Source organism: Inquilinus limosus DSM 16000, from assembly GCF_000423185.1.
Classification (GTDB): domain Bacteria; phylum Pseudomonadota; class Alphaproteobacteria; order DSM-16000; family Inquilinaceae; genus Inquilinus; species Inquilinus limosus.
The window spans coordinates 172,570-229,899 of the sequence record NZ_KE383986.1 but is presented as its reverse complement, the minus strand read 5'-3'; the positions used below and the strand labels follow the sequence as shown (position 1 = coordinate 229,899).

49 protein-coding genes are annotated in these 57,330 nt (G+C 70.3%); 25 read left to right on the top strand and 24 right to left on the bottom strand.

Annotated elements, in window-relative coordinates; translation table 11 throughout:
• The first annotated feature begins 72 nt into the window (after positions 1–72).
• Positions 73–312: a hypothetical protein gene (locus G537_RS0132695; protein ID WP_026873620.1), complete on the top strand. Its 240-nt coding sequence runs from the start codon at positions 73–75 to the stop codon at positions 310–312.
• Here G537_RS0132695 and G537_RS41275 read toward each other — a convergent pair.
• Entirely contained in the window at positions 309–794 is a 486-nt protein-coding gene (locus G537_RS41275) for a Pycsar system effector family protein (RefSeq protein ID WP_051249423.1), read from the bottom strand. The two genes, G537_RS0132695 and G537_RS41275, sit on opposite strands and share 4 nt — an antisense overlap.
• 150 nt (positions 795–944) lie before the next feature.
• On the opposite strand from G537_RS41275, the gene G537_RS0132685 reads away from it, so the two are divergent.
• Positions 945–1,238 carry a GYD domain-containing protein gene (locus G537_RS0132685; protein WP_026873619.1) on the top strand — a complete coding sequence of 98 codons (294 nt, stop codon included), beginning with the start codon at positions 945–947 and terminating at the stop codon, positions 1,236–1,238.
• Here the strand turns inward: G537_RS0132685 and G537_RS0132680 are convergent.
• A complete protein-coding gene (locus tag G537_RS0132680) occupies positions 1,235–2,545 on the bottom strand; it encodes an MFS transporter (RefSeq protein WP_026873618.1) in 1,311 nt (436 codons plus the stop codon). The two genes, G537_RS0132685 and G537_RS0132680, sit on opposite strands and share 4 nt — an antisense overlap.
• A gap of 180 nt (positions 2,546–2,725) precedes the next feature.
• Here G537_RS0132680 and G537_RS0132675 point away from each other — a divergent pair, with 180 nt between their 5' ends.
• The 4 genes from G537_RS0132675 (at position 2,726) to G537_RS0132660 (ending at position 6,699) form a co-directional block, all read left to right on the top strand.
• The gene (locus G537_RS0132675; protein WP_026873617.1) at positions 2,726–4,237 is read left to right on the top strand and encodes a serine hydrolase domain-containing protein; all 1,512 of its coding nucleotides are present in this window, start codon (positions 2,726–2,728) and stop codon (positions 4,235–4,237) included.
• Positions 4,238–4,296: 59 nt separating this feature from the next.
• A complete protein-coding gene (locus tag G537_RS41270) occupies positions 4,297–4,815 on the top strand; it encodes a hypothetical protein (RefSeq protein ID WP_051249422.1) in 519 nt (172 codons plus the stop codon).
• 7 nt (positions 4,816–4,822) lie between these two features.
• The gene (locus tag G537_RS0132665; RefSeq protein ID WP_026873616.1) at positions 4,823–5,743 is read left to right on the top strand and encodes a complex I NDUFA9 subunit family protein; all 921 of its coding nucleotides are present in this window, start codon (positions 4,823–4,825) and stop codon (positions 5,741–5,743) included.
• Between the two features lie 95 nt (positions 5,744–5,838).
• Positions 5,839–6,699, top strand: a complete 861-nt coding sequence (locus G537_RS0132660; RefSeq protein WP_026873615.1) for an NAD(P)-dependent oxidoreductase — start codon at positions 5,839–5,841, stop codon at positions 6,697–6,699.
• A gap of 54 nt (positions 6,700–6,753) precedes the next feature.
• Here G537_RS0132660 and G537_RS45525 read toward each other — a convergent pair whose 3' ends face one another.
• Positions 6,754–8,820 (bottom strand): FUSC family protein, encoded by a 2,067-nt coding sequence (locus G537_RS45525; protein ID WP_162146181.1) that lies wholly within the window; start codon positions 8,818–8,820, stop codon positions 6,754–6,756.
• A gap of 230 nt (positions 8,821–9,050) precedes the next feature.
• Between G537_RS45525 and G537_RS0132650 the strand changes: the two genes are divergently transcribed.
• Positions 9,051–10,061 (top strand): aldo/keto reductase, encoded by a 1,011-nt coding sequence (locus G537_RS0132650; protein ID WP_026873614.1) that lies wholly within the window; start codon positions 9,051–9,053, stop codon positions 10,059–10,061.
• A gap of 161 nt (positions 10,062–10,222) precedes the next feature.
• Here G537_RS0132650 and G537_RS0132645 read toward each other — a convergent pair whose 3' ends face one another.
• From G537_RS0132645 to G537_RS0132635, 3 genes are all read right to left on the bottom strand, one after another.
• Positions 10,223–11,911, bottom strand: coding sequence for an AMP-binding protein (locus G537_RS0132645; protein ID WP_026873613.1), 1,689 nt, complete (start codon positions 11,909–11,911; stop codon positions 10,223–10,225).
• 58 nt (positions 11,912–11,969) lie between these two features.
• Positions 11,970–12,257 carry a hypothetical protein gene (locus tag G537_RS0132640; RefSeq protein ID WP_026873612.1) on the bottom strand — a complete coding sequence of 96 codons (288 nt, stop codon included), beginning with the start codon at positions 12,255–12,257 and terminating at the stop codon, positions 11,970–11,972.
• A gap of 191 nt (positions 12,258–12,448) precedes the next feature.
• Positions 12,449–12,910, bottom strand: coding sequence for a VOC family protein (locus G537_RS0132635; protein WP_034853791.1), 462 nt, complete (start codon positions 12,908–12,910; stop codon positions 12,449–12,451).
• 353 nt (positions 12,911–13,263) lie between these two features.
• Between G537_RS0132635 and G537_RS0132630 the strand changes: the two genes are divergently transcribed.
• The 6 genes from G537_RS0132630 (at position 13,264) to G537_RS44125 (ending at position 20,567) form a co-directional block, all read left to right on the top strand.
• Positions 13,264–13,575 (top strand): co-chaperone GroES, encoded by a 312-nt coding sequence (locus tag G537_RS0132630; protein ID WP_026873610.1) that lies wholly within the window; start codon positions 13,264–13,266, stop codon positions 13,573–13,575.
• A gap of 39 nt (positions 13,576–13,614) precedes the next feature.
• Positions 13,615–15,240 carry a chaperonin GroEL gene (groL, locus tag G537_RS0132625; protein WP_026873609.1) on the top strand — a complete coding sequence of 542 codons (1,626 nt, stop codon included), beginning with the start codon at positions 13,615–13,617 and terminating at the stop codon, positions 15,238–15,240.
• A 108-nt stretch (positions 15,241–15,348) separates the two neighbouring features.
• Positions 15,349–16,449, top strand: a complete 1,101-nt coding sequence (locus G537_RS0132620) for a Do family serine endopeptidase (RefSeq protein ID WP_034853789.1) — start codon at positions 15,349–15,351, stop codon at positions 16,447–16,449.
• Between the two features lie 468 nt (positions 16,450–16,917).
• Positions 16,918–17,985, top strand: a complete 1,068-nt coding sequence (locus G537_RS0132610) for a glycosyltransferase family 4 protein (RefSeq protein WP_026873606.1) — start codon at positions 16,918–16,920, stop codon at positions 17,983–17,985.
• Positions 17,982–20,162, top strand: a complete 2,181-nt coding sequence (locus G537_RS41260) for an amylo-alpha-1,6-glucosidase (RefSeq protein WP_211230590.1) — start codon at positions 17,982–17,984, stop codon at positions 20,160–20,162. Before G537_RS0132610 ends, G537_RS41260 begins: the two co-directional genes overlap by 4 nt.
• 66 nt (positions 20,163–20,228) lie before the next feature.
• Positions 20,229–20,567, top strand: coding sequence for a hypothetical protein (locus G537_RS44125; protein ID WP_155888880.1), 339 nt, complete (start codon positions 20,229–20,231; stop codon positions 20,565–20,567).
• A 72-nt stretch (positions 20,568–20,639) separates the two neighbouring features.
• Here G537_RS44125 and G537_RS0132595 read toward each other — a convergent pair whose 3' ends face one another.
• From G537_RS0132595 to G537_RS0132575, 5 genes are all read right to left on the bottom strand, one after another.
• The gene (locus G537_RS0132595; protein ID WP_026873604.1) at positions 20,640–24,362 is read right to left on the bottom strand and encodes a vitamin B12-dependent ribonucleotide reductase; all 3,723 of its coding nucleotides are present in this window, start codon (positions 24,360–24,362) and stop codon (positions 20,640–20,642) included.
• 576 nt (positions 24,363–24,938) lie between these two features.
• The gene (locus G537_RS41255) at positions 24,939–25,409 is read right to left on the bottom strand and encodes a GNAT family N-acetyltransferase (protein WP_051249420.1); all 471 of its coding nucleotides are present in this window, start codon (positions 25,407–25,409) and stop codon (positions 24,939–24,941) included.
• A 73-nt stretch (positions 25,410–25,482) separates the two neighbouring features.
• Positions 25,483–26,079, bottom strand: coding sequence for an ASCH domain-containing protein (locus tag G537_RS41250; protein WP_034853787.1), 597 nt, complete (start codon positions 26,077–26,079; stop codon positions 25,483–25,485).
• A complete protein-coding gene (locus G537_RS0132580) occupies positions 26,079–26,513 on the bottom strand; it encodes a bleomycin resistance protein (RefSeq protein WP_026873603.1) in 435 nt (144 codons plus the stop codon). The genes G537_RS41250 and G537_RS0132580 overlap by 1 nt, the downstream gene beginning before the upstream one ends.
• 43 nt (positions 26,514–26,556) lie before the next feature.
• Positions 26,557–26,991, bottom strand: a complete 435-nt coding sequence (locus G537_RS0132575; protein WP_245579186.1) for a GNAT family N-acetyltransferase — start codon at positions 26,989–26,991, stop codon at positions 26,557–26,559.
• 317 nt (positions 26,992–27,308) lie between these two features.
• Here G537_RS0132575 and G537_RS0132570 point away from each other — a divergent pair, with 317 nt between their 5' ends.
• Together G537_RS0132570 and G537_RS0132565 are read left to right on the top strand one after the other, a co-directional pair.
• Complete coding sequence (locus G537_RS0132570) at positions 27,309–28,118, top strand: helix-turn-helix transcriptional regulator (RefSeq protein WP_026873601.1); 810 nt, start codon at positions 27,309–27,311, stop codon at positions 28,116–28,118.
• A 109-nt stretch (positions 28,119–28,227) separates the two neighbouring features.
• Positions 28,228–30,603: a beta strand repeat-containing protein gene (locus G537_RS0132565; protein ID WP_026873600.1), complete on the top strand. Its 2,376-nt coding sequence runs from the start codon at positions 28,228–28,230 to the stop codon at positions 30,601–30,603.
• Positions 30,604–30,629: 26 nt separating this feature from the next.
• Here the strand turns inward: G537_RS0132565 and G537_RS0132560 are convergent, their stop codons facing one another.
• A complete protein-coding gene (locus tag G537_RS0132560) occupies positions 30,630–31,097 on the bottom strand; it encodes a GNAT family N-acetyltransferase (protein ID WP_026873599.1) in 468 nt (155 codons plus the stop codon).
• A gap of 90 nt (positions 31,098–31,187) precedes the next feature.
• On the opposite strand from G537_RS0132560, the gene G537_RS0132555 reads away from it, so the two are divergent.
• From G537_RS0132555 to pseH, 3 genes are all read left to right on the top strand, one after another.
• Positions 31,188–32,474: an amidohydrolase family protein gene (locus G537_RS0132555; RefSeq protein WP_034853785.1), complete on the top strand. Its 1,287-nt coding sequence runs from the start codon at positions 31,188–31,190 to the stop codon at positions 32,472–32,474.
• A gap of 120 nt (positions 32,475–32,594) precedes the next feature.
• Positions 32,595–34,631: an elongation factor G gene (locus tag G537_RS0132550; protein WP_026873597.1), complete on the top strand. Its 2,037-nt coding sequence runs from the start codon at positions 32,595–32,597 to the stop codon at positions 34,629–34,631.
• A 226-nt stretch (positions 34,632–34,857) separates the two neighbouring features.
• Complete coding sequence (gene pseH / locus G537_RS0132545; RefSeq protein ID WP_026873596.1) at positions 34,858–35,412, top strand: UDP-4-amino-4,6-dideoxy-N-acetyl-beta-L-altrosamine N-acetyltransferase; 555 nt, start codon at positions 34,858–34,860, stop codon at positions 35,410–35,412.
• Positions 35,413–35,416: 4 nt separating this feature from the next.
• On the opposite strand, the gene G537_RS41245 is transcribed toward pseH, so the two are convergent.
• Positions 35,417–36,253, bottom strand: a complete 837-nt coding sequence (locus G537_RS41245; protein ID WP_064742252.1) for a L,D-transpeptidase — start codon at positions 36,251–36,253, stop codon at positions 35,417–35,419.
• Between the two features lie 150 nt (positions 36,254–36,403).
• Here G537_RS41245 and G537_RS0132535 point away from each other — a divergent pair, with 150 nt between their 5' ends.
• Positions 36,404–37,912, top strand: coding sequence for a S10 family peptidase (locus G537_RS0132535; protein ID WP_026873595.1), 1,509 nt, complete (start codon positions 36,404–36,406; stop codon positions 37,910–37,912).
• A 232-nt stretch (positions 37,913–38,144) separates the two neighbouring features.
• Here the strand turns inward: G537_RS0132535 and G537_RS0132530 are convergent, their stop codons facing one another.
• Positions 38,145–38,732 (bottom strand): TetR/AcrR family transcriptional regulator, encoded by a 588-nt coding sequence (locus tag G537_RS0132530; protein WP_211230589.1) that lies wholly within the window; start codon positions 38,730–38,732, stop codon positions 38,145–38,147.
• A gap of 157 nt (positions 38,733–38,889) precedes the next feature.
• Between G537_RS0132530 and G537_RS0132525 the strand changes: the two genes are divergently transcribed.
• Positions 38,890–40,434, top strand: coding sequence for an FAD-dependent monooxygenase (locus tag G537_RS0132525; protein WP_245579185.1), 1,545 nt, complete (start codon positions 38,890–38,892; stop codon positions 40,432–40,434).
• 13 nt (positions 40,435–40,447) lie between these two features.
• On the opposite strand, the gene G537_RS41240 is transcribed toward G537_RS0132525, so the two are convergent.
• Positions 40,448–41,614: a serine hydrolase domain-containing protein gene (locus G537_RS41240; RefSeq protein WP_162146180.1), complete on the bottom strand. Its 1,167-nt coding sequence runs from the start codon at positions 41,612–41,614 to the stop codon at positions 40,448–40,450.
• Positions 41,615–41,778: 164 nt separating this feature from the next.
• Between G537_RS41240 and G537_RS0132515 the strand changes: the two genes are divergently transcribed.
• The 3 genes from G537_RS0132515 to G537_RS0132505 are packed head-to-tail and all read left to right on the top strand — an operon-like array spanning position 41,779 to position 43,796.
• On the top strand, positions 41,779–42,609 hold the full coding sequence (locus G537_RS0132515) for a hypothetical protein (RefSeq protein ID WP_026873592.1): 831 nt from the start codon (positions 41,779–41,781) through the stop codon (positions 42,607–42,609).
• 42 nt (positions 42,610–42,651) lie between these two features.
• A complete protein-coding gene (locus G537_RS0132510) occupies positions 42,652–43,233 on the top strand; it encodes a helix-turn-helix domain-containing protein (RefSeq protein WP_034853780.1) in 582 nt (193 codons plus the stop codon).
• Between the two features lie 8 nt (positions 43,234–43,241).
• Complete coding sequence (locus tag G537_RS0132505) at positions 43,242–43,796, top strand: GNAT family N-acetyltransferase (protein WP_026873590.1); 555 nt, start codon at positions 43,242–43,244, stop codon at positions 43,794–43,796.
• Between the two features lie 167 nt (positions 43,797–43,963).
• Here the strand turns inward: G537_RS0132505 and G537_RS0132500 are convergent, their stop codons facing one another.
• Positions 43,964–45,529, bottom strand: coding sequence for an alkaline phosphatase PhoX (locus G537_RS0132500; RefSeq protein ID WP_026873589.1), 1,566 nt, complete (start codon positions 45,527–45,529; stop codon positions 43,964–43,966).
• A 388-nt stretch (positions 45,530–45,917) separates the two neighbouring features.
• On the opposite strand from G537_RS0132500, the gene G537_RS0132495 reads away from it, so the two are divergent.
• Both G537_RS0132495 and G537_RS0132490 read left to right on the top strand, forming a co-directional pair.
• Positions 45,918–47,786 (top strand): adenine deaminase, encoded by a 1,869-nt coding sequence (locus G537_RS0132495; protein WP_026873588.1) that lies wholly within the window; start codon positions 45,918–45,920, stop codon positions 47,784–47,786.
• Between the two features lie 55 nt (positions 47,787–47,841).
• Complete coding sequence (locus G537_RS0132490; RefSeq protein ID WP_051249418.1) at positions 47,842–49,227, top strand: NCS2 family permease; 1,386 nt, start codon at positions 47,842–47,844, stop codon at positions 49,225–49,227.
• A 6-nt stretch (positions 49,228–49,233) separates the two neighbouring features.
• Here G537_RS0132490 and G537_RS0132485 read toward each other — a convergent pair whose 3' ends face one another.
• The 8 genes from G537_RS0132485 to G537_RS0132450 form a co-directional block, all read right to left on the bottom strand.
• Complete coding sequence (locus tag G537_RS0132485; protein ID WP_026873586.1) at positions 49,234–51,219, bottom strand: hydantoinase/oxoprolinase family protein; 1,986 nt, start codon at positions 51,217–51,219, stop codon at positions 49,234–49,236.
• Between the two features lie 109 nt (positions 51,220–51,328).
• Positions 51,329–51,613 carry a hypothetical protein gene (locus G537_RS0132480; protein ID WP_155888879.1) on the bottom strand — a complete coding sequence of 95 codons (285 nt, stop codon included), beginning with the start codon at positions 51,611–51,613 and terminating at the stop codon, positions 51,329–51,331.
• A 268-nt stretch (positions 51,614–51,881) separates the two neighbouring features.
• Positions 51,882–52,712, bottom strand: a complete 831-nt coding sequence (locus tag G537_RS0132475; protein ID WP_026873584.1) for a carbohydrate ABC transporter permease — start codon at positions 52,710–52,712, stop codon at positions 51,882–51,884.
• A gap of 14 nt (positions 52,713–52,726) precedes the next feature.
• Entirely contained in the window at positions 52,727–53,659 is a 933-nt protein-coding gene (locus G537_RS0132470) for a carbohydrate ABC transporter permease (RefSeq protein ID WP_026873583.1), read from the bottom strand.
• Between the two features lie 4 nt (positions 53,660–53,663).
• The gene (locus G537_RS0132465; protein ID WP_026873582.1) at positions 53,664–54,995 is read right to left on the bottom strand and encodes an ABC transporter substrate-binding protein; all 1,332 of its coding nucleotides are present in this window, start codon (positions 54,993–54,995) and stop codon (positions 53,664–53,666) included.
• Positions 54,996–55,043: 48 nt separating this feature from the next.
• On the bottom strand, positions 55,044–55,709 hold the full coding sequence (locus tag G537_RS0132460; RefSeq protein WP_034853778.1) for a GntR family transcriptional regulator: 666 nt from the start codon (positions 55,707–55,709) through the stop codon (positions 55,044–55,046).
• Positions 55,706–56,605, bottom strand: coding sequence for a dihydrodipicolinate synthase family protein (locus G537_RS0132455; RefSeq protein ID WP_026873580.1), 900 nt, complete (start codon positions 56,603–56,605; stop codon positions 55,706–55,708). Before G537_RS0132455 ends, G537_RS0132460 begins: the two co-directional genes overlap by 4 nt.
• A 206-nt stretch (positions 56,606–56,811) precedes the next feature.
• The coding region (locus G537_RS0132450; protein ID WP_026873579.1) for a hypothetical protein at positions 56,812–57,330 on the bottom strand (519 nt) is incomplete at its 5' end.

Sequence of the window (57,330 nt, the reverse complement as noted above, 5' to 3'; positions counted from 1 at the left end):
TGGGCCCTGTCCGCCATGACCGTTCGCAGATTGAGGCTGGCTTGATCTCGAAAGAGAGATATCATCTCGGATATGAGAGATTCGCCATCGCAGCTCCTCTTTGGCCTCGGCCACAACGGCGGCCCGCCGCTGGAGGAGGAGCATCCGGATTCCGCGCCGTCCTGGCGCCATTTCTGCTGGCGCAAGGCGCACGCGGCCGCCTGGAAGACGCCGCCGCGCGAGGTGGCGCTGCGCCGCCTGGCCCGCGCCGAGGAGCTGGGCATGAGCTATCGCGACTACACGCTGGCGATCATGGAAGGGACATATCTCTAGCCGGCCGCCATCAGCAGCACATAGCAGAGGATGACCACGGCCAGGCACCGGAAGGCGTAGCCGACATAGCGGTACTTGGCGTGGCAGATCGCGGCCAGGTTGCGGGCGTTGGCGGTGTATTCCGCGACGATGAAGCCGGGCTCGGTCCGGCGGGCGGCATGGGCCAGCCGCTCCCCGGCTTCGGGCCAGGCCGCCCAGTACAGGCACGCGCCCCCGTTGCGCTTGCGCGGCAGCAGCACCAGGGCCACGCAGACCAGCCCGGCGGCCAGGGCCGCGACCAGGATCAGGCACAGCACCCATTTCGCCGAAGGGAAGGGGACGCTGCGGGTCCAGGTGAAGACCGACCGCATCTCCGGCGACCACGCCACCAGCGCGATCAGGAAGGTGAAGATATAGGCCGCCTTCTGGTCGGCGACCTTGATCTGCTCGTGGAAGGTCTGGTTGATGGTCTTCAGATAATCGAGGTGATCGGCGGCGTTCATCGCGGGGGCAAATATCTGATCGAAATGCGGCGAGCGTGAATAGAGGCTGCGCCCGGAAATGACAAGCCGCCGTCATTGGATCGGCATGGTACACTGCGGCTGCCGGCCCGCGAGGCGCAGGCTCCTCCCGGTGCCGGAGAGGATCATGCGATGTCAACCTATGTCATGCTCGGCAGCTGGACCGAGCTGGGGATCCGGAACGTTTCCGACTCGCCGAAGCGGCTCGATGCAGCCAAGGCGCTGCTCCAGGAGATGGGCGGCCAGTTCAGGGCCTTCTACATGACCATGGGCGATCATGATTTCGTGCTCGTCTACGAGGCGCCGGACGACGCGGTCGCGGCCCGCTTCACGCTGATGACGGGCCGCCAGGGCTTCATCCGGACCAGGACGCTGAAGGCGTTCCCGGAGGCGGCCTATCGCGAGGTGATCAACTCGCTGGGCTAGCCCGCAGGCCGCTCCCCGATCGGCGCCGCCGGCGCGGCGCGGAACTGCCGCCCGACCAGAAGGGCGACGGCGGCGGCGACGGCCAGGCTCGCGGCCAGGAGGCCCATACCGGCGGTGAAGCTGCCGGTCGCATCCTTGATCCAGCCGACGGCATAGGGCCCGACGAAGCCGCCGAGATTGCCGATCGAGTTGATCAGGGCGATGCCGCCGGCCGCGGCGGTGCCGCCCAGGAACACCGGCGGCAGGGTCCAGAACGGCCCGAGCGTCGCGTAGATGCCGATCGCGGCGACGCCGAGGAAAACCAGCGACAGCACGGTCGAGGTTGAGGCGATGCTGGCGGCGAAGCCGGCGGCGCTGAGCAGCGCCGGCAGGGCGACATGCAGCACGCGCTCGCCGGTGCGGTCGCTGTGCCGGCCCCAGACCATCATGGCGCCGGCGCTGAGCAGATAGGGCAGGGCGATGATCCAGCCCGTCTGGACGGTGGAGAAGCCCATGCCCTTCACGATCTGCGGCAGCCAGAGGCCGATGCCGTACAGCCCGATGACGATGCCGAAATAGACGAGGCCGAGCAGGATCACCCGCGGATCGGCCAGCGCCGGCCATAGGTCGTGCAGCGGCGGATGCGTCGAGGCTGCGCGGTCGCGCGCCAGATCGGCGGCGATGGCGGCGCGCTCGGTGTCGTCCAGCCAGGGCGCCTGGCGCGGTCCGTCCGGCAGCCACGCCAGGACCAGGAGGCCGAGCAGGCAGGCCGGCAGCCCCTCGATGATGAACAGCCACTGCCAGCCCTTGAGGCCGAACCAGAGATGGGTGGCGTCGAGGATGATGCCGGAGATCGGGGCGCCGATCGCGCTGGCCAGCGGCACCGCCGCCATGAACAGGGCGACGAAGCGGGCCCGCCGCGCCGCCGGGAACCAGTAGGTCAGATACAGGATCATGCCCGGCAGGAACCCGGCCTCGGCGGCGCCGAGCAGGAAACGCAGGATGGTGTAGCTCCAGACGCCCTCGACGAAGGCCATGGCGGCCGAGATCAGCCCCCAGGTGACCATGATCCGGCAGATCCAGAGCCGGGCGCCGACCTTCTCCAGGATGATGTTGCTCGGCACCTCGAACAGGAAGTAGCCGAAGAAGAACACCCCGGCGCCCCAGCCGAAGACATAGGGCGAGATGCCGAGATCGGCGTTCATGGTCAGGGCCGCGAAGCCGACATTCACGCGGTCGAGGAAGCTGACCAGGTAGAGGACCATCATGAACGGGATCAGGCGCAGGCTGACCTTGCGGTACAGCGCCTCGCGATCGACTTCCGGCACGCCGGTCCTCCCCTTTCCTCCGCGCGCCGGTGCTCGGCGCCGCGGTTCCTGCGACTCGTCGCCGAGGGTAGGGACGGATCGCCGATCGAGGGAAGCCAAATCCCGTGATCCCGCCTATAACGGCGTATGATCCCGGCAGTGCGGGCCTGGACGATGCAACGATACGAACGGGAGGCGAGCATGGCGGGCGGGGAGTTGCGCTGGTCGGCTGCGGCGGAGGCGGCGGCCGGGATCGCGGCAGCTTGGGGGCCGGGCGAGCCCGGCGGCGCCGTGGCCGTGTTCGACACGCGGGAGATCCGGGCCGAGGCCTGCGGCGGGGTCGAGAGCCTGGCCCGCGACGTCGCCTTCTCCGGCGACACGGTGGTTCGCTACGCCTCGGTCACCAAGCATGTCTTCGCGGCGCTGGCGCTGACGCAGGACGGCATCGGCCTCGACGATCCGCTCGGCCGGCTGCTGCCGGCCCTGCGCGGCGGCTTGGCCGCGGTCACGGTCGGCCGCGCCCTCGACATGACCGGCGGCCTGCCGGACTTGCGCGAGACCCTGTCGCTGCTCGGCGTCCCCCAGGGCGCAGCGGTGAGCCGGGAGGAGAGCCTCGATGTCCTGTCCCGGCTGACCGAGCTGAACTTCCCGCCGGGGCAGGAGATCTCCTACTCCAACACCGGCTACCGGCTGGTCGACGCGGCGCTGCTGCGCCGGGGCATCGGCTTCGCCGGGCTGGTGCGCGACCGCATCGCCGATCCGCTCGGCATCGGCTTCCGCGTGCCGGAGACCTGGTTCGACCCGATCCGCGGCCTCGCTCCCGGCTACTGGAAGGACGCGACCGGAGCCTGGCAGCTCGCCGCCTCAGGCCAGCACCTCTCCGCCTCCGGCTGCCTGACCGGCAGCCTGCGCGACCTGGTGCGCTGGCAGCAGGCGGTGCTGGCCGACCGCGGGCCGGGGCAGGGCGTGCTCGCCCGGCTCGGCGCGCCGCGCCACCTCGCCGACGGACGGCCGACCGGCTACGGGCTCGGCCTCGCCTGGTCGCGGCTCGGGGCGCACCGGCTGGTCGGGCATGGCGGTTCGCTGCTCGGCTACAAGACCTATTTCCTCTTGGATCCGGAACAGGGAGTCGGTGCCGCCGTGGTCTCCAACCGCGAGGACACGGTCTCGCACGGCACCGCGCTGAAGCTGATGGCGGCGCTGCTGGGCGAGGATCTGCCCCGGCGCGGCACCTCGATCCCCGACGGGCTCTATGTGGCGGAGCAGGGGCCGGAATGGCTCGAGCTGAAGGACGGCGTCGCCAGCTTCCTCGGCACCGGCGAGACCCTCTATCGCGGCGAGGACGGCTGGTCGGTCTCGCTCTCCGCCCATCTGCCGATGCGGCTGCGCTGGGCGGACGGGGCGGTGGAGGGCGAGATCGGCCATGCCGCGCGCCGCTTCCGCCCGATCGAGCCGGACGGCGCGCTCGACCGGGTGCAGGGCGAATGGCTGTGCCCGGAGCATCATGCCGCCTTCACCATCGCCGGCGAGCGGATGGAGACCGGCGCCGGCCCGATCCGGGCCGCGTTGCCGCTGGTGCCGCTCGGCGGCGGCCGGCTTGTGGCCGAAGGCCGGGAGGAGCCCTGGCCGAAGCGGATCGGCCTGGCGTTCGAGGGCGACACCGTCCGGCTGGCGCTGAACCGCAGCCGGATCCTGCGCTTCCGGCGGGGCTAGGAACGGCGGGGTGCCGCGTCCCGTTTCCTGGGCGGAGGGGCTGCCGAGGAGACGATGCGATGCAGCAGGCCCGTCAATGGAACGTCACCGCGCTGTTTGACTCTCGGAAGGATGCGGAGGAGGCGGTCGAGCGGCTGATCGATGCGCGCATCCCGAAGGACCGGATCCGGCTGGTGCCGGGCAACGAGATCGACCCGAAGGGCGATCCCGACGCCTGGGGCGATGAGCCGCCCCTGCCCGAGCAGCGGATGGGCATCCTCGAATCCCTGCGCGGACTGTTCTTCCCCGATGACGAGCGCTTCACCTATGGCGAGCACCTCCGCCGCGGCTGCTGCATGATCTCGGTCCAGGTGACCGATGCCGAACATGACCGCGTGCTCGATATCCTGGACGATGAGGGCACCGTCGACATGGATGCGCGCGAGGACCGCTGGCGGGCCGGCGGCTGGACCGGCCCGGTGGTCCCGCTCACCGCGGCCAATGAGGACGACTCGGTCTGGCGCCGCGACGTGGAGCGCAGCCGGCCGCGCGTCCGCTCCTATGTCGGCGGTGCCGCCGCGGTGAACAAGGGCGGCTGAGCGGGCCATGGCGCAACCGCTGGCGACGGTGTTCGGCGGCACCGGCTTTCTCGGCCGGCGCGTGGTGCGGCAGCTGGTCGACCAGGGCTTCGCCGTCCGGGTCGCGTCGCGGCATCCGGATCGTGACGGAGACCTGCCGCCAGCCGGCGACGGCGCGGCCGAACCGGCGCGGGCGGACGTGACCGACGACCACTCGGTCGCCCAGGCCGTCGCCGGCGCGCAGGTGGTGGTCAACGCCGTCAGCCTCTATGTCGAGCGGGCGGGAGCCACGTTTCGCTCCATCCATGTCGAGGCCGCGGCCCGGGTCGCGCGGCAGGCGCAGCAGGCTGGCGCGGCGACCCTGGTCCATCTCTCCGGCATCGGCTCGGACCCGGCGTCCAGCTCTCCCTATATCCGCAGCCGCGGCGAGGGCGAGCGGGCGGTGCGGGCGGCCTTCCCGGCGTCGATCCTGATCCGCCCCTCCGCCATGGTCGGGCCCGGCGACGCCCTGCTGGTGCCGCTGGCCCGGATGCTGCGGCAAGCACCGGTATTCCCGCTGTTCGGCAGCGGCCGGACCCGGCTGCAGCCGGCCTATGTCGAGGATGTCGCGGCGGCGATCGGGCGGGCGGTCGCGGGGCAGGGCGGCGTCACCTACGAGCTCGGCGGCGGCTCCGTCTGCAGCTATCGCGAGCTGGTCGAGCTTGTCGCCCGGCATGTGGGCCGGCGGCCGCCGCTGCTGCTGCCGGTGCCGTTTCCGGCCTGGCAGGTGCTGGCCCTGATCTCGGAGCAGCTGCCGCAGCCGCCGATCGCGCGGAACCAGGTGGAGCTGATGGAGCGCGACAACGTCGCCGACCCGAACAGGCCCGGATTCCCGACCTTGGGGCTGACGCCGCTGTCGGTCGAGCAGGTCCTGCCGCTGGCCGTCCCGCAGGCCGGGCAGGGCGGCTGACGGTCGCGGGTTCACGGATCGGACGGATCGCGCCATCATCCACCGGTCGGGGCCCGGAAGGGGCGGCCGCCGGCGCATCGATCCGGAGGAGATCCATGAATCCGACCATCGCCGTCATCGCCCCCGGGGCGATGGGCAGCGGCGTCGCCCGGCGCCTGACCGAGCACGGTGCCGTCGTCCCGACCCTGCTCGACGGCCGCAGCGCCGCGACCATCGCCCGGGCCCGGGCAGCCGGCATGACGGCGGCCGACGAGGCGACGATCACCGCGGCCGACATCATCCTGTCGATCCTGCCGCCCGGCGAGGCCGTGGCCCTGGCGGAACGGCTGGCGCCGGCCCTGTGTGCCGCGTCCCGCAAGCCGGTCTATGTCGACTGCAACGCCGTGAACGTCGAGACCGTGCAGGCGATCGCCGCGATCATTGCGCCCACCGGCAGCGCCTTCGTCGACGGCGGCATCATCGGCGGTCCGCCTGTGCCGGGCGATGCGGGGCCGGTGCTCTATCTCGCCGGTCCGGAAACGTCGCGGCTGGGCATGCTCGGCGAGCTGGGCCTGCGCATCCGCATGCTCGACGGGCCGGTCGGCGCCGCCTCGGCGCTGAAGATGTGCTATGCGGGCATCAACAAGGGCCTGACCGGGCTGGCCGCCGCCATGATCCTGGCCGCTGACCGGGCCGGCGCCGGCCCGGCGCTGCATGCCGAGCTGGCGGACAGCCAGCCGCAGCTGCTGGCCAAGTTCGAGCGTTCGGTGCCGGACATGTACGCCAAAGCCTATCGCTGGGTGGCCGAGATGCGCGAGATCGCCGATTTCCTCGGCCCCGACGATCCGGCGCGGCTGATCTATGAGGGCATGGCGGGGCTGTATGAGCGGCTGGCCGCCGATGTCGCCGGAGAGAAGCGGGACATCGCGGCGCTGGACCGCTTTCTCGCGACCGGCAAGGCCGACGCGGCGGCGTAAGTCTCCGTCGCGGGCGCGAGCGGAGGCATGGATCGCTCCGTCGGCTTCGTCTCCTCAGGCGTTCTCATTCGTTTGTTTTGGCACCGGCACCAGATGCTCGGCGGCGGCCCGCAGCAGCACGATTTCCTGCAGCAGGCGTGACCGCTCCGGATCGTCGGCCGCCCCGTCCGGCGGCGGCTCGGCCGGGGGCAGGGCGGTGCCGCGGCGCAGCGCCCCGGCCAGGGCCGCGGTCTCGGCGCCGACCCATCGCCCGAACGCGGCGTCCCCGGCCCGCGCGTCCAGCCGGTGCAGCCAGGCGGCGGTGGCGGTGCCGGCCAGCTGGCGGGCCAGGATGACGATGCTCAGACCAGCGTCCAGCGCCTCGCGCTGCCACCAGGCCTCCAGCATCGTCCGGCCGTGCACCGCCTCGGCATTGCCGCTGGCGAGGCCGGCGGCGCGCCGTGCCGCCTCGATCGCCGCCTCGTCCCGCTCCGGCGCGAAGGCCAGGGCGGCGTAGCGGCCATTCGCCTCGACCGCCTCGGCCAGAGCCGGCCGCAGCCGCCGGCCCTCGCGGCTCGGCCACAGCAGGAGCCCGCCGAGCACGCCGATGGCGCTGCCCAGCACGTTGTAGAGGGCGCGCATCCAGGCCAGGGCCGGCTCGCTCGTCCCCGGCTGCGACAACTCGATCACCAGCACGAAGAGCGGGGTCAGGAAGAAGACGAACAGGCCGTAATTGACCGAGCGCACCGCCATGGTCGCGATCGCCAGCGGGAACACCGCGGCGGTCAGGGCGAAAGGCGTGTGCAGCACGAGGCCGAGCAGGGCCGCCAACGCGCCGCCGAGCACGCTGCCGACCGCCCGCTCCAGCGCCCGCGGCCAGGTGGTGGCCACCGAAGGCTGCAGCACCAGCACCACGGCCATCGCCATCCAATAGGCATAGGGCAGGCCCAGGATATGGCTCAGCATCACCGCCCCGGCGGTGGCGACGGCGCAGCGCAGGGCATGGCGCAGGGTCTCGGACCGCCAGGTCAGCTGTGCCCGCAGCGGCGCCAGCCACTGTCGGCGGGCGGCGGGCTGGGCGGCGGAGCGGGTGTCCTCCGGCGGCGTCTCGCCGGCCGACCGCAGCTGGTCGGTGATCGCCCGCAGCCCGGCCGCGACCGGCCCGCCGCCGGGCGATCCGATCAGGCCGTCCAGGCGGTCCAGCGACCGCCGCCACGGCGCCGCCTCTTCGCGCCCGGCCTCGAAGGCATGGGCCTGGCGGTACAGCACCATCGCCAGGCGGCGCAGCGCCAGACGCTGCGAGACCTCCCGTTCCGTCTCCGGCGGGCCGGCATGCTGGCGCAGGTCGCTCAGCGCGATCAGCCGGGCGAAGACCCGTTCGGAGCGATCCAGGGCCAGCAGCAGCCGCTCCAGCGGGGCGGCCAGGCCGCGGCCGCGCATGGCCCGGTCCAGCGTCGCACGGGCGGACTCGATCGCCGTGCGCACCGCTTGGCGATAGCGCTGGGCGTGCAGCACCCAGTCGCGCGGCGCGGCGCCGGCGTCCAGCCGAGCCAAGCCGGCGGCCATCGCGGCGAGGCTGCGATAGACGGTGGCGACGCCCGCCCGGGCGGGCCGGAACGGATGGATGCGCCAGATCGACAGGGTCAGCAGCATCGCCCAGACGCAGCCGCCGAGATAGGCGGCGGCGAATTCGACCAGCGCCGCCGGACTGGGGGTGTGATGGTCGACCGCGACGACGCAGGCCACCACCGCCAGCGTGCCGATCTGCCGGGCGGCGGCGCCATAGACCCGGACCACGCTGCCGATCAGGGCGCACAGGAACACGGCCGCTGTGGCCCAGGGCCAGCCCTGGGCGGAGGCCGCGGCACCGATCACGGCGAAGGCGCCGGACAGCAGGGTGAAGCCGCCCAGTGCCTGCACGCGGTCGCGATTCGGCCCGCCGGGGTCGGCGAGGCAGGTCCAGAACGCCGCGATCGCGGCCCAGGCCAGGATCGGCGCGTGCAGCAGGCTGCCGATGGCGACCACCACGGCGCAGGAGGCGGCGGCGCGCAGGCCTTCGCCGATGCTGAGGCTGCGCGGCGAGACGGCGATGGCGGCACGGATCAGGGACGGCGGGCGGCGGGCCGCCGCGGCACGGCTCATCCGCGGCACCGCCTGGGGGCCGGACTCCGGGAAAGGCTGCTCATCGCTGTCGTCTCCATGTCGGCCGCGGGCCGCCCTTCTGCGCGCTCCTCCCCTGTCTAGCCGAAGCAGGATAGCCTGTCCGCCGGCCGAACGGCTGCGGCGCGAGGGCACGTCTGCCCTGCGATCGAAGGGCAGCGCGGTCAGGCCGTTCCGGGCCATGATCCCGATCTCGCAGGAAGGAGAGGCCGATGGAGTACCGCAATCTCGGGCGCAGCGGGCTGAAGGTGTCGCCGCTCTGCCTCGGCACCATGATGTTCGGCGGCCCGACCGACGAGCCGACCGCGACCCGCATCATCGACCATGCGCGGGAGGCGGGGATCAACTTCATCGACACCGCCGATGTCTACACCGGCGGACGGTCGGAGGAGATCGTCGGCCGCGCCATCGCCGGCCACCGCTCCTGGTGGGTGCTGGCGACCAAGCTGGCCAACCCGACCGGCGACGGGCCGAACGACCGCGGCCTGTCGCGCCGCCGCGCCTTCCTGGCGGTGGAGGCCAGCCTGCGCCGCCTCGGCACCGACACGATCGACATCCTCTACCTGCACAAGGAGGATCCGGCCACGCCGCTGGAGGAGACGGTGTCGGCGCTGGCCGACCTGATCCGCCAGGGCAAGATCCGCTATTTCGGCGTCTCCAACCATCGCGCCTGGCGGGTGGCGGAGATCTGCCGGCTGTGCGACCGGGCCGGGATCGAGCGGCCGGTGGTCAGCCAGCCCTATTACAACCTCTTGAACCGGATGCCGGAGGCCGAGCATCTGCCGGCCTGCGCCCATTACGGGCTCGGCGTCGTGCCCTACAGCCCGCTGGCGCGCGGCGTGCTGACCGGCAAGTACAAACCGGGCGCGACGCCGGAGGAGGGCAGCCGTGCCGGCCGCCAGGACAAGCGCATGCTGGAGACGGAGTGGCGGCCGGAGAGCCTGGCGATCGCGGCCGAGCTGGCGGAGCATGCGCGCGGCCGCGGCATCACCCCGGGCCAGTTCGCCGTGGCCTGGCTGCTGAACAACCGCATCGTCACGGCGCCGATCGCCGGACCGCGGACCGAGGAGCAGTGGGCCGACTATCTCGGAGCGCTGGACTACGCCTTCACGGCCGAGGACGAGGCGCTGGTGAACCGGTTGGTGATCACCGGCCATCCCTCGAGCCCTGGCTACAACGACCCGGCCTACCCGATCGAGGGAAGGGTGCCGCGGGCGGGGTAGGGCTCGGGGCTGGATGGGCCGGAGCCACCCCCTCACCCGAAATCGCTTCGCGATTTCGACCTCTCCCCGGGGGAGAGGTGATGTTTCCCTCTCCTCGGGGAGAGGGAGGGGCCCATTCGCGTTGGCGAACGGGAAGGTGAGGGGGAGAGCTGGCCCTGCCGTCAAGCCGTCTCCGCCGCCCTGATCCCCAGCTCCGCCTCCATCGCCTGGCGCATCCGGAACTTCTGGATCTTGCCGGTCACGGTCATCGGGAAGCCGTCGACGAAGCGGATGTAGCGCGGGATCTTCTGATGCGCGATCTGGCCGTCGCAGAAGCCGCGCACCTCCTCGGCGGTCAGGGATTCGCCCTCGCGGATCCGGATCCAGGCGCACAGCTCCTCGCCGTATTTGGGGTCGGGGACGCCGAACACCTGCACGTCCTGGACCTTCGGGTGGCGGTACAGGAACTCCTCGACCTCGCGCGGATAGATGTTCTCGCCGCCGCGGATCACCAGGTCCTTGATCCGGCCGACGATGTTGCAGAAGCCCTCGGCGTCGATCACCGCCAGGTCGCCGGAATGCATCCAGCCGGCGGCGTCCACCACCTCCACCGTCTTGTCCGGCTGGTCCCAGTAGCCGCGCATCACCGAATAGCCGCGGGTGCACAGCTCGCCGCGCTGGCCGCGCGGCACGATCCGGCCCTCCGGGTCGACGATCTTCACCTCGAGATGAGGATGGATCCGGCCGACGGTGGAGACGCGCCGCTCCAGCGGGTCGTCGACCGCGCTCTGGAAGCTCACCGGGCTGGTTTCGGTCATGCCGTAGCAGATGGTGATCTCACGGATGTTCATCTGGCCCACCACCCGCTTCATCACCTCGATCGGGCAGGGCGACCCGGCCATGATGCCGGTGCGCAGGCTGCCGAGGTCGAACTCGCCGAAGCGCGGGTGGTCGAGCATGGCGATGAACATGGTCGGCACGCCGTAGAGGGCGGTGCAGCGCTCCTCCGCCGCCGTCGTCAGCGTCGCCAGCGGGTCGAAGCCCTCGCCCGGATAGACCATGGCGGCGCCGTGGGTGACGGCGGCCAGGTTGCCCATCACCATGCCGAAGCAATGGTACAGCGGCACCGGGATGCAGATCCGGTCCCGCTCGCCCAGCGCCAGGCCGCGGCCGACGAAATAGCCGTTGTTCAGGATGTTGTGGTGGCTGAGGGTCACGCCCTTGGGCGAGCCGGTGGTGCCGCTGGTGAACTGGATGTTGGCCGGGTCGTCGAACTGCACCGTGCCGGCGAGCTGCTGCAGCCGCGCCCGCTCCGCCGCGCCGCCCAGGCCGGCCACGCGGTCGAAGGGGACGGTGCCGGGGGCCGTCCCCCCGATCTGGATGACGCTGCGCAGCGCCGGCAGCTTCGCCGCCTGCAGCCGCCCCGGCTCGGACCCCGCCAGCTCCGGCGCCAGGGTGTTCAGCATGCCGAGATAGTCGCTGGTCTTGAACGCGGTAGCGGTGACCAGCGCCGCGCAGCCGACCAGGTTCAGGGCGTATTCCAGCTCGGCCAGGCGGTAGGCCGGGTTGACCGTGACCAGGATCAGCCCGGCCTTGGCGGCGGCGAACTGGGTCAGCGCCCATTCCGCCCGGTTCAGCGACCAGATGCCGATGCGGTCGCCCGGCTGCAGGCCGAGGGCGAGCAGGCCGGCGGCGAAGGCCTCGGCCCGGACGGCGAAGTCCCGCCAGCTCCAGCGGATGCCTTGCCCGCGGTCGATCAGCGCCGGCCGGTCGGGCCAGCGTTCGGCAGTGCGGTCCAGCGCCTGCCCGATGGTCTCGCCCAGCAACGGCACGTCGGCGATGCCGCTGACATAGCTCGGTTCGCTGATCATGGGCGCCTCCCGATCCGCCTCGTTGTCGGAGGCAGTCTAGCGGGCGGGCCGAAAACGGCTAGTCGATCCAGCCGCGCACGTCGTTGGCCGCCACCAGCGCCTTGTCGAAGGCGCGGAGGTCGAAGCGGCGGGCCTCGTCCTCCTCGGCGGCGGTCAGCGGGTCGCTCCGCCGCATCTCTGCCTCCGCCTCCGCATCCCGGCCCTGCCGGAGGAGGTCCGTGGCGTGCTTCCAGTTGAGCCGCTGCCGCGGGACCGGACCCGAGCCGGTCTGCGCCCAGTCGCGCAGGCCGATGCAGAGAGACGTAAAGAGAAGCAGGCCGGGATCGCCGTTCGCTTCCTGGCTCATGGGGACTCCAAACGGTTCTGTTCCGGAATGACATGGTCCGGAGCCGCACAAGGGCAACGGGACCGCGGGCATGGTCGGGCTGCGCCAGCCCGACCGCCCCGGACTAGCCCAGCCCGCATGCGGGCGTCAACGATCGATGGCGGAGGCGGGGAGGGACGACGCCGCATCTCCCCGCCTCGGCCGGCCGGGTCTCAGGACGCCGGGGCGCCGGCCACGGTGATCATCCAGGACACGCCGAAGCGGTCCGCGACCATGCCGAAGCGCGAGGAGAAGAAGGTCGGTCCCATCGGCATCTGGATCTGGCCGCCTTCGGCCAAAGCGGCGAACACCTTCTCGGCCTCGGCGTCGCTGGCGGTCTCCAGCGCCAGGGAGATGCCCTTGAACTCCGGCTTGCCCTGGCACATGCCGTCGGAGGCGAACAGCCTTGTGCCGCCGACGGTGAATTCGGCATGCATCACCTTCTCGGCCATGTCGGCGGTGACGGGGCCGCATCCTTCCTGGGCCGGTTCCGGCTGAGGGGGAGCGTCCTTGAAGCGGAACAGCTGCTCCACCCTGGCGCCGAGGGTGCGCTGGTAGAATTCGAGCGCCTCGTCGCAGCGTCCGTCGAAGAACAGATACGGCTTGACCGCCTGGGAACCGGAATGGCCTTGCATGATGCGTTCCTCTCCTGGGTTTGTGGTTCGGACCGGCGCGGCAGGGGCCGGCACTGATCCAAGGACGAACCGCGGGGCCGGGATCCGACAGCGCCGCGGATTATTTCGAGGCCGGCCTGCCTGGGCTTGGCGATCCTACGCCACCATGGCGGCCGCGCCGAGTCCCACGGTTTTCGTCCGTGATTTCAGCGGGTTGGCACTCTCCTGCTGAGAGTGCCAAAAATTTTGAGGAAGGTTCTTGAAGCCGATTTCCGGCCTACCTATGTCGGCATTCGTCGGGCCGGCGCCCCTGCATTTTCAGCGGCGCCGCCCATGCTCATACGACGCTGTTGGCAAGACAGGAGTAGTCCGCAATGACGTTCCGTCCGCTGCACGATCGCGTGGCCGTCCGGCGCCTCACCAGCGAGGAGAAGACCAAGGGCGGCATCATCATCCCCGACACCGCCAAGGAGAAGCCGCAGGAGGGCGAGGTGATCGCCGTGGGCCCCGGCGCGCGGGATGAGCGGGGCGAGCTCGTGCCGCCCGATGTGAAGGTCGGCGACCGCGTGCTGTTCGGCAAGTGGTCGGGCACCGAGGTCAGGATCGACGGGGAGGAGATCCTGATCATGAAGGAAAGCGACATCATGGGCGTCCTGGAAGGCGGCGCCCTGCGCCAGGCCGCCTGATTTCCCCGCGTGGTCGTGTTTCGTTGAGGAGGAATGAACATGGCTGCCAAGGATGTGAAGTTCTCCGCCGACGCGCGGGAGCGCATGCTGCGCGGCGTCGAGATCCTGGCCGACGCGGTCAAGGTCACGCTGGGCCCGAAGGGCCGCAATGTGGTGCTCGATAAATCGTTCGGCGCGCCGCGGATCACCAAGGACGGCGTCACCGTCGCCAAGGAGATCGAGCTTTCCGACAAGTTCGAGAACATGGGCGCGCAGATGGTGCGCGAGGTCGCGTCGAAGACCAGCGACATCGCGGGTGACGGCACCACCACCGCGACCATCCTGGCCTCGGCGATCGTCAGGGAAGGCGCCAAGGCGGTGGCCGCGGGCCTGAACCCGATGGACCTGAAGCGCGGCATCGACAAGGCGGTCGAGGCCGTGGTCGCCGAGCTCAAGGCCAAGGCGCGGAAGATCACCAAGAACGACGAGATCGCGCAGGTCGGCACCATCTCCGCCAATGGCGACGCCGAGATCGGCAAGTTCCTGGCCGAGGCGATGCAGAAGGTCGGCAACGAGGGCGTGATCACGGTCGAGGAGGCGAAGAGCCTCGACACCGAGCTCGAAGTGGTCGAAGGCATGCAGTTCGACCGCGGCTACGTCTCGCCCTACTTCGTGACCAATCCGGAGAAGATGCGGGTCGAGCTCGAGGACGCCTATGTCCTGATCCATGAGAAGAAGCTGTCCTCGCTGCAGGCGCTGGTGCCGCTGCTCGAGGCGGTGGTGCAGAGCGGCCGGCCGCTGCTGGTGATCGCCGAGGATGTCGAGGGCGAGGCCCTGGCCACCCTCGTGGTCAACAAGCTGCGCGGCGGCCTGAAGGTCGCGGCGGTCAAGGCCCCGGGCTTCGGCGATCGCCGCAAGGCGATGCTCGAGGACATCGCCACCCTGACCGGCGGCACCGCGATCTCCGAGGATCTCGGCATCAAGCTCGAGAACGCCACCCTCGACATGCTGGGCCGCGCCAAGCGGGTGGTGATCGAGAAGGAGAACACCACGATCATCGACGGCGCCGGGTCCAAGGACGAGATCCAGGGCCGCTGCAACCAGATCCGGGCGCAGATCGAGGAGACCACCTCGGACTACGACCGCGAGAAGCTGCAGGAGCGCCTGGCCAAGCTGGCGGGCGGCGTCGCGGTGATCCGCGTCGGCGGCGCCACCGAGGTCGAGGTGAAGGAGCGCAAGGACCGGGTCGACGACGCGATGCACGCGACCAAGGCCGCGGTGGAGGAGGGCATCCTGCCGGGCGGCGGCGTCGCCCTGCTGCGGGCGGCCAAGGCGCTCGACGCGCTGCAGCCGGACAATGACGACCAGCGCGTCGGCATCGACATCGTCCGCCGGGCGCTGCAGGCGCCGGCGCGGCAGATCGCGCTCAATGCCGGCGAAGACGGGTCGCTGGTCGTGGGCAGGGTGCTGGAGGCCAGTGAGCACGCCTTCGGCTTCGACGCTCAGGCCGGCGAATACGGCGACATGTACGCCAAGGGCATCATCGATCCGGCCAAGGTCGTGCGCACCGCACTGCAGGACGCGGCGTCGGTCGCCGGCCTCCTGATCACCACCGAGGCGATGGTCGCCGAACTGCCGAAGAAGCCGGCCGAGACCCCGGCGCCCGGCGCGGGCATGGATTACTGAGGCCCGGGCCGGCCGGCGGGAGGCGAGGCGTCTCGTCGCCTCCCGCTGCCGCCGGCCGGCCTGCATCCCCGACCTGGTCCCATTGGATATCGCCTCGGAGGTATCGCGGTGGTTCGCAGAGTCCTTTCCGGCCGGCTCCGGGCGGCCGTCGGCGCCCTGATCCTCGTCCTGTCCGGCCCGACGGCGCCGGCGGCAGGCACCCTGCCGCCCTTCGCCGGCCCGCAGTTCAACTCGATCGCGCCGATCCTGCAGCAGGTGACGCCGGCCGTCGTCAACATCGCCGTCCGCGGCCATGTGCGCGAACGGAACCCGCTGTTCCGGGACCCGTTCTTCCGCCGCTTCTTCGACATGCCGGAGGTGGTGGAGCGCGAGGTCCAGGCCGCGGGGTCGGGCGTCATCGTCGACGCCCGGAACGGCTACATCCTGACCAACAACCACGTGGTCGACGACGCCGACACGATCCAGGTCACCACCAAGGACAACCGGCGCTTCACGGCCCGGCTGGTCGGGCGCGACCCGGCGACCGACATCGCCGTGCTGCAGATCCCGGGCAATGCCTCGCTGACGCAGATGGCGTTCGGTGACAGCGACCGGCTGCAGGTCGGCGACTTCGTCCTCGCCATCGGCAATCCCTTCGGGCTGGGCCAGACGGTGACCTCGGGCATCGTCAGCGCCCTCGGCCGCAGCGGCATCGGCCGCGACGGCGGTTACCAGGACTTCATCCAGACCGACGCTTCGATCAATCCCGGCAATTCCGGCGGCGCGCTGGTCGACTTGAACGGCCGACTGATCGGCATCAACACGGCGATCCTGTCCTCGACCGGCAGCAATGTCGGGATCGGCTTCGCCGTGCCGATCAACATGGCGCGCGGCGTGATGGACCAGATCATCCGCAACGGCTCGGTGCAGCGCGGACGGATCGGCGTCACCATCCGCGACCTGACGCCCGAATTGTCGGAAACGCTGCATCTCGACCGCTCCCAGGGCGCGGTGGTGGTCTCGGTCGATCGCCGGTCTCCGGCGGCGCGTGCGGGGATCAGGGCCAACGACCTGGTCGTCGCCGTCGACGGGGTGCCGGTGAGAAATTCGACCGAGCTCCGGAACAAGATCGGCCTCATGCCGGTTGGAAACCGCGTCGAACTCACCATCGAGCGGGACGGCAGGACCCAGACCTATGCGGTCGAGGTGGCACCCAGCGGACGCTCGTGACCAGCACGCCCCGATCTCGGGGCTTGGAAGAGAAAGGACCAGCATGACCGGTTCTGCATCATCCATCCGCGCACGAGTTCTCGCAGCCTACCGTTCCAGCCGCGATGGCGGGGCGGATGAATGGACGGCGTGCGAGAGGGCGCTGGAGGTGTTCTGCCGGGCTCATCCGGACGCCTCCTCGGATTTCGCCAACACCTTCGTCTCGGAGGTGCTGCGGGAGGCTTATCCGCCCGATCGCGTCGTGCGCCCGGCCGGCCCGGTGCGGGTCCCGACCTCGGCGCTCCGACGCGCGCCGCGGGCCGGGCGGATGGCGGCGACCGCCCGCACAGCCCATCGCGCGGACGCCGGCACACCTTCGTAGCCGTCGCTCCCTCCCTTCGCCGTCCTGTCCGCGTGCGTACCGACCGGGCGGGCTCCCCGCGTCCCGAAACGGCGGCAACGCTCGCCATGTCACAGCCAGGTTCGACGATGAAGATAGCCCAGATTGCCCCTCTCTACGAAGCCGTGCCGCCCAGGCTCTATGGCGGCACGGAACGGATCGTCGCCCATCTCTCCGACGCCCTCGTCGCGCTGGGCCACGACGTCACGCTGTTCTCAAGCGCCGATGCCCAGACCCGGGCCAGGCTGGTCCCGGTGCGCGACCAGGCGTTCCGGCTCGATCCGAGCCCGCTCAAATCCGACTACGCCGCGCATCTCTCGATGCTGCACGAGCTGCGGCGGCGGGCGGACGAGTTCGACATCATCCATTTCCATGTCGACCTGATCCATTTCCCGGTGTTCGAGGAGATCGCGCACCGGACGGTGACCACCCTGCACGGCCGGCTGGACCTGAAGGACCTGCCGGAGGTGTACCGGCGCTGGCCCGACTACCCGCTGGTCTCGATCTCCGATTCCCAGCGCGCGCCGCTGGCGGACGCCAACTGGGTGGCGACCGTCCATCACGGTCTGGCCGAGGATCTCTTCCATCCGACGGACACGCCGCGGGGCGGCTATCTCGCCTTCCTCGGGCGCATCTCGCCGGAGAAGCGGCCCGACCGGGCGATCGAGATCGCCCGCCGGTCCGGCCGCCGGCTGCGCATCGCGGCCAAGGTCGACGCCGCCGACCAGATCTATTTCCGCGAGACGATCGAACCGATGCTGGACGACCCGCTGGTCGAGTTCATCGGCGAGATCGGCGACGGCGCCAAGGCGGATTTCCTCGGCAACGCCGCCGGCCTCTTGTTCCCGATCGACTGGCCCGAGCCCTTCGGCCTGGTGATGATCGAGGCCATGGCCTGCGGCACGCCGGTGATCGCCTGGAACTGCGGCTCGGTGCCGGAGGTGATCGACACCGGCGAGACCGGCTTCATCGTCCGGTCGATGGAGGAGGCGGTGGAGGCGGTCGGGCGGCTGCCGGAGCTGGATCGGCGGGAGATCCGCCGCAGCTTCGAGCGGCGCTTCTCCAGCCGGGTGATGGCGGAGCGCTATCTCGAGCTGTACCACCGCCTGGCCGGCGTCGAGGACGATCCCACCCCAGCCCTGATGGCGGCCGAGTGAGCCGGCCGGAACCAGAACTGACCCCGGGCGAGCCCGTTCCGGAGCCGGCGCCGCCGCCGGACCTCTCCGCCCGGCGCGTCCCGCTGCGGATGTATTCGCTGAAGCACGGCGACACCTTCCTCGTCGCCGATGCCCTCGGCAACGTCGCCGGCGACGATGATGGGCTGTTCCACAACGACACCCGCATCCTGTCCCGCTTCATCGTCCTGCTCGGCGGCAAGCTGCCCTCCCTGCTCGGCGCCGGGCTCAGCCAGGACAACGCGGTCTTCACCACGCACGCGACCAACCGCACCCCGTCGCCGCTCGGGGACGAAGGGCTGCCGGAAGGGGCGATCCATCTGCAGCGGTCGATCCTGCTGTGGAACGACCGGCTGTACGAGCAGATCCGGGTCGAGAATTTCGGCCAGGCCGAGGTCCAGGTGCCGGTCGCCATCCGCTTCGCGGCGGATTTCCGCGACATGTTCGAGGTGCGCGGCGCCACGCGGCTGCACCGCGGGCGCGTGGCCGACCCCGAGGTGCGCGGCGACGCGGCCGTCCTGCGTTATACCGGGCTGGACAAGGTCGGGCGGCAGGCGGTGATCCGCTTCTCCGAGGCGCCGCGGCGCCTCGACAGCGGCACGGCGGAGTTCCTGTTCCGGCTGCCCGGCCACGGCGCGGTCGATCTCTATATCGAGGTCGGGTCGGAGGAGGAGGCCGCGGCGCCCGGACGGGCCCGGTTCCGCCATGCCGCCGCCCAGGCCAAGCGGCGGATGCGGACGCTGTCGCGGCACGGCACGATCCTGCGCACCTCCGGCCGGCTGTTCAACGACTGGATCGAGAAGTCCCGATCGGACCTTTCGCTGCTGGTGACGGAGCTGCCGACCGGCCCCTATCCCTATGCCGGCATCCCCTGGTTCTCGACCACCTTCGGCCGCGACGCGATCATCACCGCGTTGCAGACGCTGTGGCTGAGCCCGGCGCTGGCGCGGGGCGTGCTGCGCTACCTGGCCTCGCGCCAGGCGCTGGAGGCGTCCGACTTCAAGGACGCCCAGCCCGGCAAGATCATGCACGAGGCGCGCAAGGGCGAGATGGTCGCGCTCGGCGAGTTGCCCTTCGGCGAATATTACGGCGGGGTCGACACCACGCCGCTCTTCGTCATCCTGGCCGGAGCCTATGCCGGCCGGACCGGCGACCTGACGCTGATCGAGGAGCTGTGGCCGGCGCTGCTGCGCGCGATCGGCTGGATCGAGCGGGTCGGCGACAACAACGGTCACGGCTTCGTCGACTACGCCCGCAGCTCCGAGAAGGGGCTGTCCAACCAGGGCTGGAAGGACAGCCACGATTCCGTTTTCCATGCCGACGGCCGGTTCCCGGAGGGACCGATCGCGCTGGCCGAGGTGCAGGGCTACGCCTTCGCCGCCTTCCGCACCATGGCGGATCTGGCGGCGCAGCGCGGGTTGGAGGAGCAGGCGACCCAGTGGCGGGTCCGGGCCGAGGCGCTGCGCATGGCGGTCGAAGGCCGGTTCTGGATGAAGGATCTGGGCTTCTACGCCCTGGCCCTCGACGGCCGCGGCCAGCCTTGCCGCGTCCGCGCCTCCAACGCCGGGCACCTGCTCTATTGCGGCCTGCCGTCGCGGGAGCGGGCGCTGCAGGTCGGGCGGCAGCTGCTCGACGCGCCGTTCTACTCCGGCTGGGGCATCCGCACCCTCGCGCGCGGCGAGGCCAACTTCAACCCGATGTCCTATCACAACGGCTCGGTCTGGCCGCATGACGGGGCGATCTGCGCCGCCGGCCTGGCCCGCTACGGCGAGCGCGACGGCGTGGTCCGTCTGCTGAGCGGGCTGTTCGAGGCGGCGGTGCATTTCGACATGCGCCTGCCGGAGCTGTTCTGCGGCTTCCCGCGGGCGCGCGGCGAGGGGCCGATCGCCTATCCGGTCGCCTGCCTGCCGCAGGCCTGGGCCTCCGGTGCCGTGTTCATGACGCTGCAGGCCTGCCTCGGCCTCAAGATCGACGGCGCCCGCAACCGCATCCGCATCGACCGCCCACGCCTGCCGATCGGCATCGAGACCCTGACCGTGGAGGCGCTGCCGATCGGCGAGCGGCAGGTCACCTTGACCTTCCAGCGCATTGGCGACCAGGTCGTGGTCTCTCCGAGCAGCACCCGCCCGCCCGAGGTCGAGATCATCGCGCGGATGTGAGCCGCTGCCGCGGCACCGGCTGATCCAGCCAGCCTGCTGGCCCTGGCCCTGCATCAGGCCCTGACCTTGTCGGCGACGCTGCTCCGGGTCGAACTGATCGGACGCGCCATAGCTGCGCTGCTTCTGATCGTGATGGCAGTCCGGCTGTTGCGGCAGCGTGCCCCGATCGGTGTGCCGGGCCATGATGCCGCACTTCGCGGAGAAGGTCCGGTGCTCCCGGCTTTCGGCGCCGGCATCTGCATCGCCGCGACGAACCCGATCACCGGCGCGTTCTTCCTGACGCAGTTCCTCGGCATGGTGGCGGAACTGCCAGGGCCGGCGCAGATCTGCATACTGCTGCTGGTGCCGCTGGAGGCGCTCGGCGTCGCCCTGCTCGCGCTCTCTTGTTCGGCGATGGCTGTGTAGATCTAGAAAAGGTGCCCGGGCTTGCGCCCGGGCACCTCTTCTTCCGCTTTGCTTCCTAGCGCCCTCCGGGCCTCAGCTGCAGCCGGTGGTCCCGCCGCAGGTATCGCATTTCAGGCAGGTGCCGTTCCGCACCAGCGTCATGTTCTGGCATTCGGGGCAGGGGTCGCCCTCATAGCCCTTGGCCCGCGCCTCGCGGATCTTGGCCAGGCGGGTGTCGGCCGTGCCGTTCAAGGCCGCACTGCGCAGCGGGACCGGCTCCGGCGCCGACGCCAGGGCGGTGGCGCCTTCGGTGTGCAGGGCGGTCGCCGCCTCGCTCACCAGCTCCTGCACCTCGGTCATCCGGGCGACCGCGACGTCGCGGACATTGCCGCCCTCGAACACCCGGAAGTTGCCGCGGACGAAGCCGGTGGAGGCGACGCGGCGGATCGGCGTCGCCACCTCGGCCACGGCCGGGGCCTTGCCGTCGTCCTTGGCCACGCCCTTGCCGACCGTGTCCGGCGTCAGGTCATCCGGCGTCGCATGGGCGAGATCGCTGCGGCCGAGATAGGAGACCGCCAGCTCGCGGAAGATGTAGTCGATGATCGAGGTCGCCATCTTGATGGCGTCGTTGCCCTGCACCGGGCCTGAGGGCTCGAACCGGGTGAAGGTGAAGGCCTCGACGAACTCCTCCAGCGGCACGCCGTATTGCAGGCCGATCGAGACGGCGATGGCGAAGTTGTTCATCAGGCTGCGGAAGGCGGCGCCCTCCTTGTGCATGTCGATGAAGATCTCGCCGAGGCGCCCGTCATCGTACTCGCCGGTGCGGAGGTAGACCTTGTGGCCGCCGACGATCGCCTTTTGGGTGTAGCCCTTGCGGCGGTGCGGCAGCTTTCCGCGGATGCCGGTCTTCTCGACGATCCGCTCCACCACCCGCTCGACAATCCGCTCCGCCACCATCGGGGCGCGGGCGCCGGCCGGCGCCTCGATGATGCGCTCGACCACGCTCTCCTCCTCGTCCTCGGCGTCGTCCTCGAGGAGGGAGGCGTTGAGCGGCTGGCTCAGCTTCGAGCCGTCGCGATAGAGCGCGTTGGCCTTGAGGCAGAGCTGCCAGGACAGGAGGTAGGCCTGCTTGCAGTCCTCGACCGTGGCCGCGTTCGGCATGTTGATGGTCTTGGAGATCGCGCCCGAAATGAAGGGCTGCGCCGCCGCCATCATCCGGATGTGGCTCTCGACCGACAGGAAGCGCTTGCCGATGCGGCCGCAGGGGTTGGCGCAGTCGAACACCGGCAGATGCTCGTCCTTGAGCTCCGGCGCACCCTCCAGGGTCATGGCGCCGCAGCACCAGGTGTTCGCGGCCTCGATCTCAGCCTTCGAGAAGCCGAGGAAGGCCAGCAGGTCGAAGGACAGGTCGTCCAGCGCCGCGGCCGGCACCTTCAGCGTCCCGGTCAGGAAGTCGTCGCCGAGGGTATAGCGGTTGAACACGAACTTGATGTCGAAGGCCGACTTGAGGCCCAGCTCGACCGCATCGATCGCGGCCTGGGTGAAGCCCTTGGCCTTCAGCGCGGCCCAGCCGATCGCCGGAGAGTTCTCCAGCGTGCCGTGGCCGACGGCGTAGCGGATGATGGCCTCGATCTGATCGTCGTCATAGCCGAGGACGCGCAGCGCCTCCGGCACCACCCGGTTGATGATCTTGAAGTAGCCGCCGCCGGCCAGCTTCTTGAACTTCACCAGGGCGAAGTCCGGTTCGATGCCGGTGGTGTCGCAATCCATCACCAGGCCGATCGTGCCGGTCGGCGCGATCACCGTCGCCTGGGCGTTGCGGTAGCCGAAGCTCTCGCCGAGGCCGAGCGCGCGGTCCCAGGCACGGCGGGCGGCGGCGACCAGCTCCTGGTCCGGGCAGGCGTCGGCCTCCAGCGGCACCGGCAGGATCGACAGGCCCTCATAGCCTTCCGTCTCGCCATAGGCGGCACGGCGGTGGTTGCGGATCACGCGCAGCATGTGCGGCGCGTTCTTCTGGTAGCCGGGGAAGGGGCCGACGGCCTTCGCCATCTCGGCCGAGGTGGCGTAGGCGACGCCGGTCATCAGCGCGGTGATGGCGCCGCAGATCTCGCGGCCCTCCGCGCTGTCATAGGGGATGCCCGACGCCATCAGCAGGCCGCCGATATTGGCGTAGCCCAGGCCGAGGGTGCGGAACTCGTAGGACAGGCGTGCGATCTCCCGGCTCGGGAACTGCGCCATCATCACCGCGATCTCGAGGGTGATGGTCCACAGCCGGCAGGCGTGCTCGAAGGCCGGCACGTCGAAGGACCCGTCGGCGCGGCGGAAGGTCATCAGGTTCAGGGACGCCAGGTTGCAGGCCGTGTCGTCCAGGAACATGTATTCCGAGCACGGATTGGAGGCGTTGATCCGCCCCGATTCCGGGCAGGTGTGCCACTCGTTGATGGTGGTGTCGAACTGCAGCCCCGGATCGGCCGAGGCCCAGGCGGCGTGGCCGATCTTCTCCCACAGGTCGCGGGCCTTCAGCGTCTTCGCCACCTTGCCGTCGATGCGGCGGATCAACTGCCACTCGCCGTCCTGCTGCACCGCTTCGAGGAAGGTGTTGGTGAGACGGACGGAGTTGTTCGAGTTCTGGCCGGAGACGGTGAGGTAGGCGTCCGAATCCCAGTCGGTGTCATAGACCTTGAAGTCGATGCCGGTGTAGCCCTGGCGCGCGAAGTGGATGACGCGCTGGACGTAGTTCTCCGGCAGCATCGCCTTGCGGGCGGCCAGGATGGCGCGCTTCAGCGCCTTGTTCTGCTTCGGATCGAAGCGGTCGCCGGTCTCGGCGTCGGAGACGCCGTGGCACGCCTCCATCACCTCGTTCAGATGCTTGCGGGCGAGCTTCGAGCCGGCGACAAGGGCCGCGACCTTCTGCTCCTCGACCACCTTCCAGTCGATATAGGTCTCGATGTCCGGGTGGTCGATGTCGACCGTCACCATCTTGGCGGCGCGGCGGGTGGTGCCGCCCGACTTGATCGCCCCGGCGGCGCGGTCGCCGATCTTCAGGAAGCTCATCAGGCCGGAGGAGCGGCCGCCGCCGGACAGGCGCTCGCCCTCGCCGCGCAGCTTGGAGAAGTTCGAGCCGGTGCCGGAGCCGTATTTGAACAGGCGCGCCTCGCGGACCCACAGGTCCATGATGCCGCCCTCGTTCACCAGGTCGTCGGCGACCGACTGGATGAAGCACGCATGCGGCTGCGGCCGCTCATAGGCGCTGTCGGACAGGCGCGGCTCGCCGGTCGCCTCGTCGACATACCAGTGGCCCTGGGCCGGGCCGTCGATGCCATAGGCCCAGTGCAGGCCGGTGTTGAACCATTGCGGGCTGTTCGGCGCGGCCATCTGCTGCGCCAGCATGAAGCGCATCTCGTCGAAATAGGCGCGGGCGTCGGCGGCCGAATCGAACAGCCCGCCCTTCCAGCCCCAATAGGCCCAGGTGCCGGCCAGCCGGTCGAACACCTGCCGCGCCGTGCGCTCGCCACCGCTGCGCTCCGACTCGGGCAGCCCAGCCAGCGCCTTCTCGTCGGGGACGCTGCGCCACAGGAACTCGGGCACGCCCTTCTCGCGGACGCGCTTCAGCCGCGCCGGCACGCCGGCCTTGCGGAAATACTTCTGTGCCAGGATGTCCGACGCGACCTGGCTCCATTCCGCCGGCACCTCGATGTCGGTCTGGCGGAACACCACCGAGCCGTCCGGATTGCGGATCTCGCTGGTCGCCGACCGGAACTCGATCCCCTCATAGGCGTCGTGCCCTTCGGCCGTGAAGCGCCGTTCGATCCGCATGGTCCCCAATCCTCCTTCTCCGTCGCGCCGCCGCGACCCCCGCCTGATGTCCTCGGGGACCGCGATCCCCGCGCCGAACTCCACCGGCGACTCCGCGTCAACGGGCCGCCACAGACCAGTCAAGGAACCGTCATTCTAAGTCGAAAACAAGTATTGAAAATCGAAATTTTGCTCCCTCTGTGGATAACCTGGTGGATAGACCAGTGAATACCCGGTGAGGAACCAGTGGTTATTTTCCATGAGCCGCAGAAGCCTGCGGCTTTCCGGACCTGGCGCGGTCCCGCCCCCGAGAGAATCGCCACAGATCCGATTCTTGTGGCTGGCCCCAGCGGTGGGTGGTTTGCCGTGCCCAGGCCCCACATATTGTGTCAGTTCCGTGGCGGGTGCAAGCGCGGAATTGTTCAATCCAGGGTCGTTCCGCATGCGGATTCGTCATGGGAATCACAGGGTTGCGGGCGATGGTTCAGAGCCCGTGGAAGAATGGGATGTTATGAATCCGCTGACGGCGCGGTCGAGGGCCGCAATACGGCGGCGGTGAAGGCGCCCCGGAATCCGCCGCAGGAGGGCAGCGCCTTCTCAGGCTTCCGGGAACCCGAGGAGGAGATCGGGCAGCCCCTCTTCGTTGTCGGACCCGTCGCCTTCGCTGAGAATCACGCCGCCATGCGACCGGTAGAACGCAAGGGCGCGGGCGTTGTGGGCGAAGCAGTAGAGGCGCAGCCCCGGGCTTTCGCGCCGGGCCCAGGCCAGCAGGGCCGTGCCGATGCCGCGGCGGTGGTGGTCCGGGTGGATGTAGAGCTGGTCGAGCCAGCCGTTGTGGAGCGCGGCGTAGCCGACCGGCGCCCCGTCGCGGCAGGCGATCATGACCTGCGACTGCTGGATGGTGCGCAGCAGGAAGCGGCGGACCGAGGTGCGGCTGTGCAGATTCGGGATGTCGGCCGACTCGCGGGCCCGGCGATGGATCGCCGCCAGCGTGCCGGCGTCCGCGGCCGTGGCCGGCCGCAGCGTCAGCCCGGCCGATTCCTCCTTGCTTGGGCTGGCGTCGTCCAAGGCGGTCCCGCCGATTCCGTCCGAAGGTGGCGCGACCATGCGGGCAGGGGCGGGGGGCGTCAAGGCTTGGGCGTCAACACCGGGGGGCGGTGTCCTCCCCGATCCGGTCGAGCAGGGCGCGGCCGCGCGGCGACAGGCGGTAGCCGACCTCCAGGCTCTCGGTCAGTCCCAGCGCCTTCAGCTTGCGCACATCCGTCTTGAAGGCGGCGGTCTCGCGGCCGAGGCGGGCGGCCAGCTCCGGGGCCCTAGTGCCGGGATGCTCGGCGATCAGCCGCAGCACCGCCCGGGTCCAGGCGCCATGCCGGCCGGCGTGGTCGAGCCGGTCCAGCCGCTCGCGCAGGGCAACGACGTCGTCGGCCGTGAGATCATCCTGCTCCCGCAGCGCCGCGCGCGGATCCGCGCCCTGAAGCCGGAAGGCGATGCGGTACAGCTCGCGCTCCGTCGGCCCCAGCCCGGCGAGCAGGTCGTCGCGTCCGGCGAATCCGGCCCGCCGGGCCTCGGCATCGGTGATCCGGTCCGCGGCGACGATATCGACGGCCTCGATCGCCAGCACCCCGACCGGCGTGGTCAGGGTGCCGCCCGGCCGCACCGTCGGCCGGCGCCAGCGGCGGAAGGCGAGGGTGACGGCGCCGGCGGCGATCCGGTCCAGCACCGGGCGCTTGAACAGCATCAGCGGCCGTCCCGCGGCGCCGGCCGCGACCCGACAGGCTGGCAGAACCGCAGCAGATAGCCGTCGGGATCCTGGACCACGAACTGGCGCTGGCCGAGCATGACGGCGTCGCGGCGGTACCAGCGCTCCTCCAGCGGCCGCTCGATCGGGGCCCCGGCGGCCAGCACGGCGGCGTTCAGGGCATCGACATCCGCGACCTCGATCTGGAGGTTGATGCCGCGGCCGTGAGGGCGCTCCAGCGGTCCGGCCAGCCATATGCGGCCCGGATCGGCGGGCTGGTCCAGCATCAGCGCGGCGCCGTCCCGGTCGAGATAAGCGAAGCGCTCCTCCGGCCGTTCGTACAGCACGGCGAATCCGAGCAGCCCGGTGTAGAAGCTGAGGCTGCGGCCGATGTCCGAGACGTAGAGCTCGGGCACGAGCTTGGGTGACGGCATGGCGATACTCCCCCGGGGACACCGTAGCCGATGCCTGTCGCCCTCACAGCTCCAGCTTCATGCCCTCATGGCTGGCGACGAAGCCGAGGCGCGCATAGAAGCGGTGGGCGTCGGGCCGGCGCTTGTCGGTGGTGAGCTGGACCAGGGCGCAGCCGCGCGCCCGCGCCCGGGCGATCGCCCATTCCATCATCGCCCGCCCGGCGCCCCGGCCTCGCTGCGCCGACTCGATGCGCACGGATTCGATCTGCGCCCGCCAGGCGCCGCGGCGCGACAGGCCGGGGATGAAGCTGAGCTGGAAGCAGCCCACCACCCGGCCATCCAGCTCCGCCACGACCATCTCTTGGTTCGGGTCGGCGGCGATCGCGGCGAAGGCCGCCTGATAGGGCGCCTCGACCGCCGTCTCGCGGTTCTTGCCCAGCGGATCGTCCGCCAGCAGGCGCAGGATCGCCGGCAGATCGGCCGCTGCGGCCGCACGCATCGTCACATCCATCATCCGCTCCGCAATTCCGTCTCTCGCCGTAACGGCTTATCGTGAGGCCATACCCATTGCGAGAGCCATGGCGGCCGCTGAGCATCGTCGCCGAGCAGGTGGAGGACGCCGAAACCCTCGATCTCGTCTGCGCCATGGGGATCGACCGGGCGCACGCTTCTCCGTGGGCCGGCCGAGGCCGCTGGACACCCTGTTCGAAGCCTGAGGCTGTGCGCGCCGTCACCGCGACAGGCGGCGGCGAGATCATTATGATCTTATGCACGCCATGGGCAGCGCCAGATTTGGGCGCGAGGAGAGGGGGCATCATGCGAGGCCGTTCCATCGGCGGGGCGGCGGTCCGGCCGGGCGCCGATGTGTCGTCCGCCGGCGGCCGGGCGGACGAGCCGCAGCTTCTCCGGCTGATCGACCTGATCTACGAAGCCGGCACCGGCAGCGAGGACTGGTTCGCCGTGCTGCGCCGCCTGGGCCAGGCGCTGGGCGGGGAGTCGCTGGTGCTGCGCCGGATCGGCCCGAAAGCGCCGAGCCCCGCGACCCTGGCGACCGAGACCGACCCGGACTATGTCGAGCGCTACCACGCGCACTACCACAAGCTGCTGCCGCTGCTGCCCGTGCTGCCGCGGCTGAAGCCCGGCGCCGCCTTCGCCCATTCGGCTCTGATCCCGGATACCGAGTACCGGCGCACCGAGTTCTACAACGACTTCATGCGGCCGCAGGGCAAGGACCACGGCCTGTACTGGGTGGATTTCGAGCGCCGGGATCTCTCGGCGATGCTGTCGGTCTGGCGACCGCGGCGCCGGCCGGACTGGGACGACGCGCAGATCCGGATGCTGCGCCTGATCGGGCCGCATCTCAGCCGAGCGCTGAGGATCGAGCGCGGACTGGCCGCGCTACAGGCTTCCGCCTTGCCCGCGTCGCCGTCGCCCCTGACCCCGCGCGAATGCGACTGCCTGTCCTGGATCGCCCGCGGCGCGTCGAGCAAGGAGACAGCGCGCCGGCTGTCGCTTTCGGTCTACACCGTCAACGAATATGTCGCCTCGGCCATGCGCAAGCTGGGCGCCGGCAGCCGCGCCGAGGCCGTCGCGATGGCGCTGCTCAGCGGCGCGATCGGCGGCTAGCCCCCGGTCACGGCCAGCGTAATAAAATATCTGCAAAACGAACCGTCATTAGCGTCCGTTTCCGGCAGGATCCGAGGGCGAAATTCTCGTTTTCCGAGCGGAATCCATCATGGCGGTCATCAACGGCGGCGCTGGCATCGACAATCTCGAGGGTACGGCGAGCAACGACACGATCAACGGGCTCGGCGGCAACGACACCCTCGACGGGGCTGCGGGCCAGGACACGCTGAACGGCGGCGACGGAAACGATCGGCTGCGCGGTGGGCTCGGCGCGGACACGCTGAACGGCGGTGCCGGGACCGACACCGCCGATTACGGCGCCAGCGCCGCGGGGGTGACCGTCACGATCGGCGGCACCGGCAGCGGCGGCGATGCCCAGGGCGACGTGGTGGCCGCCGATGTCGAGAACATCGAGGGATCGGCCTTCAACGACACGCTCACCGGTTCGGCCGCGGCCAACCGGCTGGTCGGCGGGGCGGGCAGCAACATCCTTTATGGCCTCGGCGGCGACGACAGCCTGGTCGCGGGCGACGCGTCGGGATCGGGCAACGACCTGCTCGACGGCGGCGCTGGCAACGATACCTTGGCCGCAGGCGCCGGCACGGACACGCTGCGCGGCGGCGACGGGAACGACGTCCTCCAGGGGGGCGCCGGCGCGGACACGCTGAGCGGCGGCGCCGGCATCGACCAGATCACGTATTTCCTCAGCTCCGCCGGCGTCGTCATCAACCTGACGGCCCTGACTGCGTCGGGCGGCGACGCGCAAGGCGACGTGATCGGGGCGGATATCGAGACCATCGAGGGCTCGAACGGCTTCGCCGACACGCTGACCGGATCGGCTGCGGCCAACGCCCTGCTCGGCCAGGGCGGCAACGACGTGCTCGATGGCCAGGGCGGTGACGATTCGCTGGACGGGGGCGCCGGCGACGACGTGCTGCGTGGTGGTGCCGGAAACGACGTGCTCCATGGCGGGATCAGCAGCCTGAACGGCAGCAGCGGCAACGATGTGCTCGACGGCGGCGCCGGGGCGGACACGCTGAACGGTGGCGCCGGCATCGACACCGTCCGCTACTATGACGGCCCGGCCGGTGTCACCGTGACGATCGGCGGGACCGGCATCGGTGGCGACGCCCAGGGCGACACGATCGGCAGCGATATCGAGAACATCCAGGGCACCAACGGGTTCAACGACGTCCTGACCGGGTCGATCTTCGGCAATGCGCTGTCGGGCAATGGCGGCAACGACACGCTCGGCGGCCTGGGCGGCAACGACACGCTCGACGGCGGGGCCGGCAACGATGTGCTCCAGGGCGGGGAGGGCGCGGACGCGCTGATCGGCGGCGCCGGTATCGACACGATCGCCTATGGCGGCACGGTCGGGGTGACGGTGGACCTGAGCCAGCTCACCACCGCCGGCGGCGAGGCCGAGGGCGACAGCATCGGCGCCGACATCGAGAATATCCGCGGCACCGGCGTCGGCGACACCCTGACGGGCTCGAATGTCGCCAATGCGCTCTCGGGCCTGGCCGGCGCCGATGTGCTGTCCGGCCTAGCCGGGAACGACACGCTCAACGGCGGCGACGGGGACGACTTCCTCACCGGCGGCGCCGGTGCCGATGTGCTGGCCGGCGGCGCCGGCATCGACACGATCAACTATGACGGCCCGGCCGGGGTGACCGTCAACCTGACCACGCTGGCCGCATCGGGCGGCGACGCCCAGGGCGACGTGATCGGCGGCGACATCGAGAACATCGTGGGCACCGTCGGCTTTGGCGACGTGCTGACCGGCTCGGCCGCGGCCAACACCCTGTCCGGCTACGGCGGCGCCGACACGCTCAACGGCATGGCGGGCAACGACACGCTCAACGGCATGGACGGCAACGACGTGCTCCGCGGCGGGGCGGGGGCGGACCGCCTGGACGGCGGCGCCGGCACCGATACCGTCAGCTACTACGAGAGTTCGGTCGGGATCTCGGTCAGCCTCGCCACCGGCAAAGGCAGCGGCGGCGATGCCCAGGGCGACATCCTGGTCGGGATCGAGAACCTCTCCGGCAGTCAGGGCAATGACGGCCTGGCCGGGAACGCCGGCGCCAACACGCTGCAGGGCTGGAACGGCAATGACGCCCTCGTCGGGGGGGGCGGCAAGGATATGCTGTCCGGCGGCGCGGGGGCGGACCGGTTCTACTTCACCGCCCTCGGCGACAGCGTGGTCGGGGCCAATGCCGACCGGATCACCGATTTCAGCCACGCCCAGGCCGACCGCATCGACCTGAGCGCAATCGACGCCAACGCTGGCGCCGCCGGCGACCAGGCCTTCAGCTTCATCGGCACCGGCCTCTACACCGGCGTCGCCGGCCAGCTGCGCTACGCCGTGACCAACGGCATCACCACCATCGCCGGCGACGTCAACGGCGACAAGGTCACCGACTTCCACATCACCCTGACCGGCAGCATCGCCCTCGTCGCCGCCGATTTCGTGCTGTAGGCGCGCCGGTCGGCGGCTCGGAGGCTTCAGGCGGGGACGGGCTTGGCCATGTGCACGATGGTGAACTCGCCCCGCTGCTCCTGATGCGTCTCGCGATAGCCGCGGGCGGCATAGAGGGCTCGGTTCTCCGACATCCGGATGTTGGTGTAGAGCCGGATCTCGGGCAGGCCGCGCTGCCGCGCCTCCTGCTCGGCGAAGTCCAGCAGCCGGCGGCCGAGGCCGCGGCCCTGATGGCTGGGATCGACCGCGACGTTGACGATCAGAAGATGGTCGGGCTCGGGCTTCAGCTCGATCAGTGCGATGCCGCCGTGGATGCCGTCGATCATCCAGATCTCGTGCTCGGCCAGGGCGCGGACATAGTCGGCGCGCATCGGCATCGGCTCGCGGCCGACGCTGATGATCCATTTCGCATAGGCGCGGCGCACCAGGGCGCGGATCGCCTCCGCCTCGTCGGGCCGGGCACGGCGGATCTCGCCCCATGTCGAGCTGAACACGGGTGCTCTCCCGTCTTTCTCTGCACTGGCCGCATGCTATCGTCGGCGGCGCCGTTCCCTCAGTGAAATTTCGTGAAGGCCAGCCCCGCCATGGATCTCGTCCTGCGCAACGCCAACCTGCCCGACGGCCGCACCGGCATCGACATCGGCATCGACGGCGGCCGCATCGCCGCGGTCGAGCCGCATCTGGCGGCGGAGGCGGGGCAGGAGATCGACGCCACCGGCCGGCTGGTGACGCCGCCCTTCGTCGATGCGCATTTCCATCTCGACGCCACGCTGTCGCTCGGCCTGCCGCGGATGAACCGTTCCGGCACGCTGCTCGAAGGCATCGCGCTGTGGGGCGAGCTGAAGCCGCAGCTGACGCAGGAGGCGGTGATCGCCCGCGCCATGGCCTATTGCGACCTCGCCGTGGCGCAGGGGCTGCTGGCGATCCGCAGCCATGTCGACGTCTGTGACGACCGGCTCCTGGCGGTCGAGGCGCTGCTCGAGGTCAAGCGACGGGTCGCGCCCTATCTCGACCTGCAGCTGGTCGCCTTCCCGCAGGACGGGCTGTACCGCTCCGCCAGCGCCGAGCGGAACCTGCTGCGCGCGCTCGACCTCGGCGTCGACGTGGTCGGCGGCATCCCGCATTTCGAGCGCACCATGGCGGACGGCGCCGCCTCGGTCCGGCGGCTGTGCGAGATCGCGGCGGAGCGGGGGCTGCCGGTCGACCTGCATTGCGACGAGAGCGACGACCCGCTGTCGCGCCATATCGAGACGCTGGCGGCGGAGACGCATCGCCTCGGCCTCGGCGGGCGGGTGACCGGGTCGCACCTGACCTCGATGCATTCGATGGACAACTACTACGTCTCGAAGCTGATCCCGCTGATGCGCGAGGCCGGCGTCGCCGCGATCGCCAACCCGCTGATCAACATCACCCTGCAGGGCCGGCACGACACCTATCCGAAGCGCCGCGGCATGACCCGGGTGCCGGAGCTGATGGCGGCCGGCATCACCGTCGCCCTGGGCCAGGACTGCGTCATGGACCCCTGGTATTCGATGGGCTCGGCCGACATGCTGGAGGTGGCCCATATGGCGGTGCATGTCGGGCAGATGACCGCGCTCGACGCCATCGGCCGCTGCTTCGCCGCGGTGACCACGGAGGCGGCGAAGATCCTGGAGCTCGACGGCTACGGCCTGGCGCCGGGCTGCCGGGCCGACCTGGTGGTGCTGCAGGCGGCCGACCCGTTCGAGGCGGTGCGGCTGAAGGCGACCCGCCTCCTGGTCCTGGGCGCCGGCCGGGTGATCGCCCGGACGCCGGAGCGGGTGACGGCGCTGGACCTGCCGGGCCGCCCGCCCAGCGTCGCCCCGACCTTCACGCCGGGGTCGATCGCCTGACGATTCGATCGGGGCTGTGCCGATCGTCGCGAAAGTGCCATCCTGATCCTCCAAGGCGCCCGCGTGATCGGGCAATGCGCCCGGTCGGCACGGCGGGCCCGTGCAGAAGGGAGGATGCGCATGCCGCAGGAACGCCCTGCCCCCAGATACAGAAGCGCGGCCCTGGTCGGGCCGTATTCGAGCGGCAAGACCACGCTGCTGGAGGCGCTGCTGCACAGCGCCGGCGCGATCCCGCGCAAGGGCAGCGTGGCCCAGGGCAACACGGTGGGCGACGCCTCGCCCGAATCCCGCGCCCGGCAGATGACGATCGAGCCGAACATCGCCTCCTGCCGCTATCTCGACGAGGACTGGACCCTGATCGACTGCTCCGGCTCGGTCGAGCTGGCGCAGGACGCCCTGGCCGCGTTGATGGTCGCCGACATCGCCGTGGTGGTGGCCGAGGCCGACCCGGACCGCGCCGTGATCCTGGCGCCGCTGCTGCGCTTCCTCGACGAACACGAGATCCCGCACATCCTGTTCATCAACAAGATGGACCGGTCCGGCATCCGCATGCGCGACCTGCTGGCCGCCCTGCAGCAGGTCTCGTCCCGGCCCTTGCTGCTCCGCGAAGTCCCGATCCGCGAGGCCGACAGCGTCTCCGGCTATGTCGACCTGGTCAGCGGCCGTGCCTACAAATGGCGAGAGAACCAGTCCTCCGACCTGATCGAGGCGCCCGGCGACATCAGGCCGCGCCAGGAGGAGGCGCGCCAGACCCTGCTCGAATCCCTGGCCGATTTCGACGACGCCCTGTTGGAGCAGCTGCTGGAGGACAAGATCCCGGCGCCGCAGGAGATCTATGCCCAGCTCACCCGCGACCTGCAGCAGGATCTGATCGTGCCGGTGTTCTTCGGCTCGGCCGAGCACGGCAACGGCGTCACCCGGCTGTGGAAGGCGCTGCGCCACGAGACGCCGTCGCATGAGGCGGCGGCGATGCGGCTGGGCTATGACGCCAATGGCGGCTTCGCCGCGACCGTGTTCAAGACCCAGCATCAGCCGCACACCGGCAAGCTCAGCCTGGCGCGGATCTGGAGCGGCCGGCTGGCCGACAACAGCAATCTCGGCAGCCGCCGCATCTCCGGCGTCTATCGGCTGAAGGGCGGCGAGAGCCAGAAGCTGGCCGAGGCCGGGCCGGGCGAGATCGTCGGCATCGCCCGGCTCGACGACCTCGCCACCGGCCATACCCTGCGCGCCGACGGCACCGCCGAGGCGACCTGGAACTGGCCGAAGCCGGCGGAACCGGTGCATGCCGTCGCCCTGGCCCTGTCGGACCGCAAGGACGACGTCAAGCTGACCACCTCGCTCGCCAAGATCTGCGAGGAGGACACGGGCCTGTCGGTGCAGCATGTCGAGGCCACCGGCGAGCTGACCCTGGCCGGGCAGGGCGATATCCAGCTGCAGATCGCGGTCGAGCGGCTGAAGAGCCGGTTCAACGTCGCGGTGACCACGGTGCCGACCCGCACCGCCTATCGCGAGACGATCCGGCGGCCGACCAAGCAGCATTCCCGCTTCAAGCGCCAGACCGGCGGCCACGGCCAGTTCGCCGACATCCATGTCGAGATCCGGCCGCTGCCCCGCGGCGAGGGCTTCCTGTTCGAGAACAAGGTGGTCGGCGGCGCCGTGCCGAAGAATTACATCCCGGCGGTGGAGGCGGGGGCGCGCGAGGCCCTGAACCGCGGCCCGCTGGGCTTCCCGGTGGTCGACGTCGCCGTGGCCCTGACCGATGGCCAGCACCATTCGGTCGACAGCTCCGACCAGGCCTTCCGCACCGTGGCACAGATGGCGATGGCCGAAGGGCTGGCGAATTGCGACCCGGTGCTGCTGGAGCCGATCCAGGCGGTCACCATCGCGGTGCCGGCGGAATACACCGCCAAGGTCCATGCCATCGTCTCCAGCCGGCGCGGCCAGATCCTCGGCATGACCGCGCGCGAGGGCTGGACCGGCTGGGACCTGATCGAATGCCAGATGCCGGAGGCGGAGATGCACGGCCTGGCGGTCGAGCTGCGCTCGGCCACGCTCGGCGTCGGCAGCTTCACCGCCCGCTTCGACCATCTGCAGGAGCTGATGGGCCGCATCGCCGAGCAGGTGGTGGAGGAACGCCGGCGCGCTTTGGCGGCTTAGGGCCGGAGCAGCGCGCCGCCTCCGCCGCCATTCCGTCACTGCGAGGAGGCGAAGCCGACGAAGCAATCCAGGAGCCGGAGCAAGCGGCCCTGGATTGCTTCGCTGCGCTCGCAATGACGGTGTTGGCGGTGGCGACGCGGAAGGCCGGCGGGCTCGGCTCTTGGCAGCGGCGCGCGGGCCGGCCTATGACAGCACACGCATCGCGAGAATCCGGGGGAGCGCGGGAATGCTGAGCCTGAGGCGGGTGGACGCGGAGGATTCCGACCGGCTGTTCACCTGGCGGAACCTGCCGCATGTCGCGGTCCACCAGTACACCGACCATGTCATCACACGGGACGAGCACGACGCCTGGTTCGCCCGCGCCATGGCCGATCCGCGCCGGATCTACTGGATCATCCAGGACGACGGCGAGCCCATCGGCCTCGCCAACCTGGTCGACATCGACCAGCAGAACAGCAAGTGCTCCTGGGCCTTCTATCTCGGCGCCGGGGAACTGCGCGGCAAGGGCATCGGCAGCTGGGTCGAGCTCAAGGTGCTGGACCACGTCTTCCTCGAGCTGAAGCTGAACAAGCTGTGCTGCGAGGTGCTGGCCAGCAATCCCGGCGTGGTGCGGATGCACAAGCGCTTCGGCTTCCAGGAGGAGGGGCTGCTGCGTCAGCATGTGCGCAAGCAGGGCCAGTTCCTCGACGCCCATGTGCTGGGCCTGCTGCGCGACGAATACCTGGTGCAGCGCGACGCTCTGGTCGCGATGCTGCGCGAGCGCGGGGTGCAGACCGAATAGGCCGTCACTGAACCTGGGCTGTGGCCGCGGAGGCCTCAGCGGAATCCACGATCACCAGCATGTTTCCCGCGAGCGGCGTCGGCGTGCGGTCGGGGCGCAGCACGGCGTCATAGCGGGGGTCGATCTTCGCGGCCGACTCGTAGTCGATGTCGAGGACGCCGTTGCGGTCCAGGAAGACGTTCATCGGTCCCGGGACGCGGATGCATCCCTTCGAGGCCGGCTGGCCTAGGCGCTGCTCCAGCGTGTCCGGATCGGTGGCGTGGAGCAGCAGCCGGATGGTCGATTCCCGGCCTTCCGCCTCCCAGCCCCGCTCGGCGGTCTGCCAGCCGAAATCCCACACCCGCATGCCCTCGAGGCCGAGGCCGCGGATGCCGTTCGCGTTGAAGGTGCCTTCGGCGCGCCAGTCGAGGATCTCGTCGGTGTGCGGGAACACGCCGGTCGGGGTGATGAAATAGCCGTTCCGGCCCTCCTGCCCGGTCGAGACCTTCGCGCCGCCGAGGCTCAGCCAGCCGCCGGAGGGCTGGGCTACCAGGATGCGCATCTCCTGAACGGCGGGGTTCCGGTCGACCACCACCACCAGCTGCGGCCGGCGGATGGCGTGGCCTTCGGCCTTGATCTCGGCCTGCGCCAGGGCCGCCCATCGCCGCTCGCTGTCCGGCGCGTCCGTGATCCGGCCGGGCACGTCCCGCGCCAGCGCCGCCCGCAGCCGGGCGACCTCGGCGCCGACATCGACCGGCGTGCCGATGGGCGCCGTTCCGGGCAGCGCTGAACTCGGGGGCAGTGCCCGATCGCATCCCCAGATCAGGAGCGACAGGGCGGCAAGCAGGAAACGTGCGGACATGGGATCTGCACAGTCGCAATGGCAGAGAACAATAGGTGTCCGATTATCCTTGTTCCGCTTGATCATGTATTTATAACATGAATTGCATGGAATTTCAGTGGGGTATTTGCGGTGATAAAGTGAGCTGAAAGTTCAGCCCGACGGGTGACCATGCTGCGCCGGATCCCGCTCCGATCCTTCCTCGCCGGGCTGCTCGTCCTGTCGCTGGCCGTCGCGGCCCCGGCCCAGCAGACGGAAGGCGACGCCGGCCGCTCGGTCCCCTCCGGCCGCGTTCTGGCGCTGCTGCCGGAGGATTCGGTCACCCGGCACACGCTGACGGTGGACGGCCGGACGCTGGCCTACACCGCCACCGCCGGAACCATCCCGCTGTTCGACCGGAACGGCGAGCGTTCGGCCGCGGTCTTCTACACCGCCTATGTTCTGGACGGCGCCGCCGCCGAGAGCCGCCCGGTGACCTTCGCGTTCAACGGCGGGCCGGGCGCGGCCTCGGCCTATCTGCAACTCGGCCTGGCGGGGCCGCAGGCGGTGTCGTCCGGCTTCGCGCGGGCGCCCGCCAAGGCGCGCCTGCGCGACAATCCCGACACCTGGCTGGCCTTCACCGATCTCGTCTTCGTCGATCCGGTCGGGGCCGGATGGAGCCGTGCCGCCGAGCCCGACAAGGCTGAGGACTTCTGGGGCGAGCGCGCCGACGCCCAGTCGCTCGCCAAGGTCATCGCCGTCTATCTGGCGCAGAACCGGCGCAGCGGGTCGCCGACATTCCTCCTCGGCGAAAGCTATGGCGGTTTCCGCAGCGTGAAGGTGGCCCGCACCCTGCAGCGCGAGCAGGGCGTCCTGGTCGACGGCATCGTCATGGTCTCGCCCTTCATGGAAGGCCGGCTGCAATTCGGGGCCGACCGGCTCGCGCTCGTCGCCGCGCTGCGGCTGCCCTCGCTCGCGGCGGCCGAGCTCGACCGCCGCAACGCCTTCACGCCCGAAGCGCTGGCCGCGGCCGAGCGCTTCGCCCTGACCGACTATCTCACGACCCTGGCCGGGCGGCCGCCGGACGGCGACGCGGCCGAGGCCTTCCACGCCCGGGTGGCCGCGATCGCCGGGCTGCCGCCCGAAGCGGTGGCCCGCTCGCGCGGCTTCATCGGCAAGACCACGCTCGAACAGGCCGGCGAGGACGGGATGGGGATCGTCAGCCCCTACGACGCCGCCTTCCTCGCGCCCGACCCGTTCCCCGAAGCTCCGGGCGACGGTCCCGACCCGGTGCTCGACGGCTACACCCAGGCCCTCGGCGGGCTGTTCGTCGGCTATGCGCGCGATGCGCTCGGCTTCCGGACCGCGCTGACCTTCAACCTGCTCGACCGCAGGATCGCCGGGGAATGGAAGTGGGAAGCCCGCGGCGGCATCGCCCAGGCCAGCATCGAGCGGGATCTGCGCGAGCTGCTGGCGCTCAACGCCGATCTCGACGTGCTGGTGGCCCATGGCCGCAGCGACATCGTCACGCCCTATTCGGTCAGCCGCTACGTGATCGACCATCTGCCGCCCTCGGGAGGTTCGGGGCGCGTGGCGCTCCGGCTCTACAAGGGCGGGCACATGTTCTATTTCGACGACTCCACCCGCGCCGCCTTCACCGAAGACGCGGCCGCCTTCTACCGCTCGCAGGCATCGCCCTGACTCCGCGCGGCCGCGCGGAGGCCCTGCATCGTTCCCGCGAGGGGCGATGGCATTCGCACGTCACCCGGGCGCTCTCCGATTGCCTATCCCGCAAGCGGGCTTTTCAGAATTTCCAACGCCGTCATTGCGAGCGCAGCGACGCAATCCAGGGCCGCTCGCACCGGCCCTGGACTGCTTCGTCGGCTTCGCCTCCCGCAATGACGGTCGGGAGTCCGCCGAGGATTCGTCGAAGTCAGACGTAAGGTGTCCCGACGAGCGCAGCGTCGACGCCGGCGAAACCGCGTTCCATCACGCTCACGAAGGCTGTTCCGGGCTCCCGGTTCTCACGAAAGGTGCGAAGCGCCTCGCTGTAAGCGACCACCAGCGTCGCCATCAGCATGGCCGCCGCGAGGCGCGCACCCGGATCGGAGTGTGGCCTGCCCACCGCGTCGGACAGCATTCCTGCGAGATCATCGGCAAGCGTCACTTGGAGCTCGCGTGCGCGCGCCGTGAGCGCCGGACTCTCCGCGACGGTGCGCCAGAACTGGACGGGGCGCTCGGAAATCCTGAACAGAGGGTGTCGGCTCTCCGCCAGCCTGCGCACCAACATCTGGAACGCGGCGACCGGCGACTGCCGGCCGCGACCGGCGAGCGCTTCACGCACCAAGGCCCGCACTTCCTCCTCGCGATCGAAGACCAGATCCTCCTTTCGGGGGAAGTAGTTGAACACGGTCTTCCTGGCGACGTTCGCTTCGTGCGCGATATCGGCAACGGACACCTTGTCGAAGCCTCGTTCGATGAACAGGCGCGTTGCAACGTCGGAGATCGCTTGACGCGTCATCTCCTTCTTGCGGTCTCGGAGTCCGGGCCGGTTTGGCATGTCGATATTTATACCACGAGAAAAATTATACTGAGTATAAAAATCATGCTATGCCGACGATGCCGGCGCGGAAGATCGGTACCTTCGCCGACGTGGCGCTCGGTTGAGGAATTTTGGTGTGACCTATGATGTCGTGATTGCCGGAGCGGGCCCCGTCGGCCTGTTCCTCTCCTGTGAGCTGCGCCTCGCGGGCCTCTCGGTGCTAGTGCTGGAGCAAGCCGAAGATCCGCGCTCGCCATTGAAGCGCCTTCCGTTCGGCATGCGCGGCCTTTCGGTGCCGACGATCGAAGCCTTTTACCGTCGCGGATTGCTGGACGACATCGTGGCGGAGCAGCGCGCGAAAGACGGCCCGGGCAGCGACAATGCTCCGGCTGCCGCGCATTGGATGCAACAGGCGCGCCGGCCAGGTGGCCATTTCGCCGGCATCCAGTTCTACCACGACAAAGTCGACCCCTCGAAATGGCCGTATCGCCTGCCAAGCCCGGCCAGCGCCGGCATGGCGGTCGATATGGAACAGATCGAGTCCGTCCTGGCCGTCCGCGCACGCGCGTTGGGCGTCGAGATCAGGCGCGGCCTCGGCGTGGAGGACGTCGATCAGTCGGACGAAGACGTGACCATTCGCGCTGGCGGGGGGATGTTTCGCGGACGCTGGCTCGTCGGTTGTGACGGCGGCCGCAGCACGGTTCGTAAGGCCGGCGGCTTCGAGTTCGTCGGCACCGATCCCGAGTTCACCGGCTATTCCGTCGAGGTGGAGATGGCCGATCCGGACAGGCTCCGCCCGGGCCGCCATTACACGTCGACGGGCATGTATACCTACGCCCGGCCCGGGACGATCGCGATGGTCGAGTTCGACGGGGGCGCATTCCATCGAACCCAACCGATCACGCTCGAGCATGTGCAGGCGGTGTTGCGCCGCGTCTCCGACACGGATGTCATCGTGACGGCCCTTCGCCTCGCCACAACCTGGACGGATCGCGCCTACCAGGCAACCGCTTACCGCAAGGGGCGGGTGCTGCTCGCCGGGGACGCCGCGCACATCCATTCCCCCCTGGGCGGCCTGGGGCTCAACCTCGGGCTTGGCGACGCCATGAACCTTGGTTGGAAGCTGGCTTCCACGATCCGTGGCGAGGCGCCGGCTGGTCTGCTCGACAGCTATGTGACGGAGCGGCATCCGGTGGGGGCGCGGGTTCTGGACTGGTCGCGCGCCCAGGTCGCCCTCATGCGGCCGAGCCGGAGCTCGCGCGCGCTCGAGGCCATCATCCGTGATCTCATCGACACGCGCGACGGCGCGACATACTTCGCCGAGCGCGTGTGGGGCGTTTCCCTCCGATACGATCTCGGCGGCAGCCATCCGCTGGTGGGCCGCAGCGCTCCCGACTTCGAATTGGTCGACGGGACGAGGCTCGGAGAACTCCTCAGAAAGGGAAGAGGTCTTTTCCTAGACTTCGACGCCCATGCACCGCGTGAGGTGCTTGCCGGCCGCTGGGGTGGCCGGGTCGCATACGTCGCCAGTGACGCCAAGGACAGGCTAGGCTTGAGCGCCGTCCTGGTGCGTCCCGACGGCTTCGTCGCCTGGGCGGATGAGTCCGTCTTGGGCCTTGAGGAAGCGGCTCAGGCCGCGTCACGATGGTTCGGCGAACCTGAAGCGGCATCTGCATTGTGAGCACGCGGGCTGATCAGTGTTTCGGGCCGCTGCCATCCGGGCCCATCACCGCCGGCAACACGTGACGTTCCAGCACCATCCGGGCGAGCTGGTCCTGCAGGTCGGGCCGGTCGTAGAGGCCGGCGGTGATCACCACCAGCACCTCCGCGGACGGCACCAGGAACAGCCGCTGGCCGCCCCAGCCCAGGCCAGCGGCCCAACGGACTTCCCGGCCGTCGACCAGAGACCGGCCGAGCCACCACTGGAAACCGTAATCGACCTGATCCTCGACCGTGATCTGCGGCGCGGTCGCCTGCTCGATCCATGCCGCGGAGACGATCTGCTTGCCCTGCCAGGCGCCGCGGTCGAGCACCAGCTGCCCGATCCTGGCGATGTCGCGCGGCCGCAGCCGCAGGCCGGAGGCTGCGATCGGGTCGCCGTTCGGGTAGCGCACCCATTCGGCGTCGGCGATGCCGAGCGGCGCGAACAGCACCTCCCGCGCCAGCACGTCCAGCGGCCGGCCGGAGACCTGCTTCAGCACCGCCGACAGCAGCGCCGTCGCCCCGCCGCTATAGGTGAAGCGCTCGCCCGGCGCCGCGGCGAAGGGCTGCTCCAGCACGTAGCGGTACGGGTCCGGCGCGTCCGACATCAGCCGCTCGCTGTTGCGCGGGTCGCTGTAGGGCAGCTCCTCGTTCCACGCCAGCCCGCTCGACATGGTCAGCAGGTGGCGCAGGGTGATGCGGTCGGTCTCCGGCGAGCGCAGATCGGCATATTGCGGCAGCAACGACAGCGCCGGCGCGTCGATGTCCTTGATCCAGCCGGTGTCGACGGCGATGCCGACCAGCAGTGCGGTGACGCTCTTGGTGATCGAGCGCAGGTCGTGCTTGGTCCCGGCATCGTGCGGGATGCGGCCCAGCGGCCGGCCCCAGATCTGGTCCTCGCCGGCGAAGTACCGCTCATAGACCAGCCTTCCGTGCCGTGCGACCAGCACGGCATGGGCATTGCCCTCGGTCCAGGCCGTGAGCGCTGGGCCGAGGGCGCAGAGCAGTGCCGGCTCGAAGCCCTCGCCGGCCGGGGCGGCGACCGCCCAGCCGTCGTCCAGCACCGCCGGCGCGCGGCATTCGGACAGCGTATCCGCCGCCGAAGCAATACCGGGGGAGGCGAGGGCGGCGAGAAGCGGCAGGGCGCGGCGCAGCGGCATGATCATCTCCGTCTCGGGCGAAGGGTCGTCTCCGATCCGTAGCAGGGACGCCGGGCCGCCATTGTACCGGGATTGCTCAGCCTTCGATTCACCTCCGCCCGGTCACGGCTTCGCCGCAGAGCGGGAGGGATGATGCCGCGCTGGATGCCTCGGGGGAGGAGATCATGCGCGTTCTGTCGAAGCTCCTGGCGGCCGGGCTGCTGCTGGCCCTGGCCGCCTGCGTGCCGTCGCGGCCGGCGGTGCAGGAGGCAATGGTACGGCAGCAGACGCTGCCGGGATACGCCCCGTCCCGGGCCGCCGCTCAGGCCGGGTCTCGGCTGATCGAATCCGCCCGGCAGGACCTGGCGGAGCAGGAAAGGCTCGGTACGCGCTGGGGCGAGGACATTCGGTCGCCGATCCGCTTCGTCAGCCTTGCGCGCTTCCGGCCGGACCGGCCGGACGGCCGGTTGACGATCCGCTACGACGGCCGCCGCAGCGCCGCGACGGGGCCGGTCCACACCGTTCATGAGCTTCCCGTCGCGAACGGCACTGTCGAAGTCTCCGTGCTCGGCGCGCGGGGCAGGTCGATGCAGCTAACGCCAACGAGCGGCGGCGACCTTCGCCTCGAGGGTCGGGCCGGCGACCTCTACCGGCTGGCCTTCAGCAACCGGGGCCGGCAGACGGTCGAGATCGTGGCGACGGTGGACGGGCTCGACGTGCTGAACGGCCGGGCCGGCAGCATCGCCCATCGCGGCTACGTGGTGCGTCCCGGCGACATGCTGCTGATCGAGGGCTTCCGCCGCAGCGAGGACATGGTCGCGGCCTTCCGCTTCTCCGCGCCGGGCGAGGCTTATGCCGCCAACACGCCGCAGGGCGATCCGCGCAACATCGGCGTCATCGGCGTCGCACTGTTCACCCTGGATGACCCGGCCCATGAGGTCGTCGCCGCCACGCCCCGGCCGTTCCCGGCCGATGCGCCGCAGGACCCGCGCTTCGCGCCGCCGCCGGTGCCGTAAGCCGCTTGCGTTTCATCTCATGATCGGGATAATTTCTCGATCATGAGAAGCGAACTGATCAACGAACTGGAGCCGGTGGACGCCCGACTCGCCGCCCGGCTGGCGGCGCTGCGGGCAGAGCAGGGGTGGTCGCTCGACGCCCTGGCCGAGCGCAGCGGCATCAGCCGGGCGACGCTGTCGCGGCTGGAGCGCGGCGAGACCAGCCCGACCGCCTCGCTGCTCGGCCGGCTCTGCACCGCCTATGGCCGCACCATGTCCGGCCTGATCGCCGAGGTCGAGACCGACCCGCCGCAGCTGCTGCGCCGGGCCGAGCAGCCGGTCTGGACCGATCCCGAAAGCGGCTTCCGCCGTCGCAGCGTGTCGCCGCCCGCCGCCGGCTTCCGCGGCGAGCTGGTCGAGGGCGTGCTGCCGGCCGGCGCCGTCGTAGCCTACGACACGCCGCCGATCCACGGCATCGAGCAGCATGTCTGGATGTTGGACGGGGTGCTGGAGCTGCTGGTCGACGACGTCGTCCACCGGCTCGGCCCGGGCGACTGCCTGCGCTACCGCCTGTTCGGCCCGACCCGATTCCATTGCCCCGGCCCGCAGCCGGCCCATTACGTCATCGCCCTGTGCAAGCCGTGAGCGCCGCCATGCCAGACACCGCCGTCCCGTCTCCAGTCACCCTGACGGAGGTCGAGCCCGACGATCTCGATCGGCATCTCGACGACTTGGCCGAGGTGCTGCATGGCTGCGTGCTGGACGGCGCCAGCGTCGGCTTCGTGCTGCCCTTCACGGTCGGAGCGGCGCGGGATTTCTGGCGGGGGCTGGAGCCGGCCTTCCGCAGCGGCGCCCGGCGCCTGATCGTCGCGCGGCTGGACGGCCGCACGGTCGGCACCGTGCAGCTCGTGCTCGGGATGCCGGCCAACGGCATTCACCGGGCCGAGATCGCCAAGCTGCTGGTGCATCCGGCGGCGCGTCGGCGCGGCATCGCCCGCATGCTGATGCTGGCGGCCGAGGATCTGGCCCGCCGGCACGGCCGCACCCTGCTGCTGCTCGACACGCGGCGCGGCGACAACGGCGAGAAGCTGTATGAGAGCCTGGGGTTCCGCCTGTTCGGCATTGTCCCCGGCCATGCCTGTTCGCCGGCCGGCGTGCTGGAGGACACCAGCTACATGCTGAAGCAGCTGGAGGCTAGCGACGTCTGATCGTGGTTTGACGCTCCGTCACCGTCGTGGCGAGCCGGCGAAGCCGGCGCGGCCATCCAGGGCCGGTGCGAGCGGCCCTGGATGGCCGCGCCCCTTCGGGGCTCGCCATGACGGGGAGATAGGGTCGGGCCCGCGCGTGATGCGAGCCCGACCGCTGCCGCGACCGATCAGAGCGGCCCGCGTTCCCACGGCCCGGTGATGGCGAAGGTGATGCCCGGGGTCTGGATGTTGACGAACAGGGTCCGGCCCTCCGGGCTCCAGCAGGCGCCGGCGAACTCGCTGGTGCGGTAGTCGCCCTCGGCGATGGTCTTGCCGGCGTCGGCGATCTGGCCGGCCGTCAGCTCGACATTGTTCTTCAGGAGGTAGAAGGGCGCGCCGGTCCGGGTCAGCGCGACCAGCCGGGTGCCCGGGCCGTAGTTGTCCGGGCTGCCGGCCGGCGCCGCGTCCGGGTCCTCGCACAGCACCACGCCGCCGCGCGGGCTGACCGTGACGTTATCCGGGTTGTGCGCCGCGATCTGGCTGTCGCTGACGAACAGCGCCCGCAGCCGCTGGGTGAACAGGTCCAGCACCCAGACGGCGCCGTAGCCGCGGCCGAGACGGCCGCTCGGCTCCTTGCCCGTGCTGGTGTCGACGATGAACATGCGGCCGTCGGCGTAGAAGATGCCCTCGCCGCGGCTCATCCGCAGCCCGCCCTCGGCCCAGCTCTGGGCGAAGGGGCCGCTCAGCGTGTCGCCGGCGCCGATGTCCGGGAAGCCGATCGGGGCGGGGACCGCGTCCATATCCGGCTGCTCGATGTCGATCCACTCCAGCTGGTACTCGTCGCCGACATGGGCGACCACCAGATCGGCATTGGGCTTGCGGCGGACGCGGGCCGCCTGCAGCCGGCCGCCATCCTCCAGCGCGCCGTGCCGGCCCGAGCGGTCATTGGGGATGAAGCGGTAGAGGCCCGACTTGTTGCGGTCGTCCTCGGTCAGATAGATGATGCCGGTGCGGGGGTCGACGGCCACCGCCTCGTGGCTGAAGCGGCCCATCGCCACCAGCGGGCGGCCGGTGGTGCGTTCGGCCTCCGGATGCACCTCGAACACATAGCCGTGGCGGTGGCCGGCGCTCGACTTGGCGTTGGTCTTGACCTCCTCGCAGCTCAGCCAGGTGCCCCAGGGCGTGCGGCCGCCGGCGCAGTTGGTCAGGGTGCCGGCCAGGCTGGCCTCCGCCGACATCCAGCGCCCGTTGCGGAAGCGCAGCGTGGTGGTGCCGCCGCCGGCGCGCAGGCCGTCGGTGCCGATCGTGCCGGTGTCGTAGGTGCCCGGCGCGGTGATCTGCGTGGCGGCGGTGCCGACCTCGTGGTTGCGGATCAGGACCAGCTCGTTGCCGCGGCCATGCCCGTGACCATGGCCGAGGCCGAAGTCGAACCAGCGGCCGCCCTTGCCGTGCATCACCGCCATGCCGTCATGCGCCCGCGGCACCGGCTGGCCGTCGGCCAGCCGGTCGCCGGTCCAGGAGAAGGAGCTGTAGCGGAAGCCCGGCGGCAGCAGCAGCAGCGGCAGGCCGGTGCTCTCGTCGGCAACCGGGGCGAGGGGGCCGTAGGGGCTGCGGACCGGGGCGGTCCAGTTCTCGCCGGTGGCGGCGGCCTGGGCCTGGCGCTGCGACAGCGCGCCCAGGCTGCCGATCGCGCCCAGGGCCAGGGCGGCGCCGCCGCCCTGAAGGACGAGGCGTCGGGAGGTGGGGATGGACATGGTGGATCTCCTGCTGGCTGCCCGTCGACCTGAGCCCTGCGAACGCCTGCGGCGAAGACGGCTGCCTCAAGTCAAGGGAATCACTGACCAGGCGAGCTATATCCGAGATCAGATAAACTTTTGTTAAGGTGACTCGATTTTATAGGACAATAGAATCAAGATCAGAATTGTGTTTCAAATTTGTTTCTTTTTTATTGTGATTTGGTTTTCGGATAAGTTTTTCCGTCCCTGATTTCGAGTTGGTCTTGAGTCGCGAGAGCGAAGGGGCGGCCATCCATTGGGGCGGTGCCGACCTCTCGGACTGTCATCTGCAACCCCGCGGAAAAGGGACTGGCGGGCATTCCTAGGAAGGCGTAAAGGTCGGACATACCCACTTCGGAGACCGGCCATGGCGACCTCCTTGCCCGACGACCTGCTGATCGGCGCCGAGGACGAGGTGGCGATTCGCCAGGACCTGGTGCTGACGGCGCTGGGCAAGCGCCCGGCCGACGCGCTGCTGCGGGTCGGAAAGTTGCTCGAGGTCCATACCAGGAGCTGGCGCGAGGACCAGGAGATCGCGATCAAGGGCCGGCGCATCGCCTGGACCGGGCCGGCCGGGACCTTCCCGGGCACCGCGGCGCGGCGGGTGGAGAAGCCGGATCTCGCGGCCGTGCCGGGCTTCGGCGAGGTGCACAAGCACATCGAGAGCACGCATCTGACGCCGGAATGGGAGGCGGCGCTGGTGCTGCCGCGCGGCAACACCTGGACCTGCGAGGCCAGCCACGAATTCTCCAATGTCGACGGCCCGAACAACCTGGCCTTCTGGCTGGAGGCGCGGCGCCGCGGCTCGCCCTTGAAGATCTTCCCACTGCCCGGCTCGGCGGTGCCGCCGACGGCCTATGAATGGGGCGGCGGCTGGTACGGCTATGACGAGCAGAAGGGCTTCCTGAAGGACAGCCTGATGGTCGCGGGCCTCGACGAGGTGATGGACTGGCCGGCGGTCTGGAACCCGGAGAACCCGTCCTATCCGCGGCTCTGGGGCATGATCCGAGCCACCTTCGAGCAGCGCGGCGTGGTCGAAGGCCATGGCGCCGGTCTGCGCGACACCGCCGCGATCAGCGCCTTCGCCGCCGCCGGCCTCGCCTCCGATCACGAGGCGTGGACGCCGGAGGAGGTGTGGGAGAAGCTGGCCCACGGCATCTTCGTCGAGCTGCGGCCCTATTCGATGCCGGAGGTGATTCCCTGGCTGATCGAGAAGGGCCTGGCCGACTGGTCGCAGGTCGCCTTCACCACCGACGACCGCAGCGTCTCCGACACCTTCAGGCTCGGCGCCACCGACCACAATGCCCGGCTGGCGATCCGGTACGGGCTGGCGCCGGAGATCGCGATCCAGTGCGTCACCCTGAACCCGGCGCGGCACATGCGGCTGACGCCCTGGGTCGGCAGCCTGGCGCCGGGGCGCTACGCCGATGTGGTGCTGCTTTCGGATGTGGCCAGCCTGGAGATCGCCGAGGTGTGGTCCGACGGCCAGCCGGTGTCGGAGGGCAAGCGCTACACCGGCCCGGTGCCGGCGATCGACTGGCCGGCCTGGGCACGGCAGACGGTGAACATCAAGCGGCCACTGACGGCGAAGGATTTCGCCCTGCCGGCCGCGCCGGGCCGCGACACCATGCAGGCGGCGCTGCTGCGCCCCTTCCACTGGGCCGACGGCTTCATCACCGCCGAGCTGCCGGTGCGCGACGGCGCGGTGCAGCGCGACCCGGACCGCAACATCACGAAGTTCGCGATCGTCGACCGCTTCTCCGGCGACGGGCGAGTGGCGAAGATGTTCTGGCTCGGCTGCGGCCCGCGCACGGCGGAGACGGCCCTTGCCTGCTCGGTCGCGCATGACAAGCACAACATCTGGGCCGTCGGCTCCTCCGACGCGGCCATGGCGCTGGCGGTCAACACGCTGACCGAGCTGCAGGGCGGCTGGGCCCTGGTGCGCGACGGCAGCGTCCTGGCCACGGTGCGCTACGAGATCGGCGGGCTGATGAGCTGCCGGCCGCCGGAGGAACTCGACGCCGAGATGCAGGCGCTCTACGCCGCGGCCGAGGGCATCGACTGGATGTACGAGCCGACCTTCCATCCGCGCTGGTTCCCGGGTTTCCCGGAGCGGCTGATCTTCGCCACCCTGACCTGCGCGCCCTGGCGCTGGGTGCTGGTGGCGCCCTGCGAGCAGGCGCCGCAGGGCTTCGTCAACGTGCAGAGCGGGGAGACCCACCCCGTCGTCTGGTAGGGGAAGCGCCGTTCCGATCGAACCGACCCGGCGCAGACCCGGGCGAGGGGGGCTCATGACCGTTTCCAACATGTCGCGGGCGTCGTCTAAGGAGGGGGGCGCGGGGGGCTGGCTCGACCGCCGCTTCAGGCTGCACGAGCGCGGCAGCTCGGTGCCGCAGGAGGTGATCGCCGGCATCACCACCTTCGCGGCGATGGCCTATATCGTCGCCGTCAACCCGGCGATCATGTCCGCCGCCGGCATGGACCGCGGCGACCTGGTGATCGCCACCGCCCTGGCCGCGATCTTCGGCAGCCTGATGATGGGGCTGACCGCCAACCTGCCGCTGGCGGTGGCGCCGGCCATGGGGTCCAACATCGTCTTCGCCTACGTCATGGTGAAGCAGATGGGCATCCCCTGGCAGGGGGCGCTGGCCATGGTGGCCGTCACCGGCGTGATCTTCTTGGGCCTCAGCCTGTCGCGGCTGCGCGAGAAGGTGGCGAAGGAGGTGCCGGACGCGCTGAAGATCGGCATCCAGGCGGCGGTCGGCACGCTGATCGTGTTCATCGGCCTGCGCGGCGCCGGCTTCATCGTCGCCAACCCGAACACCTATGTGGCGATGGGGTCGCTGGCCAGCCCGCCGGTGCTGCTGACCCTGGCCGGCATCCTGGTCACGCCGGTCCTTGTCGCCCGCGGCGTGCCGGGGGCGCTGATCCTGTCGATCGCCGTCCTCACCGTGATCGGCATCTTCGTGCCGCTGAAGGACGACGGCACCATGGTGACGACGCTGCCGGCCGCGGTCTTCGCCCTGCCGAAATGGCCGGAGAGCACCTTCCTGGCGCTCGACTTCAGCTATCTGATCTCGCATTTCCTGGTGGCGCTGCCGCTGCTGTTCTACTTCCTGTGCGGCGAGTTCTTCAGCACGCTGGCGACGCTGATCGGCGTGACCGGCGCGGCCAATCTGCGCAAGCCGGACGGGTCGATCCCGAACGCCACCGCCGCCTTCTCGACAGACGCGACCGCGACCATTGTCGGGCCGATCCTCGGCACCTCGGTGGTCACCGCTTTCATCGAATCCGTCGCCGGCGTCCAGGCCGGCGGCCGCACCGGGCTGACCTCGGTGGTGGTCGCGGTCGGCTTCGTCCTGGCGCTGTTCATCTGGCCGGTCTTCGTCATCATCCCGCCCCAGGCCACGGCGCCGGCGCTGGTCGTGGTCGGCATCTTCATGCTGCAGGGGCTGGCGCGGATCGACATCGCGGACCTCGCCAACGCCGTGCCGGTGGTGCTGATGCTGCTGGTCACGGTGCTCAGCAACAACCTGATCAACGGCATGGCGATCGGCACCTTCGCCTACATCCTGCTGTGCCTGGCGCTGGGCCGCCGCGCCGGCGTCACGACGGTGGTGTGGGGGCTGGGGGTGATCTTCGTGCTGTACTTTGTGGTGACCAGCCGGCTGATGTAGGCCGGCTCACCCCATCCGAGGCCGCCCGGCGGCGGTGGCGGTGACGGTGCTCTCGACGAACATCTCGAGGCCGCCGGCCATCGTCACCACCCGGTCGGCGCGGGTGACGATGACCGCCACCTCCTGGCCGCCGGCCTCACGCGCCAGAGCCTCGGCCCGGCTGCGCGCCTCGGCCTCGGCATGGGCGGCGGCTTCCTCCAGGCTGCCGAAGGTGCGGACGCCGCCCGGGGCGTGGACGCGGAAGCGGCCCTCCTCCGGCGCGGTGATGGTGACGGTGGCGCGCTGCAGCACGCCGCTGGCCACCGCGCCGATCGCGTTGGTGACGCCGGCGTGCTGCGGCACCACGCTCTCGGTGCCGAGGCGCCGGGCGATCTCCGGGTAGTAGGTCGCGGCCGAGGCGCCGATGCCGACCAGCGGCAGGCCGAGGGTCAGGGCCGGGCGCAGCAGGGAGGCCGGGGCGTCGCCCGCCACCGCCCGGCGGGGCAGCAGGCTGCGCGCCTCCCGCGCCGGGTCGGCGACGCCGTCGCGGGCCAGCGCCGCCTCGACCAGCGCGAGCGCGCTGTCGGCGGTCAGCCGCTCCAGCACCGACCGGGCGAAAGCCTCGGCATCGGCGGGCGGGGTCCAGCCCGGCTCGGCCGGGCGGCGGGTCCAGAGCTGCGCGCCCAGCAGCGCCGCCTCGCGCGACCAGCCGCCGTGAAGCCCCAGCACATGGGCGGCGTCGGTCGGGGTGAAGCCGGACAGGATAACGAGTCCGCGCGCCACCAGCCGCTCCAGCGGCCGGTCGAGCAGATGGCTGGTCAGCACCGCCTCCAGCGGCTGCGGTCCGTCGGCCAGCGCGTCCCAGATCCGCCTCTCCTGCGGCGACAGGGTGTCGGCTTCGGTATCGAGCGCGCGCAGGCGCAGGGCGAAGCGGCCGTCCAGGCTGGTGCCTTCGGCGCGCTCGGCCTGGCGCCGCAGCGCCGCCAGCATCTCCGGATGCTGATGCGCCAAGAGGCTCAGCGGCACCGACCGGCGCGGCCCGACGGCGAGGCCGAGTCCCGGCTCGATCCGCACCTCGCTGTCGCCGCCGAGGCCGAAGGTGCGGATCTCCACCGCCTCGACCATGGTGCGCCAGCCACCGACCTGGGCGCCCTCGCGGTTGAGCAGCGGGCGGCCGTCCTTCAGCACGGCGATGTCGGTGGTGGTGCCGCCGATGTCCGAGACGAAGCAGTCCTCGCGGCCGGTCAGCCAGCGGGCGCCGACGACGCTGGCGGCGGGGCCGGACAGCACGGTCTCGACCGGCCGGGCCAGGGCGAAGCGGTCGGCGATCAGCGACCCGTCGCCCTTCACCACCATCAGCGGCGCCGCGATGCCGCGGGCGTCCAGCCGGCCGCGCACCGCCCGGATCAGCGCGTCCGTCAGCGGGATCAGCCGGGCATTGAGCAGGGCGGTCAGCGCCCGCCGCGGGGCATCCAGGCCGGAGGTCAGCTCATGGCCGCAGGTCACCGGCTTGCCGATCAGGTCCCGCACCAGGTCGCGCACCGCCTGCTCATGCGCCGGGTTGCGCACGGCGAAATAGCCGGCCACGGCGAAGGCGGTGACGGACGGGGCGTGGCGCAGGATCGCGGCGCGGGCGGCCTCGATGTCGAGCGGAGCCTGCTCCTCGCCGGTTGGCCGATGGCCGCCGGCCACGGCCACCACCGGGTCGCCGCCGATCGCCGCGCGCAGCCCGGCGCGGTCCAGCGCCGCCTCGGGATAGCCGATCAGGATCAGGCAGGCGGGGTTGCCCTGGCCCTCGACCACCGCGTTGGTGGCGAGGGTGGTGGACAGGCCGACGAAGCCGATCTCGGCCGGATGCTGGTCCAGCACCGCGTCGATGGCGGCGCCGATGCCCAGCGCCAAGTCGTGCTTGGTGGTCAGCCGCTTGGCGGTGGCGACGACACCGCGGTCCGGGTCGAACAGGACCGCATCGGTGAAGGTGCCGCCGGTGTCGATGCCGAGGGAGAGGGACAAGATGGGTCGCGCCGAAAGTCTGGTCTCCGATTAGGACAAGACCTCACGCGCGCCAAAGCTTTTCGGCATGCGACAGGGACAGGCCCGTCAGCGGCCGGCGCTGACGGTCTTACCAGGCGTTGCCGGTCACCAGGAATTCCGCCTCGTCGAGATCGGCGTCGAAATCCACCAGGTCGTAGTCGGCGTCGTCCCATTCATCGGGCTCGAAGGCGGCGCCCGGCATCTCGACCAGCAGCGAGAGCACCTGTCCGGCGGCCGCGATCCGGTCGTACTCGTCCCCCGACGGCGGATTCTGGCTGGCCACCAGGCACCACAGGATCTGGTCCAGCACCCACCGCTCCTGCGGCGGCGGCACGTCATCGTCGGACCAGGTTTCGCGGACCCTCCGCAACATGCTGAGGATCCTGGCGGCGTTCTCGCGCAGGGACCGGATTTCGTCCTGACGGCCGATCGGCGGTGCCTGGATGGACTCAGGCGCCCTCGACGGGGAAATGCCGGAGCTGTCGAATTGCGTGAAGGGCATGACGGACCCCCGATCCTATGCGGCTCGTATGCTTTGACTATATACCTACAAATTACAGCATTTTATCTAATTTGCAATGATCCATTTGGGTAGGATCGCTGGCCGGTTTGGGGATGCGGTCCGATGGAAGGGCGGCGGCTCAGCCGCCCTTCACCGCGCCGGAGGTCAGGCCGGCGACGATCTGCTTCTGGGCGATCACGGTCAGCACCAGCACCGGCAGGACCACCACCAGCGCCGCGGCCGAGAGCGGGCCCCAACTCACCTGCTCGAAGGTGAGGGAGTTGTAGACCGCGACCGGCAGGGTGCGGGTGGTGCGCCCGGCCAGCACGATGCCGAAGACGAAGTTGTTCCAGGAGAAGATGAAGGACAGCAGCAGGGCCACGGTGATGCCCGGCCGGGTCAGCGGCAGCACGACGTGCCGGAACACCTGCCAGCGGTTGGCGCCGTCGATCCGCCCGGCCTCCTCCAGCTCGATCGGCAGGGCCTCGAAATAGGAGATCAGGACCCAGATCACGATCGGCAGGGTGATCACCAGATGGGTGATGATCTGCGGCCACAGCGTGCCCATGAGGCCGAGCCAGCGGAACATCAGGAACAGCGGGATCAGGTAGCTGAGGCCCGGCGTCATCCGCGCGATCATCACCACCACGGCCATCTTGGTCGCCTTGGCCCGGGCGATGCCGTAGGCGGCCGGCGCGCCGATCACGAGGCCGAGCAGCGTGGCGGCTCCGGTGACGATCAGGCTGTTGATGAAGTAGCGGCCGAAGGAGTTCTCGGCGAAGACCTGGGCGTAGTTGCTCCAGGCCAGGGTGGTCGGGATCAGGACCGGCGGATAGCTGATGTTGTCGACCTCCGGCTTCAGCGACAGCGACAGCATCCACAGGAAGAACAGCAGCGCCGGCGAGACGATCACCAGCACGGCGAAGTACAGGCCGGCGCGGCGCAAAGCCTTGATGAGGGGGCGGGACATGGTCTGGGGCCTCCTCACGTGGCCGCGAGCTTGGCGCGCTGGCGCAGCCACAGCAGCGCCAGGGACATGGCGACGACGATGACGAAGAAGACCACGGCGATCGCAGAGCCGTAGCCGATGTCGTAGAAGCTGAAGGCCTGGGTGTAGAGATAGATGTTGATCGTCTCCGACGCCGTGCCCGGGCCGCCCTGGGTGATGGCGTAGATGATGTCGAAGCTCTTCAGCGCGTCGATCGAGCGGATGATCACCGCCACCATCAGGAAGGGCGAGATCATCGGCAGGGTCAGGTAGCGGAACTGCTGCAGCCAGGTGGCGCCGTCGATCTGGGCGCTCTCATACGGCTCGGCCGGCAGGGCGGACAGGCCGCCCAGCACGATCAGCATGACCAGCGGCGTCCACTGCCAGGTCTCGACCAGCACCAGCGACGGGATCACCGTCGCCTGGTCGAACACCCAGAGCGAGGGGGGCAGCCCGACGAGGCTGAGCAGGTAGTTCAGCACGCCGAGCTGCGGGTGGAACATCATGGTCCAGACCAGGGCGATGGCGACCGGGGTCGCCATCATCGGCATGATCACGATGCCGCGGGCCAGGCCGCGCAGCGGGAAGCGCTCGTTGAACACCAGCGCCGCCGCCAGTCCTAGGACCAGCGGCAGCAGCACGGAGAGGACGGTGTAGACCAGGGTGTGCCACACCGCCTCGCCGAAGCGGGCGTCGGCGAACAGCCGCGCGTAGTTGTCGAGGCCGATGAAGCCGCCGGCGCCGGTGGCCTGCCAGTCATGCAGGCTGACCCAGCCGGTGAAGGCCCAGGGGAAGACGATCACCGCCCCGACCACCAGCACCGCCGGCAGGATGAAGGGCAGGTAGGTGCGCAGGGTCGGCGCGACGGTATTCGGCCGCCGCGCCCGCACCCGTTGTCTCCGTCCCACCCCGGCGTCCGCGGCCGTCATCTGATCAGGCCTCGCTCTTGTCCAGGATCGGCTTGAACTGCTCGGTCGCCTTGGCCAGCTCCGCCGCCGGGTCGGCTCCGCCGAGGACGTTGGTCAGGGCGATGCCGAAGATGTCGCGGAACTCGGTGACCGGCACGATCACCGGCAGGCCGAGCTTGCTGACCTTGGCCGAGCCGGTGACGGCGTCGATCCACTCGGCCGGCAGGGTCACGCCCTTGCGCACCTCGGCATCCTCGAGGATCGAGTTGCGGAACGGCACGCCCGAGCCGCTCTGCAGCAGGTCGGCCTGCACCGTGCGCGACACCGCCCATTGGCAGAACAGGAAGGCGGCCTCTTTGTTCTCGCTGGCCGCGGCGACGCCGATGCCGTCGCCGAAGGTGGCGGCGGCCTGGGCCTTCGGGCCCTTCGGCATGACGCCGTAGCCGACCTTGCCGACCACGCGCGACAGCTTCGGGTCCTCCAGCGGCTTGGCGAAGCCGACGCCGTCCAGCCACATGCCGATCTTGCCCTGCAGGAAGGCCGACTGGCATTCGTTCCAGTTGAAGCCGGCGACGCCGGGAGGGGCCGCCTTGGTCAGCAGGCGCTGGTACAGCTTCGCCGCCTCGACCGCTCCTTCGGAGGTGGTGGCCAGGCTGCGGTCGTCGCCGACCGGGGCGACGCCGTTGCCGAGCATGAAGGAGGTCCAGACCGGGACATTGGCGTTCTTCATGCCGCGGGCGACGAAGCCGTAGGTGCCGGCGGCCGGATCGGTCAGCGCCTCGGCGGCGGCGACCAGCTCCTCGAAGCTCGTCGGGTACTTCAGCCCCTTGGCGTCGAACAGCTCCTTGTTCCAGTAGACGATCCAGTAGTCGACGCTGAGCGGCAGGCTGCCGATCGCGCCGTCCGGCCCGGTGGCGAAGGCCAGGCCGGCGCTGGAGAAGTCGTTCAGGCTCACGGCCGGGTCTGCGAGGGAAGGGTCGGCCAGGAACGGCCGCAGATCGGCCAGCCAGCCGCCCTTCTCGAACATCCGCTTCTGCACATGGTAGCTGAGATGGATGACGTCGAAGCTCGGCGCGCCGCTGTTGAACTCGACCACCGCCTTCTGCCGCTGCTGCTGCTCCGGCGTCTGCTCCAGCCCGACCTCGATGCCGGTCAGCTCGGTGAACTCCTTCAGGTTCCGGGCGATGGTCTCGCTGCGCGGGCTCTTGACCAGGTTCACCTCGATATGGGTGCCCTCGTACTTCTTCCAGTCCGGCGCGGCCCAGGCCGGGCGGATGCGGGGCAGGGCGGCGGAAGCCGCGGCCGCGGCGGTGCCGGCCAGCAGCGATCGGCGGCTCAGTCTCGAGAAGGGTCCCATGATGTCCTCCCTTGCTTGGTTGGGCCGGACGGCGCCGGCTGGTTGACGCTATAGCCCGAGGGCACGGTTGCGGGCATTGGCGATGTGCGCGGTCATCGCCTCGGCGGCGCGGACCGGGTCGCGGGTGGCGATCGCGTCGATGATGCCGAGATGCTCGCGCATCACCGGCACCACGAGCCCGGCGATGCCGGTCAGCTCGCGGCGGATCAGCCGGATCTTGATCGAGTTGACGCGATAGGTTTTGGAAATGATCTCGTTGCCCAGCGCGTCGATGATGGTGTCGTGCAGACCCCAATCGGTGGCCTGGGCGTCGTCGATGACTTGCTGCGTCGCGCCCTCGCGCTCGACCCGGGCGATGATCTCCTCGTGCTGCGCCCGCAGCGCCGCGAGGCCCGCATCGGTCACCGTGCGGGCGAAGGCGGCGGTCGCCTCCTTCTCCAGGAACAGCCGGAACTGATAGGCATCGCGGATCATGGTCAGATCGATGTGCATGATCTGCATGCCCCGCTGCGGCACGGTCTTGATCAGCCCTTCGGCCTCCAGCCGCGGCACCAGCTCGCGGATCGCGCCGAGCGGCATCTGGGTCAGCGCCACCAGCTCGCGCTGGGAGATGAACTGCCCGGCGCGCAGGTTGTTGGCCAGAAGATGCTGCGTGAAGCTGTCATAGGCCCGTTCGCGCAGCTTCAGCGGCTCGCGCTCGTCGCTGATGCTCATCCGGCCGCCGCCCTGGCCGTGAACAGGCTCTCGGCCACGGCGGCCAGGTCCTTCGCCTGGGCCGGCGACAGCGGCTGCAGCGGCGCGCGGGTGGCCAGCCAGGTGGGGTCGCCGCTGCGATGCGCCACCAGCGCCTTGACCGCCGGGATCACCGGATAGGCCAGCAGCGCCTCGACCAGGCGGAGGATCAGGTCGTTCTCGCGCCCGTCGCGCACCATCGGCAGCATCGCCTCGGGGTAGATGTTGGCGATGCCGGAGATGGCGCCCTGGCCGCCGAGCCGGACCGCGGCGGCGAGGCAGCGCTCGTCGCCGATCAGGATGGCCAGGTCGCGATGCGCCGCCAGCAGGGCCTGGGCGTAGTCCCAGTCGCCGGAGGAATCCTTGACTCCGCGGATCACCTCCGGGAAGGCGGCGCGCAGCCGGCCGACCAAGTCGACCGAGATCGGCACCTGGGTGACGCTGGGGATGTGGTAGAGGATGACGTCGCGGGCGGCGGCGCCCAGCTGCTCGAACACCCGGGCGAACCAGGCGAACAGGCCGTCGTCGCCGACCCCCTTGAAGTAGAAGGGCGGCGGCAGCAGCAGCGCGTCGGCCCCGAAATCGAGCGCCAGCCGCGCCTGCGCCACGGCCTCCTCGGCCGAGGAGGCGGCGATGCCGCCGACCAGCTGCCGACCCTCGATGCCGGCGCCGGCGAAGGCGCCCAGCACCTGCTCGCGCTCGGGCAGGGAGAAGGCGGCGCCCTCGCCGGTGGTGCCGAAGGCGGTAACGGTGCGGCAGCCATGGGCCAGGCACCAGCGCGCATGGGCGACGAGGCGCGGGAAGTCGACATGGCCGTCCGGCCGGAAGGGGACGGTCAGGGCCGCGGAAAGGCCGAAACGCTCGCCTGGCTGGGACACGTCCAACTCCCTGTCCTCGGCCGCGCGAGCTCAGCACGCGGCCAGTGATGTCGATCTGACATGTCAGTCGTAGCGTGCCTGTTTGCAGGCGTCAATATGTCGAACAAAAGATCGAAGGGAGCAGGGCAGATCACCTCTTCCGCCACGCGGGAAAGGCAGGACAATCCGGCTCATGACCAGGGGAGGGGGCGCCACAGAAGCGGCGCTCAGCTGCTGTCCAGCTTCGCAGGCACGGGTGGCGGACGGACGTCGTCGAACTCGTCCGGCTGTTCAGGCGAGCCGTCTCCGGTGTCGGCATTCACCGCAGTGACGTCCGTGTCCGCGTCGGGCGGACTGCCGGAGGCATTGTCATTGGCCTTGGCGATGTCGTCCCAGCCCTGCGGCAGCCGCGACGGGTCCAGCCGGCGGCCGAGCCAGCGGCAGACCTCGCGCACGAATTCGGCAGCCGACAGGGTGTCGAGCTGCACGTCCAGCACCTCGTCCTCGGTCAGCCGCTCCCACACCTGCTCCCGCAGCCGTTCGGTCTCCTTGGGATCGACGGTCTCGCCGGCCGCGGCGAGGTCCGCGGCCTCGGCGGCCGCGACCGCCTCGACCACCGCCTTGGCCGCCTGCTCCCGCCGCCGGCGGCGGCGCTCCAGCGCCCCCGACTCCTCGCCCTCGGCCCGGCGGTGCAGGTAGTCGCCGCGGATCCGCTCGGCCATCGCGATCGACAGCCGGATCGAGCG

Coding starts and splice junctions, on each gene's coding strand:
- G537_RS0132580 (WP_026873603.1), bottom strand. CDS start 26,513: ATGCCGTCACCCAAGCTCGTGCCCGAGCTCTACGTCTCGGACATCGGC.
- G537_RS0132660 (WP_026873615.1), top strand. CDS start 5,839: ATGAATCCGACCATCGCCGTCATCGCCCCCGGGGCGATGGGCAGCGGC.
- G537_RS0132635 (WP_034853791.1), bottom strand. CDS start 12,910: ATGCAAGGCCATTCCGGTTCCCAGGCGGTCAAGCCGTATCTGTTCTTC.
- groL (WP_026873609.1), top strand. CDS start 13,615: ATGGCTGCCAAGGATGTGAAGTTCTCCGCCGACGCGCGGGAGCGCATG.
- G537_RS0132505 (WP_026873590.1), top strand. CDS start 43,242: ATGCCAGACACCGCCGTCCCGTCTCCAGTCACCCTGACGGAGGTCGAG.
- G537_RS41250 (WP_034853787.1), bottom strand. CDS start 26,079: ATGCTGTTCAAGCGCCCGGTGCTGGACCGGATCGCCGCCGGCGCCGTC.
- G537_RS0132465 (WP_026873582.1), bottom strand. CDS start 54,995: ATGGGACCCTTCTCGAGACTGAGCCGCCGATCGCTGCTGGCCGGCACC.
- G537_RS0132530 (WP_211230589.1), bottom strand. CDS start 38,732: ATGACGCGTCAAGCGATCTCCGACGTTGCAACGCGCCTGTTCATCGAA.
- G537_RS0132630 (WP_026873610.1), top strand. CDS start 13,264: ATGACGTTCCGTCCGCTGCACGATCGCGTGGCCGTCCGGCGCCTCACC.
- pseH (WP_026873596.1), top strand. CDS start 34,858: ATGCTGAGCCTGAGGCGGGTGGACGCGGAGGATTCCGACCGGCTGTTC.
- G537_RS0132640 (WP_026873612.1), bottom strand. CDS start 12,257: ATGAGCCAGGAAGCGAACGGCGATCCCGGCCTGCTTCTCTTTACGTCT.
- G537_RS0132570 (WP_026873601.1), top strand. CDS start 27,309: ATGCGAGGCCGTTCCATCGGCGGGGCGGCGGTCCGGCCGGGCGCCGAT.
- G537_RS0132595 (WP_026873604.1), bottom strand. CDS start 24,362: ATGCGGATCGAACGGCGCTTCACGGCCGAAGGGCACGACGCCTATGAG.
- G537_RS0132610 (WP_026873606.1), top strand. CDS start 16,918: ATGAAGATAGCCCAGATTGCCCCTCTCTACGAAGCCGTGCCGCCCAGG.
- G537_RS0132675 (WP_026873617.1), top strand. CDS start 2,726: ATGGCGGGCGGGGAGTTGCGCTGGTCGGCTGCGGCGGAGGCGGCGGCC.
- G537_RS0132565 (WP_026873600.1), top strand. CDS start 28,228: ATGGCGGTCATCAACGGCGGCGCTGGCATCGACAATCTCGAGGGTACG.
- G537_RS0132535 (WP_026873595.1), top strand. CDS start 36,404: ATGCTGCGCCGGATCCCGCTCCGATCCTTCCTCGCCGGGCTGCTCGTC.
- G537_RS0132555 (WP_034853785.1), top strand. CDS start 31,188: ATGGATCTCGTCCTGCGCAACGCCAACCTGCCCGACGGCCGCACCGGC.
- G537_RS0132695 (WP_026873620.1), top strand. CDS start 73: ATGAGAGATTCGCCATCGCAGCTCCTCTTTGGCCTCGGCCACAACGGC.
- G537_RS0132495 (WP_026873588.1), top strand. CDS start 45,918: ATGGCGACCTCCTTGCCCGACGACCTGCTGATCGGCGCCGAGGACGAG.
- G537_RS0132685 (WP_026873619.1), top strand. CDS start 945: ATGTCAACCTATGTCATGCTCGGCAGCTGGACCGAGCTGGGGATCCGG.
- G537_RS0132500 (WP_026873589.1), bottom strand. CDS start 45,529: ATGTCCATCCCCACCTCCCGACGCCTCGTCCTTCAGGGCGGCGGCGCC.
- G537_RS0132490 (WP_051249418.1), top strand. CDS start 47,842: ATGACCGTTTCCAACATGTCGCGGGCGTCGTCTAAGGAGGGGGGCGCG.
- G537_RS0132470 (WP_026873583.1), bottom strand. CDS start 53,659: ATGACGGCCGCGGACGCCGGGGTGGGACGGAGACAACGGGTGCGGGCG.
- G537_RS0132475 (WP_026873584.1), bottom strand. CDS start 52,712: ATGTCCCGCCCCCTCATCAAGGCTTTGCGCCGCGCCGGCCTGTACTTC.
- G537_RS0132650 (WP_026873614.1), top strand. CDS start 9,051: ATGGAGTACCGCAATCTCGGGCGCAGCGGGCTGAAGGTGTCGCCGCTC.
- G537_RS0132480 (WP_155888879.1), bottom strand. CDS start 51,613: ATGTTGCGGAGGGTCCGCGAAACCTGGTCCGACGATGACGTGCCGCCG.
- G537_RS0132460 (WP_034853778.1), bottom strand. CDS start 55,709: ATGAGCATCAGCGACGAGCGCGAGCCGCTGAAGCTGCGCGAACGGGCC.
- G537_RS0132575 (WP_245579186.1), bottom strand. CDS start 26,991: ATGCGTGCGGCCGCAGCGGCCGATCTGCCGGCGATCCTGCGCCTGCTG.
- G537_RS0132665 (WP_026873616.1), top strand. CDS start 4,823: ATGGCGCAACCGCTGGCGACGGTGTTCGGCGGCACCGGCTTTCTCGGC.
- G537_RS41245 (WP_064742252.1), bottom strand. CDS start 36,253: ATGTCCGCACGTTTCCTGCTTGCCGCCCTGTCGCTCCTGATCTGGGGA.
- G537_RS41270 (WP_051249422.1), top strand. CDS start 4,297: ATGCAGCAGGCCCGTCAATGGAACGTCACCGCGCTGTTTGACTCTCGG.
- G537_RS0132550 (WP_026873597.1), top strand. CDS start 32,595: ATGCCGCAGGAACGCCCTGCCCCCAGATACAGAAGCGCGGCCCTGGTC.
- G537_RS41275 (WP_051249423.1), bottom strand. CDS start 794: ATGAACGCCGCCGATCACCTCGATTATCTGAAGACCATCAACCAGACC.
- G537_RS45525 (WP_162146181.1), bottom strand. CDS start 8,820: ATGAGCCGTGCCGCGGCGGCCCGCCGCCCGCCGTCCCTGATCCGTGCC.
- G537_RS0132510 (WP_034853780.1), top strand. CDS start 42,652: ATGAGAAGCGAACTGATCAACGAACTGGAGCCGGTGGACGCCCGACTC.
- G537_RS0132515 (WP_026873592.1), top strand. CDS start 41,779: ATGCGCGTTCTGTCGAAGCTCCTGGCGGCCGGGCTGCTGCTGGCCCTG.
- G537_RS41240 (WP_162146180.1), bottom strand. CDS start 41,614: ATGCCGCTGCGCCGCGCCCTGCCGCTTCTCGCCGCCCTCGCCTCCCCC.
- G537_RS0132645 (WP_026873613.1), bottom strand. CDS start 11,911: ATGATCAGCGAACCGAGCTATGTCAGCGGCATCGCCGACGTGCCGTTG.